This window comes from Serratia sp. Ag1, from assembly GCF_000743355.1.
Taxonomy (GTDB): Bacteria; Pseudomonadota; Gammaproteobacteria; order Enterobacterales; family Enterobacteriaceae; genus Chania.
On record NZ_JQEI01000019.1, the window covers coordinates 1 to 57,671 of the forward strand.

Sequence of the window (57,671 nt, forward strand, 5' to 3'; positions counted from 1 at the left end):
GATTTTGTGATCCACTACAGCCATGCGGGATGTTTACCCAACTGTAAATGCTGGCCTGAGGTGCAGATACCCGGCCCAAGAATGTGATAAGTCGCTATGAGCGGCTTTTTTTATGCCCGCAATTCGGCAGGTAACCCATGAAATATTTTTTTACGACCCGCCTGGGCGAAACGCGCTATCAACTGGCGGACGGCTCGATCCTGTTCAAAGACGTACCTATCGGACGAACGGGTGAGCAGGTTTATGGCGCGGAGGAACTGCCTGATTTAGCCCCTGGCAGCGACGAATTGATAGTTGTCCGCCGGACGCCAGAGGAGGTATTCAGCGAACGCACGATCGCCTCCTTCGAGGGTATGGCCGTCACTATCGGCCACCCGAAAGATTTCAGCGGCAACATTATTTTTGTCACGCCGCAGAACTGGCGACAGTTAGCAAACGGCCACATTCAGAACGTCAGGCGCGGAGAGGGAGTGAATTCCGATCTGCTACTGGCTGACGTCATCGCTAAAACGCCTGAGGCCATCCAGGCGGTTGAGGACGGCGACGACGAAGTGAGTTGCGGCTATGACGCTGACTATCGCCAAATCTCGCCGGGTATCGCGGAACAGTATGCGATCACTGGCAATCATCTGGCCTTTGTCCCTAACGGGCGGGCCGGTTCACGTTGTGCACTGGGAGACGCTATGCCGAGCACTACTAAAAACTGGTTTACCCGGCTTTTAAAGGCCCGCAAAACCAACGACGCCGCCGAAATGGCGAGCCTGATCGATAACCCGCCGGAGAATATGACCGGCGATAATGACGACGTTACAGCCTCCATGACACCCGGCGGTGTAGTCATTAACCTTTCACCACAAAGCCCGATGCCCGCGCCGACTTTACCTGTTACGGCGGACACGGAGGAAGATATCCCCGCGTGGGGTAGAGCACTGATTGACGCAGTGGCAAAACTCACTCCAGCATCCCCGGCTACCGGTGATGAAAATGAAGATGAACGGGATGAAGTCGAGGGCGCGGTGACGGGTGACGCGGCTTATCGTGCCGATCTGATCCAACCTGGTATTCAGTTGCCAGTGTCAGCAAAACCTACGGCGTTTAAGCGTCATATCCTGGTCTCCGCCGATCAGATGCTTGTCCGTTCAGTTGTGGGCAATGCAGATATTACCAAGCTACCAAGGGCCACTGTTGATATGGCGTTTACCGCTGTTTCTGAGCTGGCTAAAAATCGCAACACTGCCGCGCAAACTACCGACAGTTTCCGCAATATGACCACTAACACCACAAAATCTATCGCGGATATCAACAAGGCTGCGAAAGAACTCTGGGCTAAACGAGGCTAATACATGGCTAACACCATTCTTTACCGGATGCCTGCGGGCATCGCCGGGGCGATCTCACGTCCACAGGATTTAACCGTAGAGCCTCATGTGCTCGATTCAACTAAGCCATTCGCGGCCTATGGCTTGGCTGGAAAAATTGCGGGCGGAAAGTTCGTGCCTGTCGAATCGGGCGACGCCGCCACGGTGATGGCGGGGATCTTTGTTCGTCCTTACCCGACCGCATCGCAGCCCGATAAAGTTCGCCAGATTGGCTCTGGTTTCAATTTTACCGGCGACAACCTGAAACGTGGTTATGTCACGGTCAATATTGGCGGTGATGCTTCCTCAGTCGCTCTTTATGCGCCGGTTTACATGCGCGTTGGCACCCCGACTGCTGCAAGCCCCTTGGGCGCATTCCTAGCCACAGCAGACGGCGCTAATACCGTTCAAGTTACCAACGCAGTTTTCAATGGCCCCGGCGATGCTGAAGGGAACATTGAACTGGCTTACAACATTTAAAGGGAGCATTAAAAATGCCAATGACCTTTGATCAGGCTACCGTCGATAGTACCGGTGCCTTTCTGATCCATGAGCTGGAGCGGCTCGACCAGACGCTGAACTTACCGCTGACGTCCCAGACCTGGAGCCGAGACGTTGAGCTGCGCGAGGACGTTTCTATCGCCGATGAGATTAGCTCATTCACCAACACCACGTTTGCGGCGCCAGGCTCCCCAAATGCTAACGGCAAGAACTGGATTAACCAGCTTGCTACCGCTATCGCAGGGTTGAATGTCGATATCACTAAAACGGGTTTCCCGCTGGAACTTTGGGGAATGGAGCTGGGCTGGACGGTTGTAGAACTGGCTGCCGCGGCTCAGGTAGGTCGCCCTATCGATACCCAGAAATACGATGGTATGCAGTTGAAATGGAACATGGATACTGACGAACAGGTATATATCGGGGATGCGGTAAAAGGCGCTCAAGGACTTTTAAACCTTTCTAACATTTCCTCGACTAACGCCGCGAAAACCTGGGCGACATCGACCCCCGATGAAATCCGCGCCTGTATTAACCAGGTGTTGAGCAATGCATGGACACGATCTGCGTATTCGAAAGTACCGGAAGACCTGTTGATCCCGCCGGAACAGTATTCATTCCTGGCAAGTACGATTGTTTCATCCGCGGGTAACCAGTCATTGCTGACTTACCTCGAGACCAACACGATTGCTTTCCATCAGAATGGCAAGCCGCTAAACATTCGTCCGGTGAAATGGGCTATCGGGCGCGGTGTTGCAAAGAAAGACCGAATGCTGGCGTATACAAACGATAAAAAGTTTGTCCGCTTCCCGATAGTGCCGCTGCAAAGTGTGCCGATTCAGTACCGTGGCATTTATCAGCTTGTGACCTACTACGGCAAGCTGGGCGTCATTGAGCCGGTTTATCCGGAAACATTGAACTACATGGACGGCATTTAAGCCCGCGGCCCCGGAAACGGGGCTGAATTTTGAGGATTTGCGATGAAAAAGAGAATCTATGTACTGGCGCCGTTTAATTTCAATGACGGCGTCAATATCACGGCGTTTGCCGCTGGCTTTCATGATGTGGAAAGTGATGTCGCCGATCACTGGTTTGTGAAGGAGCATTGTTCACCTGATGGTGATGCACCAACACTGGAAAGCGATCCACTTATTGCGGAGCTTGAAGCGCTGATGGCGGAAAAAGACACACGCATTGCGGAGCTTGAAGCGCAACTCGCGGAGGCCAAAGCCAATGGCAAGAAACAAAAGCCTACCGACGCCTGAACAATTCCGCGAGATGTTCCCTCAGTTTGAAAACACCACGACCTACCCGACACCCATGATCATCGCCCGGCTTGCGTTGGCCGATGTTCTGTTGAGTGAAAGTCGGTTCGGGGAAGAGATCTTCCCTTATGTTGTCGGTCTTTTCGTGGCGCATTACATGGCGCTTTATGCTGCTGATATGCGCGGGGTTGCGGTAGGTTCAGCGGGTGGGGCCAATAGTGGGGTGCAGACTTCTAAATCGGTTGACAAGGTCTCTGTCAGCTATGACGCCAGCGTGACGTTGAATCCTGATGCTGGTTTCTGGAACAACACCCGCTATGGCTCTGAGTTCTGGGAATACCTGATGATATTCGGTGCCGGGGCAATTCAACTGGGAACGCCATAATGGGCATAAAAAGCGGTCTCAAGGTCAGAAGTGATAACGCTGAATCGGTGTTATCGGCTTTACGCGCGCTTTCAAAAATGGATGTGCTGGTGGGCATACCAGAAGCCAATGCCACGCGCGAGGATGGGGAAACCCTGAACAACGCGGAGATCGGCTATCTGCAGTCTACCGGTGCCACGGTGCAGCTCGGCGGCCAGACCGTCACGCTGCCACCGCGCCCGTTTCTTGACATGGGGATCGAGGACACCAAACCGCGAACTACTGAGCACTTGAAGGCGGCGGCCGTGTTTGCGCTGAACGGCAAGACGGAGGCGGCGCAGCGGGAGCTTGAAAGCGCGGGACAGATTGTGCGGGATGGCGCAAAGGCCGTGATCGGCGCCGGCGACCGGCTTCACCCTCTTTCTGATGCAACGAAAGAAAGCCGACGCGCTCAGGGCATCCCCGGCGATAAGCCGCTCTACGCTCACGGCTACCTGCTGCGCTCAATCACGTACGTGGTAAGGAGTAAATAATGCCGTTTCTCGACGTTACCGAAGTGCTGCTGGATCCTGATTTTGTCGATACAACGTTGGTGTGCCATCGGCAAATACAGACCGTTGATGATGACGGATTCACTACCAATACCCCACAGGATACCCCCTTTAGCGGCGTGGTCACCGTTGATCGCTCCTTGGAGGCCAAGCGTATGCAGGCGGGGCAGAACATCAACGGGGCCATTCTCATCGTGACACAGTTCCGGCTTACGCAGGGCCAGCCAAGGCTAGACGCCGATGTGGTGACGTACCGAGGCCGAAAGTATCGGGTGACCTTTGTCGATCCCTATACCGCCTACGGTGCCGGGTTCGTCCAGGCGCACTGTGAGCTGATGGACTTTGACGGAGGAACGCCGATTGAGTAACGACAGCAAAGCAGCAGGGTACCTCACTCCCACAGGGCCGCCACCGCTTTATGATGAAGCGCTTGAGCGGGAAATAAGCCGTTGGATCAGGGCGATTTCAGGCTTGCCGCCTGGAATGGTTCTGCCGCGCTTTACTGACCCACAAACGCAAATACCCACCAACGGGACTACCTGGTGCGGGTTCGGAATTTCAGAGTTTACCTCAGACGCCTTTCCGGCTTTGGTACCGGGGGAAGAAAGCAGCGAACATTGGGAGCAGGAAAGCCTTGCTGTGCTCTGTTGCTTCTATGGCCCCGCAGGACAACAAACGGCCACCCGCTTTCGTGCTGGCATCTTCATTTCACAGAACAACGATGAGTTAAAGCGTCTCGGCCTGACGCTGTGGCAGTGCGGGAAAATGTACAGCGTTCCCGAACTCATCAATAACCAGTGGGTGCGGCGGTATGACCTCACCGTCCGCCTGCGCCGCAAAATCATCCGCGAATACGGCATCAAGTCGATCGCAGAAGCACCGGTTCAATTCTTCGGAGAATAACCTATGTCACAGGGTTTACCTGTATCGAACATCGTCAACGTGACGGTGAATATGGCCTTGCGCGCTGCGCAGGGGCGAAACTTCGGGGCGTTGCTTATCGTCGGCGGATCCCCGGTCATTGATGGCAGCCAGCGTATGCGCAGCTATTCCAGCATCACGCAGGTTGGTGCAGATTTCGGAATGGACACGCCGGAATATCAAGCAGCATCCCTTTATTTTCAGCAGGCTCCGCAGCCGAAAGTATTGTTTATCGGGCGCTGGATCAAGGCTGACCAGGCCGCACTGTTACGTTGTGGCATTTTGTCACCGGCACAGATGGCGATCAGTACCTGGGCGACAGTCACTAACGGCGCGATGCAGATCACCATTGATGGTGTGGCCAAGAACATTACGGGGCTGACTTTTGCAGCTGAAACCAATCTCAATGGCGTGGCTGCGCGGATCACCGAAAAACTGACCACGGCAACAGTGACATGGGATGCGGCAAACAGTCGCTTTATCATCACGTCGAAAACCACTGGCACGGTATCAGCGGTGGGGTATGGCTCAGCCGGTACCACCGGAACCGATGTTTCCGCGATGATGAAAGCCACGCAGAATGCGGGCGCACTGGCGATACCGCGTGCAGCCGCTGAGAATATCCAGGCTTGCATTTTCAAGCTGGCCGATATGTCTACCGGCTGGTATGGGCTGCAAATTGCTGATACGTCGCTGAGTGATAACGACGTGCTGAACGTCGCAGCGTTTATCCAGTCCGAGGATGTTTCGCGCATTTACGGCCATACAACGCAGAACACCAGCGTTCTTGACCTGGACAACACCGCGGACATTGCCAGCAAGCTGAAGGCGCTAAGTTATGGCCGCACCTTCGTGCAGTACTCCAGTAGCAGCCCCTTTGCTACAGCGTCCGTTTTTGGCCGTGCGTTTACTGTTAATTTTCTGGGCAACAACACTACTATCACACTGAAATTCAAGCAGCAGCCGGGGATCGTGGCAGAGTTTCTCACGCAGTCACAGGCCAACACGCTGACGGCAAAAAACTGTAACGTGTTTGTCCACTACGATAACGACACTGCGATTATTCAGGAAGGTGTGATGTCGAACGGCGATTTCTTCGACGAGCGCCACGGCCTGGACTGGCTGCAGAACTACGTACAGAACAACCTCTATAACGTGCTCTACACCAGCACAACCAAAGTGCCGCAAACCGACCCAGGTATCACGCGCCTGCTTACCAGCGTAAGCGGTTCGCTTGGGCAAGGCGTCACAAACGGCTTGATTGCGCCGGGGGTGTGGAATGGTGATCCGGTCGGTGAACTGAATACCGGCGATACACTGACGGCAGGTTATTACACCTACGCGCCACCTGTAGCCAGCCAGTCACAGGCCGAGCGTGACGCGCGCCGCGCGCCGGTGATCCAGTGTGCCATCAAGCTGGCGGGTGCGGTTCACTTCGCTGACGTCATCATCAACGTAAATCGATAAGGGGCGAAAATGTCCACGTATTCTTTTTTAGATGTTTCGGCCTCAATCGTCGGGCCGGGTGGCTCTTTCGATCTGGGCTACGGAGCAGGCAACGCTGAGGAGGGTATTACTGTTGCCATGGTGGAGGCAAAAAACACCATGACCACGGGCGCGGATGGCTCTGTAATGCACAGTCTCCACGCAGGCAAGGGCGGCACTATCACTGTAACCCTACTCAAGACCAGCCCGACCAACGCGAAACTGAGCGCGCTGTATAACGCTCAATCGCTCTCGTCTGCAACGTGGGGCAACAACATCATCGTGATCCGCAACAGCGCCAGCAACGATGTGTGCTCGGCTCGTTCGGTAGCATTCCAGAAGCAGCCAGACTGGCAGAACGCCAAAGACGGCGGCACGGTGGCCTGGGTATTTGATGCCGGTCTTATCGATCAATTGCTCGGCACGTTTTAAGGGGTAATCCATGGAATTTGAAATCAAGGGCCAGAAATACCGGGCCAATAAGTTGAATGTGTTCGATCAACTGAAAGTGTCCCGCAAGCTGCTGCCGGTTCTTTCTGGGCTGCTGGGTGAAATCGCAGTGCTGAAGCAGTTAAAAAACGGACAGATCACTCTTGAGAATGCGCTGAAAACAGCGCTGCCGGTGATAGCGCAAACTTTGTCCGACATGAGCGAAGAGGATAGCAACGCGATCCTTCACCCATGCCTTTCTGTTGTGGCGCGCCAGCAGGGCAATACCTACTCGCCGATATTCAGCAACGGGCAACTGATGTTTGACGATATCGACCTCATGAGCATGCTGCAAATCGCAGCTCTAGTGGTGGGGGACTCGTTGGGAAATTTTTTGGGCGAACTCCAAGAGAAAGGGGCGGAAGCTCCGCCAGCGGCTTAACGCTGGAGTCATTACCGGGCGGAGAGGACTATCTTTTACGCCCGGTAGAGGCGGGTATGTGCTCGATAGCGGAGCTGAAAAGCGGCGTTGTCGATCTCTTCGATATTGCACTGATGAATGATTATCTCGATGTGAAGGCGGAGAACGAACGCCGGATCGAGAAATGGAGCCGAGATAATGAGCGCTGAAACTATCAAGGATTTCCTGATCTCGCTTGGGTTCGATATTGACTCAGCCGGCGAGCGGAAATTCTCCGCTGTTGTCGCTGGGGTTACCGCGAACGTCCTCAAACTTGGCGCGGTTGTGGAAGGGGCCGCGCTGGCTGTTGTTGGATTCACTACCCAGATAGCCAACGGCCTGGATAAGGTGTATTGGTCCTCTCAGCGCACCGGGGCAACCGTTGCGGGGATCCGTGCAATTGGTTACGCAGCATCACAAACCGGTTCTGATGCGGCTGCCGCCCAGGGCTCACTCGAAAACCTTGCCCGGTTTATGCGTAACAGTCCAGGCGCGGAAGGCTTTTTAAATCGGCTTGGTGTCAAGACGCGCAGTGCTAACGGTCAGATGCGGGACACTTCAGCGATTTTTACCGCTCTGGGCGACAAACTTTCAAAGATGCCGACTTACCGCGCAAACCAATACGCGCAGATGTTCGGCATTGACGAAAACACGCTGCTGGCGATGCGCCGGGGTATTTCCGGTTTCACTGCTGATTACCAGGGAATGCTGAAAGCTACGGGGTTGGACTCCGAAAAAGCAGCCGCACAATCCAACAAATTTATGACCTCAATGCGCAGCCTCACAACGCTGCTGGGCATGGCTAAGGACAAGATAGGCTCCGATCTGGCCGGAGGGTTGAGCGGCTCCCTGGAAACTCTCCGAAAGCGCATCATGGAGAATTTCCCCAAAATTGAGGCATTCATTACGCGAGTGGTGAAGGGGATCTTCTGGATGGCCGAGGCTATTGGTCGAATGGTCTATCGTGCAACGCAGGCGGTAAACGGTGTGATCGACTGGTGGAGAAAACTGGGGGACGAGTCAAAGAAACTGGTTGGTTTCTTCGGCGCTATGCTGGTGGCCTGGCGCATGCTGAACAGCGCGTTCCTGATGTCGCCGATTGGGCTTATCACCGCCGCTATTATTGCCTTGGCGCTGCTGTACGACGATTACATGACATGGAAGGAGCACGGCAAAAGCCTGATTGATTGGTCGGAGTGGGAGCCCGGTATCAAAAAAGCCAAAGAGGCGATTATCTGGATCCGCGATAAGCTGCTGGCGCTTAAAGATGCCGTGGGCGGGTGGAAAACGGCGCTCGAAATCTTGGCCGGTTACATGGCAGTTACTTGGGCGGCCAAGATGATCAAGGCTGTGACCGGCGTGAGTAATGCGTTTGGCGGTCTGTTTAAGTTCTCGGGGAAAATTATCGCAATAGGTTTGGCGATCGAGCTGTTCAATAAGGTCGATGAAATCCAGAAAGCCGCAAAAGAAGCGGGGATGGATCCGGGCGAATACCTGGTCAAAAAGCTTCAGGATAAGCAAAAGACGGGTAAGCCCCTCTTTGATTTGGATGCTCAAAAAGTCCTGTCGGATTGGTGGTCAAGCTGGAGCTTGCACGCGGGGAATGAGGGGGTTTTCGGTTCTCGCGATGCTGTGCAATACGGCCAATCCTTTAAGCGCCCTCAGGCTACTAAAGCAGGGGCGGCGCTACTGGGTTGGTTGCAGCCAAAATTGGCGCAACTGGAGCAGCTTTATCGGTTACCAGAAGGATTGTTGCGCAGCGTAGCGCTGACTGAATCCAGCGGCAACCAGTTTGCTGTAGGGCCAATGACAAAGTACGGGCAGGCAAAAGGGCTGTTCCAGTTTATGGACAATACAGCCAGCGGGCTGGGCTTGCGTGGCAATGACGTATTCGATCCTGAAAAGTCTGCCAATGCGGCCGCCAAATATCTGGCGCAGCTGCTGCGCATGAATGGTGGTGATTTGGATAAAGCGCTGGCCTCATATAACTGGGGGATCGGCAACGTGCAGAAGCACGGCATGGCGCTGATGCCACAGGAAACCCGCAACTATATCCCGCGCGTGCGTAGCAATATGCCTGATGCTGGTGCCCCCTCCATTCAGCAGGAAACCAATATTCATATCCACGGGGTTTCCGATCCAACTCGCGCAGGAAAGGAAGTGGCTGATCGTCAATCTGACGTCAATTCACGGTTATCCCAACAGACAAATAGAGGGCCTGATTTTTAATGGATATTCTCTCAGTTTTATTTTCTCAGCAACGGCGTCGAATAGGCATCATTGTACCCAGCGTTGTTATCACGGAAAAGCACTCGGACACTCTGGAGATCACTGATAACCCAGTAGATAAGCCTACAGAGTCCGGCGCAGGTTTTATCGCTGACCATGCATATCGCCGCCCGTCAGAGCTCACCATGGAGTTAGGCTTTGCTGGCGGAGGATCGTTGATTGACGGTGTTGATACAACAGCGATTTTTGATGCCAGCACGGGATTATCTCTCGGTACCAGCCCGGCAGACATTTATAAACAAATTCTTGAGTTACAGCGAGATAGAAAACCTTTCGATGCCACAACGGGTAAGCGGCAATACAAAAACATGTTAATCCGCGCCATTGAAGTGACCACCGATAAAACCAGTGAAAATGTGCTGATGTGTGTTTTGACATTGAAAGAGATTGTTATTACCCAGACGCAGACCATCACCGTTGCCGACAAAGAGAATATGAAGGAAGGGTTAAATACATCCCCGGTACAAAATACTGGCACGAAAACCCCTGTAGCCGTCAATGAAAGCCTCCTATCTCAGGGCTCTAGGCTACGGCAAAAGGCTGAGGAAATATTTAGTAGAGGTGTCCAGTGAATATACGAGAAATTCCCCTAAAACCGCTCAATCAGCAATTTTCTATTGTGCTCGATGGGCAGCAACTCAACATGCGTATTCAATGGCGGGGTGTGGCTGGCTGGATATTGGATTTAATGGATGCAGCGGGTAATCCGTTGGCCCTGGGATTGCCTATGGTGCCAGGTGTGGACTTGCTAAGTCAGTACAAATATCTAGGCATCAACGGATTACTGCTCATTGATAGTGACAGTGGGGCGGAGGAATACCCCACGCAAGACAACCTCGGGATCAGAAGCCACCTTTATTTTATTCAGGAGTAGGCATGAGCAAGAACTGGATGCGTCATTTCGAACTGCAACTGCTTGACAAAGATGGTACCGGCATCGATTTATCTAATTTTAAAGTAACGTTTGAAATCGAGAAAATGCCAGCCACCGTTTTCAACGGCTTTGTGGGAAATTTCAAGGTTTACAACCTTTCCCCTGATACTGAAAACAAAATCATGGGGAAAGAGTTTGCAAAAATTCGCGCCATTGCGGGTTATGACGGTATGCCGGACAGTAACGGCAACTATACCGACAGCAACTTCGGGTTAATTTTCAATGGCGATATCCGATTCACGATCACCGGCAAAGACAGCATTACGGATAACTGGATACTCATTCAGTGTATTGATAGCTGGGAGGGACACCTTAACGCCTCGGTGAAAACAACTGTAGCGGCAGGGTGGAAGTATGCCGACCTATTTGATCAGGGTATGAAAACGTACGCCCCGTTCGGCATCACCAGTGGTGCAGCACCCACAATGCCCACCACTGTTTTTCCTCGTGGTCGCGTCATTTACAAGACAACCTCCGCACTGATGTACGATATCGCAAAGCAGTGTGATGGTAACTGGTGGTTTGAAAACAATCAGGTTCACATCCTGCCGGAAAGCAAATATCTTACAGAAGCGTTCGTACTAAACGCCAATACAGGGCTGATCGGCAGACCGCAGCAGACAATGGGTAATGGTGTTAATGCGCGCTGTCTCATTAATCCCAACATCAAGCTGGGCAGCCTGGTAAGGATCGACCAGACATCAGTTTACCGAGCATCTCTATCTGGTAGTGCAGTAGCCACAGCGGAGGGGCGGTTGCGAGAACAAGAGCAGGACGGTAACCTATCGGTTAGTGTCCCTTCAATGCCACCGGCTAGCATCAACGTTGATGGTGACTATATTGTCTACAGCATTGATTACCATGGTGACACGCGTGGGCAGTCTTGGTATATGGACTTGATGTGTATAGCTCGGGGTTCGAAAGATCTCTTAACCAAATCAGCTCTGGATAAAGGCATTTCCGATGGCTAAAACCGTTTCAATAATACTGGCGCTAATGTTTCCTGTTACCAGTATTGCAGCGTTTAAATGCGGACCTTGGGTTTTGGACACGGTTCAATCCGGCGAAACAACTCTAAATGGGCAAATAACCAACACGCAAAAAGTGACCTTCCTCAGGCAAAGAGACGATTATGCCAACATGAAGCTGGATATGGCTCTTGCGCCTGCGCGGGACGGTAACATGTACGGCTTTGAGTTTATCAAGCGAGACGGCAAAGCGTTTCTTAATGTTGAATTACTTCGCGCCAGCATGGACGCCCCTCGGCACTTCGCGACTTATGACTGCGTGAAGGTGAAGTGATTCCTGCCATCGTTCACTAAACAACAATAATCGTTGCTCCTGCGTTTTTATTATGCGCTAATCTGTACATGTACAGAGGGGGTTCCATGAAAATCATTACTTACACGCAAATGCGATCTGATTTATCAGCAACGTTGGATTGTTTACGTTCGGGAGAAAGTGTCACGGTTACGCAGCGCGGGAAGCCTGATCTTGTCATTAGTGCGAAATCAGTTGAAGAGGTTGCTTCCATAGAAGACGTAAAAGCATCTGTGAAAAAGATAGATACGCATCTTTCGCAGTTGATTGCATCGAATATGTCACCGCAGATAACGGAGGGTGTCATGAGGCTTTCTAAGCAATTGGAGGCTCTTGCTCGGTCTGATGAGGCTCGGCAGACGCTGGTGCAGGCTGCTAATGCAGCGGCTGTTTTGCAAGGGGTATCAGAGTCATTTATTAAAGCTCTGCAACATACTCAGTCTAAACATGCGGAAATTATAAAAAAACTGGAAGATAAGTAATGGCTGATATTACGTTCCTTTCGGTAGATGAGGTTATCGCTATTCAGAAGAGTACATTGCCAAATAGCGGGCAGCCAGACCGGGGAAAACTTGAAGGCGCCCTCAATCGGGTAGATAACTTACGTATATATGAAGAGTGTGAGGATTTATTTAAATTTGCAGCTATGTACATGGTGGCAATAGCGAAGTCTCATGCTTTTAATGACGCCAACAAACGAACGGCTTTCCAGGCCGCTAGTATATTCTTGCTTCTAAATGGCTATGAGCTAAATACCTCAATGGAGTTGGTTAAGTTGACCATTTTTACTGCTACGGGAGAGGCCGATTGTGATAACGCTGCGCTGGCGCTCAAACTCTTATCAGATTATAAGAATGAGCTGCTGGCAGACACGATAGATGGTTACCAATAGCATATAAACGGTAAATTTAATTGTTCATAACCCGCCTCCGAGCGGGTTTTTTTATGAGGAAAATCCATGCCCGTATCACTTCAATCTCAGATCGGCGGTAAGCAGCAGGCAAGCCAAGCGCTTGCTGATGCCATCTCAGCATCTATCCGCGTTGCGATCCCTGGAATCATTCAATCCTTTGACCCTGTTGCTGTGACCTGTGTTGTTCAGCCTGCAATAAAGGGGTATGAAACGGATGACTCAGGCGATAGGACATCAACCAGTCTACCGCTGCTGGTGGATGTACCAGTGATATTCCCGCGCGGTGGTGGTGTCACGCTGACTTTCCCGGTTAATGCCGGTGACGAGTGCCTGGTGCTGTTTGCCGATCGCTGTATTGATTTTTGGTGGCAGAACGGCGGTGTACAGGAGCCGGTTGACGGTCGCTCTCACGACTTCTCTGACGGCTTCGCACTAGTCGGCCCACAGTCCCAAGCGCAGAAAATCAGCGGCATCAGCACCAGCGCGGCGCAACTTCGTACCGACGATGGCGCGGCATTTATCGAACTGGACCCGGAAAGCCATGCGGTAAACGTCACCACGCCGGGAAAACTGATCGCCAGCGCGCAGGGTGGTACCGAAATCACCTCCCCCGAAATCGTGCTGAATGGCAACGTGACGATCAATGGCAACTTGTCACAGGGTATGGGTGCCGCCGGCGGAACGGCGACGATGCAGGGGCCGGTCAAGGTCACCAACGATTTGACAGCAGGCGGCAAGAGCCTGATGAGCCATACTCACGGCGGCGTGCAGAACGGAAGCGGAAACACCGGAGCGCCTAATTGATGATTAAGCAATTACCAAACTGGAAATTCATCATGCTATGGCTGGTAATCTTTATTGCTGCACTTGGATACCTTATCGGTCAGATTCGCTGGTGGTAGCCCTGGAGGATTTATGAGATACCGAAAAGAGGACGATAGCGGCGATTACACATTCGGCCAAGGGGGTAATACCTTTCTCACTGACACTCCGGAGGCGGTCGCCCAGGCAGTAAAAACCCGGTTCGCGTTGTGGACTGGGGAATGGTTCCTTGATGTGACCGAAGGCACCCCGTATCGCGAGGCTATCCTCGGAAAGCATAAATCAGACGCCTATAACATGGCCGTCCGTCAGCGCATCCTTGGCACGCCAGGCGTGACTGAAATCCTTGAGTTCACCACGGAATATAACGCCGGCACACGCAGCGTTGTGTTTACCGCCACCATCAACACGCTGTACGGCGAAACGACTGTAACCAGCGAGGCATAATGCTAAATCTCGATACGTTAGGGCTTGCGGCCACCGTGACCGCGAGCGGCATCAGTGCGCCTGGTTACCAGGTAATCCTCGATACGCTGACTGGTTTTTTCCGGCAGATTTACGGTGATGATGTTTACCTGGAGCCAGATAGCAAAGACGGCCAGATGCTGGCGATTTACGCGCTGGCTATTCACGATGCGAACAATGCAGCGATTGCTGTCTATAACTCTTTCAGCCCGGCAACCGCCCAGCATGGCGCGCTGGCGTCCAACGTTAAAATCAACGGGATATCTGTTTCTCCCGCCAGCCAATCCACGGCTGACGTGCTGATAGTCGGGCAGGTAGGTAGGCAAATTACCAATGGCGTGGTGCGCGACAGCAACGGTTTTTCGTGGTCATTACCGCCCGTTGTGACCATTGGCACCAGTGGCGCGGTAACCGTGACGGCAACCTGCCAGGTGGATGGGGCTATCGTGGCACCTGCAGGCACCATTACCACGATCGGCACACCGACACAGGGCTGGCAAACCGTCACGAACCCCGCTGCGGCCACGCCGGGGCGGCCTGTTGAAACAGATGCAGAATTGCGTCAGCGACAAGCCCAGTCGGTTTCGCTGCCATCTAGCACTGTGTTGGACGGCATCATGGGGGCCGTGGCTACGCTGCCGGGCGTGGAGCGCTACCGCCCATATGAGAATGACACCGGCGCGCCAGATGCCAACGGCTTGCCGCCGCACTCCATTTCCATTGTTGTGGACGGTGGTGACGCTACGGCCATCGCCCAAACTATTGCAACGAAGAAAACGCCCGGCGGCGGCACGTATGGAACGACGACTATCCCGATCACGGATAAGTACGGCATCGTTCACCCGATCAGTTTTTTCCGCCCGACTACCGTTAATATTTTTGTCGAGGTGCAGATCAAGGCACTGCAGGGTTACACGTCGGCAATAGGCGAAGAAATCCGGGCAGCAATCGCGGATTACATCAACGCGATCCGCATTGGTGACCCGGTTTTTATCACCCGCCTGTTTCTGCCTGCTAATTTAAACGGCAGTGCAGATAGCGCGAATTACGACATTCTGGACCTACAGATCGGTATTTCTGCCGGTGCGCTGACCCCGGCAAACATCGTTGTCGGGTTTAACGAGGCAGCGGCCTGCTCTGAGGATAACGTGGCCCTGGTGGTGACGTCATGAGCGAGACAAAGTATCAGCGCCTGATCCCCTCCTACAACAAGCACAAGCCAAAATTTTACGACCACATCACCCTTATCACTCAGCCGTTCGTTGATATCCAGAATGCGCTGCTCCAGCAGGTAGAAGATTTTGACCTGGATAACTCCATCGGCGTGCAGCTCGACGCCGTGGGGTTGTGGGTGGGCATTGGTCGCCAGATAGCGACGCCGATCACCGGTGTTTATTTTTCGCTGGATGATGACGAGCTGGGATTCGATGCCGGTATCTGGCGCGGCCGGTATGACGCAGGCGGATTTACCGCGCTGGATGACGATACATACCGAACCATTATCCGCGCCAAAATTGCCGCGAACCACTGGGATGGGACGGCCGAAACTCTCAGCGAGATTTATCAGAAAATTTTCCCCGATGGGAAAACCCAGATATTTGCCGTCGATAACTTCGATATGACGATGAGCGTTTATATCACCGGCGACAGCATCACGCCGGTTATGCGGGCGGTTATCAGTCTTGGTTATCTCGACATTAAGCCGTCAACCGTGCGTATCGCAAATTACACCGTCACGACTGTGCCGGGAGCGCTGTTCGGCTTCGACATACAGAACGACTTTATTACAGGCCTCGACTCTGGGGCGTGGGGTGCATCTTTGAGGAAATCAAATGGCTAAGAATGAGTTTTTGCCGTTCGGCACCGGAGCGAACGCCAACGTATTGAGCAACGCCGACTACCAAGCACTGGCTGCCAGAGTGTCGGGTTTTTCCAGTGGGGTAGCCAAGTCTGAGGAGCTTAACACCGCATGGCGGCAAGCCAGCGTTATGGCTGCCGTGTTGGGCCAGTTTATTGCAGATAAGAGCGGTAACGATGTGCTGGACAACGGTAACCTCGTTACGTTGCAAAACAGCTTGTTGGCAGCACTCAGCGCCCAGGCCGTTGGGCGTTTGCTCAATATCCGGGTGTTTACCGCCAGCGGGACATATACCCCCACACCAGGCGCAAAGAAGATCCGCGCCAAGGTATGGGGCGCTGGTGGGGCCGGTGGTGGTACCCAAGCCGTTACCACCGCTCAATCTGCCGTTGCGGGTGGTGGCTCCTCGGGTGCTTATTCTGAAGCATGGATGGATGCCACATCGTTAAATGTCATTGTGGGGCTTGGCGGTATAGGTTCATCAACATCGGACGGTGCAAACGGTGGCACATCTTCTGTGGGGAGCGTGTCGGCACCGGGCGGTGTGGGGGGGAGCTATGGCACAGCGAGCTCGGTGTTTCCATTTGGCGCAGCTCCTCGCAATCCGCCAGTCGGGACGGGAGGGAGTATCGTTAACGCGCCGGGAAATGTTGCTTCAATGGGGTTCACCTGGTCGAATGGTGGCGCGATCCGATCGATGGGGGGGCAATCATCTGTTGGGGCCAGCCAGTATTCAGCAGCGGCACTAGGATATTCTGCTGGTGGTGCTGGGGCTGTAGCTGCAGGGCAAAATGGGGCTGTAGCAAATCAGGCGGGGTACAACGGCGCGCCAGGATTGGTCATTGTTGAGGAATATGCGTAATGAAGCATTGCTTGATCCGTGACGGTAACGTCATCAATGTTGTTATTTGGGATGGTGAAACGGCTGTCGATTTTGGCGAAGTCGATGTTGTTGCAGTGAATGATGATGTCTATGTCGGCCCTGGTTTTACCTATGACGGCAAAGAATTCACCCCGCCGCCAGCCCCGCCAGAAGAATCAGTCTAGTTAGTTAACTACATCATTTTTTATATATGAGCTGTGTGCTCGTAGGATTTTGCACGCCTGTAGGCGGCTACGGAGAGTATATGTCAACAGAAGGGTTGCCAGTAAATAACGTTGTTGGGACTAACGTCGAGTTAGGGCCGCGCAGCACCGCCGACGCTGCGAATGCAGCATCGAGCAGTCAAGCGGCAGATAGCGCAGCGGCATCTGCTGATAGGGCTTGGAAATTTAGTAATGATGCGGCGGCATCAGCAGCGGCAGCCAAGGTTAGTGAGAATAATTCTGCTGCCGCTATGGCAAATGCATTGAGCAAAGTGGTTACAGCGGATCAGAGTGTTGCCAGTACAGTGATTTTTAAATCGAACGTGTATTCCTATGGCGAGGTAATGATCCAAGCTGCGGCGGGCAAGCCGAATACACTACTTCGATTTCGTGATGAGTCTGGTTCTGACAAGGGAGGTATTTACGCACAGACCGATACAGGGCAATTAAATTTCCGCTGGAACGGCTCAGCATATACCGTACAACTCAAGCCTGACGGTTCGGTCACATTTCCATCCACTGTATATTCCGGTACTGCTGCATTGCTGAAAAATGGCGAATATGGCCTTGGTTCTGATTTTAGACCGTCACTGACCGGCTATACGCTGGCATCTGATTATCGGATTAATGGTGCTTTCTACGCTAATGTCTCAGCAATGACTGATACATTTGATGCTGCGAACAACCATATTCTTAACGTATTTGGATATTCGAATCGTACCTATGGATTCCAAGTTGCCTTTCCTTTTGGTACCGACAAGATGGCTTTCCGGCGCATCCAAAATAATGGCGTCGGCGCATGGAAAGAAGTTTGGCACAATGGAAACACAACGGTAGACGCTAACGGCTTCCTCAAAAAAGCCAGCCCGATCGTTAGGCTGTTCGGTGACGGCACCAGCGAACTGAACGATCAGAGCCAGGGCGTAACAACTGAGCGTATCAGCGAGGGCGTTTACCGGGTTTCTGGGGTGATGGGTTTCAACAGCGATCCGGCATGGGGTGGCCCGAGCGGCGGTATCGGCTTACCAAAGGACAACAACGATCTCACGCTGCTTTGGGTGGACTATGAAGTCGATGAGACGGGTGATCTGCTGATCAAGACTTTCCACCGTATCAACTCCACTGCTCCGAAGTTCGCCCAGAACATCGTTGCTGGTTACAAGGAAGGACAGCCGATCGACATCCCAGCCGGGCGCTGGATTGATCTGCGTGTAGAAATGCCAGCAGATAACGAGCCAGAGGTAGTGCTTGAGCCGGAGCAGGGCGATACACCAGAGGTTGAAACTAAGGGGTAACAACAGGGCCGGGAGAAATCCCGGCTATCAATGATGGGGCATGGTGGGGGCAAAAAATTACCGCAAAGCAACTCAAAGCAACGTTAGTCCAGAGCCAACTTGCGATAATGCATTGCATAAACCGTAGATACTATCTACATCAACTCAACTTCAAATATGATGGCGTCACATTATGAATATGCCGGTGTAGTCTAAAAACCTTAGTCATGTTGACTTTCAGCAACTTGTCGAAAATTGGCCAACAGTTGAACTTTGAGTCAAAAACATATTCCCTGGTTTTTAGGTTAGTGAATAGTCAGGAAAGTTAACACTCCGCAACCAAAAAGAGTGAAAATAGAGCATGTACTTTACGGCTTGAATATTATGAGTTTTTTATCAAAGTCAGGAGCAATAAACAGTATTATAAGATTTATAGGTGGTTCTCAAATTGATGCCTAATATATTGATTAGTAGATTAAATACAGTCTGTTTCTTGAGCGCCTCCGATGTCTTCTGCGCGAAGTCCCAATTCTTTTTGCATCGATGATATCAGAGTGTTTTTTAAAGGAAAAAATACACAAAGCCATCAGGGATGCTACCAAAAACTCCATCTTATTACCCTCCTTGAAGATTGATAAGTAGAGCTAATACTTAAGGGAATTGAATGAGCTGTCAATGTAAATTTTTAAAAATAGGTTATTTCTTTATTGAAATCGGAAATAACCTATTTTTTCTTTCATATTAATAATATTTTCTTATGAATCTATCAAAAATAAATATATATGAGCAACTAGTTTCTAGGGGGAAGTATTTTAAAAAGATATGGAATAAATGCAGGTTTCATCAGGCTATCAAGCATTCAACCAAGAGAATATCGCTGTTTTGTGACTAAGTCTTAATTATCTATTATTACAGAGTTCACCCAATTGACATGTTAAATTTTACTTAACATGGTAAACGGCTCATAAAATAGTATCTTAAAAGCATCTTTTTTCACAGATTATTCCTTCGGAAATTTTCACTCGTGAAAATGATGAGGATAGGGCGGTGTTAAATTTTTTCCGGTAATTGATTTGAGGATTCAACTTGATTTAAAGTACCGGGTGAAATTTCAAGGATGTAAATTTATACCCGTTATACCTTGGGGATAATGCGTCCCATAGAGTGTAACCCTATTCGGCGTAAGGACGATAATGAGAAGTAAAAGTGAGGCCAGATGGCGTATTTTCAGCTTGATCATGCTGGTAGTGTTATTCTTATTGACAATCGTGTTGATTAAGTCAAGTTGAGGCAGCCATCAATCAATTACGCGTTTTCCTAGTGGACTCAGAAATAGATGAGGTGTTTACAACGATGAGGAGAAATAACCATTGATAACGCTGCATGATATGTGCGGTATTGTGGCCTCAGAATAAAGGTCAGCTGCATATTTCATCAATGTTAACTTTTCTTATTATCTGAGAATATCTTTACGTTTTGCGTTGCTCAGGAACAATATTCTTACATTTAATTGTGAAAATATTGTTCATGAATCATCTTGGCTGCAGCTTTCCTAATAGTAGAGCCTGATCATGAAACTGCCCGTAGGTGCTGTTGATGGCGCTTTGCTGTGTGGACTGGTCAATCAGCACTTTCAACTCCTCCATGCGCAGCTGTAATAGCTGTTTCAATTCTGCTTCGTTGTCCAGGATTTGCTGTAACTGATGGTGCAAGCTCTCCTGCATCGCCACGGTTGCTCCGGCACCCCCGGCGAAACCGGCAGTTTCCTCCACGGCTTTGACGTAGGCTATCTCCAGTTCAACCAGAGCGTCCCACTGATTGGTGTGTGCCAGGGCAATCATTTGGTTACTCAGGTGGTAAATCTGTTGATAGGCGGCTAACAGTTGTTGTTTCATTACACGACGTCCTGCTGAGGTTAATGGTTAGAGCCAATCTGGCGCCAGGCGTCGGCGATGTTTTCTAACAGGTTGGTAACTTCTTCAAGAGCGGTAACATCGTTATGCAGATTGGCCAGCATCAAACGGCGCTTCATATAATCGTATAGGGCGGCGAGATGGTCAGCAATTTCACCGCCTTGCTCGTGATCGAGCCCGTTGAGCAAACCATTGTCGATAATACCGATCGCTTTTGAAATAGCTTGCCCTTTACCAGGGATATTCCCCTGATTCATCAGGAGGCGTGCACGTTGCAGGTTGTTGAGTGCCCCGTCAAAAAGCATCATGATTAACTGGTGTGGGCTGGCGCTCAGTACACTACTTTCCACGCTGACTTGGGCATAGGCCTGCGTTCCGCTACGGTTATGCATATTATTTACCTGTCTAAAGGCGGTTATTTAGGTGCAAACTGTTGGGTTAAATAGGCGCTGGTACCGTTCAGTTTTGACATCATGGCGTCCAATTGCACAAATTGCTGCTTGTAACGCTCAATGGTGTTTTGAATGCTTTCACTGACGCGCGTGATCTGATCGTCCAGATCTTTAAGATCGCTACTGATACTCTTGGTGGACTCTTCAATTATGCCATCGGTTTTAATGTAGGTCTGGATTTCATTATGGATCTCGGTAGCCATACCGTGGTCTTTGCCATTGCCAGCAAAGAAATTTGCAACCTGCTGCGGTTGTTCTTCAAGCGCTTTTTTCAACTTATCACTATTGATCTCCAGCTTAGCGCTCTTGCTATTGGTATCAATCCCGAGATTACCCAACCCTTTCAGTTCAGGGTTATCCTGCGCGGTACTGAGTACGCTTTTAATTGATGATTGAATATTGCGCAGCATGTAGTCACCGAGCAGTGCACCGTTTTTGGTGCTCTGGTTTTCACCATGCTTCACTGGGGTATATTTAGTCAGGGAATTGAAGGTGTCTTGCAGGGCGTTATAGCTATCAACCCAGTTTTTGATTTTGTCGGCGGAACCGTTTATATCGGCGCTGATAATCAGGTTTTGTGGTTCGCCGGTTTTGGTGGTGGATTTAAGATCAAGCGTTACCCCCTGCAGTGCATCAGCAATTGAGTTGGTGCTGCGGGTAATTTCTGTGCCATTCACCCTGATCTTTGCATCTTGACCTTTAGCCGATTCAAACATCGGGTTAGCGTTCCCCTTCGCCGGATCGTAATTGAGCAGGTCGCCCAGTTGATCGTCGTTATTTACCTCAAGAGTGACTTTGCTATTTACCCCAGGCGTGGACGAACTTATCGCCAATTTATACTCCTGATCCCCAACGCGCATGATGGTGGCTTTAACTCCAGCGTTGGCTGTATTAATCGCGTCACGTATTTCCACTAGCGAAGTTTGGCTATCGCTGAGCGTGAGGGTGACGTTTTTGGGGGGATAACCTGCGGTGATGGAGAGGGTACGCTCAGTAGCTCCTTGGGTACCCAAGGCCGTGGTCTGATCTGCAATGCGGGCCATGGAAACCAGGGTTTGTGGCTGAGCCAGTTGCAGTACATCAACGTGGTAGTTACCTGGCACCGATTTGGCGTTAGTCGTCACGCTGAACTGTTCGTGTGCGCTGGCGCTGGTGTTGTCAAAAAAATCCCGCTTGGCCAGATCTTTACTCAGGTTATCGAACTTCTCCAACGCATTTTTCAGCGTGCCGTATGCGGTCAGTTTAGCGTTATGGCTGCTCTGCTGTGCAGTATAAGGCGCTAGGCGCAGTTGCTCTGTCCTGCTCATTTTATCCAGCAAACCGTTAAGATCCAGCCCTGAACCGATGCCTAATGAACTGATCGATGTCATTCGTGATACCTCCTGAGGTCAATGACTTATTTCTGTGTTATCGGCCTGGTCGCAGAAAAGTTTACGGCAAAATCCGCAAACCGATGGTGCAATAGAAGAGGGGAAAACGGCGTTATTTGTGCCATTGCTGAAAAATAAAAAAATTTAAAGGTTGTTGGGAGAGCGCCGATATCTGATGGGACGGTGGTTGACGCCGTGGCGAAATAAACCCGGAACTTTTAATGGTGAATGCGAATATCGCAACTGATTCGTAAGGAAAGTAAACTATGGCACAAGTCATTAATACCAACAGTCTGTCGCTGATGGCGCAGAATAACCTGAATAAATCTCAAGCTGCCTTAGGGACGGCCATTGAGCGTCTCTCTTCTGGTTTGCGTATCAATAGTGCGAAGGATGATGCAGCGGGTCAGGCGATTTCAAACCGCTTTACTTCGAATATCAAAGGGTTGACCCAGGCTTCCCGTAATGCCAACGATGGCATCTCTTTGGCACAAACCACCGAAGGCGCGCTGAATGAGGTGAACAACAACCTGCAGAACATTCGTCGTTTGACCGTGCAGGCGCAGAACGGCTCTAACTCGGCCAGCGATCTGCAATCGATCCAGGACGAGATTTCACAGCGTTTGAATGAGATCAATCGTATTTCTGAACAGACCGATTTCAACGGGGTAAAAGTGTTGAGCGGCGACCAGAAATTGACTATTCAGGTGGGTGCGAACGATGGTGAAACCATTGATATTGACCTGAGAAATATCAATGCTAAAACGTTGGGCCTGGATAAATTCAGCGTTGCGGATGGTATTGATACCAGCAAGGTGGCTGCTAGTGCGCCAGCCAGCGTACCAACAGGCAAGTCTGTGACTATCGATAGTAATGGTAAGCAGGCAAATGGTGCTGCACCAGCGAGCTATAAGACAGATGAGGCTACGGGGAAACTGTACGCAATTGGTACTGATAATAAAGCTTACGAAGTCACCGGGATCGATAAAGCGACCGGTAAAGTCAGCAGCATTGCTGCCGCAGAAACTGTTACTACCAGTATGACGTTGAGTGAGACAACCACCATCAAGCAAGAAGTTGCGCCAACGGGAGATTCGGCCACTAATCTGAGATCCTATGATAGCGGTAAATCCTACGTCATTCAGGAAGGGACGGGGGCCGATGCCAAGTACTTCAGTGCGACTATAGACAGCGATGGCAAAGTGACTAAAGGCGCTGAACAGACTGCCCAGACCAAGACGGTGGACCCGCTGGCGACGCTGGATAAAGCGCTTTCTCAGGTTGATTCCCTACGTTCTTCCTTGGGAGCCGTGCAGAACCGCTTCGATTCGGTGATCAACAACCTCAACAGCACCGTGAATAATCTGTCAGCCTCTCAATCCCGCATTCAGGATGCTGATTACGCCACCGAAGTGTCCAACATGAGCCGTGCCAACATCTTACAACAGGCGGGGACCTCGGTTCTGGCACAGGCCAACCAGTCAACTCAGAACGTACTGAGCTTGCTACGTTAATCCGTTTCTCGTAGCGAGATTCAGTCGCAAAGCCCTGCGCAACCTTGGTAGGGCTTTTTTACGCCCGTGCGCCTACATCAGAAGGCAAAACATAAATAGAGCGGGTTTTATGCGGTTGTTCTACCGATTAGCATTTTCCCCTTGTGGATAATAGATATGACCCTCTGATTTGCAGGTGTAAACAAGTGAGCGAACTGTATACCGCCGAAGGCGTCATAGATAAAAACTTTCTCTGGCAGCGTTACGTTTCGTTGGTACGCCACGAGGCGCTACGCCTACAGGTCAGGCTGCCCGCCAGCGTGGAGCTTGACGATCTGCTGCAAGCCGGGGGAATCGGGCTGCTGAACGCCGTTGAACGCTACGATGCCCTGCAGGGCACGGCCTTCACCACTTATGCTGTGCAGCGCATCCGTGGTGCGATGCTTGATGAACTGCGCAGCCGCGATTGGGTGCCACGCAGCGTGCGCCGCAACGCTCGAGAAGTCTCCAAGGCCATGCAGCAGTTGGAACAGCGCCATGGCCGCCCGGCCAGTGAAATTGAGGTAGCGCAGGCGTTGGATATTCCCCTGGATGAGTACCGCCAGATCCTGCTGGATACCAATAACAGCCAGCTCTTTTCTTATGACGAATGGCAGGAGGAACAGGGCAACAGCGTGGAAGCGTTATTGGCCGGGCATGAAGAGAACAATCCGTTGCAACAACTGTTGGAGGGCAACTTGCGTCAGCGGGTGGTAGAGGCCATAGAAGCTTTGCCGGAACGCGAGAAAATGGTGCTGACGCTGTATTACCAGGAAGAATTGAACCTGAAGGAGATTGGTGCAGTGCTTAATGTGGGCGAATCACGCGTCAGCCAGTTGCACAGCCAGGCGATCAAACGCCTGCGCGCGCGTTTGGCTAATGAGGTTTGACGCTGATGCTGCCTGTGGTTTCTCAACCTGATTATTGAAACGGATTGCACATTATGCCAGGAACCTCGTCGAAAAAGCGGCCACTCAACCGCTATCTGAAGGATTACAAACACAGCCAGACCCACTGTTTTCAGTGCGCCAAGCCACTTGGGCGTATGGCGTTGGTGTTTCGTGGGGAAATTATCAGCAAAGAAGCCATTGCGCGCATGGATCAACTGATTGATGAGCAGGTCTGGCTGAATATACAACATGAGCTGAGCGCACTTTGCCGATTTTGCAGTGAAATATCCTATAATAGCGCTGCCAATTACTTCGACATTCGAGCATTCAAGCAGTATCTGTTTGAGCAGACGGAGATGAACCACAGCACCATTCGTGAATACGTTGTGCGCCTGCGCCGGTTGGATCAGATGCTGGCGGCCCACAACTATCCTGCTGAGCAGTTTGCCAAGGGCATGAACCACCAGCGTATTATCAACGATCTGCCCGTAGCCGGGCACGACAGCTATCGCATTGCGTTGCGCAAATACGATCAGTATCTGGCTTGGCAAGAGAGTGACTGAGACGAAAGCAACCTGCGGCTATTGTATTTGCTCGAACAGGTGAACGCATCACAGCATTATTTTTTAGGATTAGACGATTACCGCATTATTTTCCTCCATATATCTCCCCGTAGCGCGGCAGATTGCACTTATGTTGTTCAAAACGCATTGCGTTTTTATCATGCAACTCGAATTATTTCGGGCAATTAAAGAGTGATTATTCAGAGCGCATCTGATAAATCTATGTTTTAAACGCCGTTATTTTACTCCCTGGGGGACGTTGTGAATCTGCAACAGCGATTGGCGCAGTTTCCGCGCCTGGACTTTGTTGGCTTAGCCACACCGCTCGAAAAGTTATCTCGCCTTTCTGATTATCTTGGCCGCGAAATCTACATCAAGCGTGACGATGTTACGCCAATGGCGATGGGCGGGAACAAACTGAGGAAGTTGGAGTTTTTGGCTGCCGATGCGTTGCGCCTGGGTGCCGACACCTTGGTTACGGCGGGGGCTATACAGTCGAACCATGTGCGCCAGACGGCTGCCGTGGCAGCCAAACTGGGCCTGCGCTGCGTGGCCTTGCTGGAAAACCCGATTGATACCAAAGCGGAAAACTACCTTAGCAACGGTAACCGCTTGCTGCTCGATCTGTTCGATGTTGATGTGGTGATGTGTGATGCGTTGTACGATCCGCAGTCACAACTGGCGGATTTGGCGACGCGCTTGGAAGCACAGGGTTTCCGGCCTTATGTGGTGCCGGTCGGGGGATCTAACGCTTTGGGGGCATTGGGCTATGTGCAATGTGCCTTGGAAATTGCGGCGCAAAGTCATCAGGTTACCTTCAGTTCGATCGTTGTGGCTTCCGGCAGTGCAGGCACTCATGCCGGTTTGGCTGTTGGTCTGCAGCAACTCTTGCCGGAAAGTGAACTGATTGGCGTGACCGTTTCGCGCAAGGTGATCGATCAGTTGCCGAAGGTCGAGCAAATCCAGCAAGCGCTGGCGTGTTCGCTGGAGATTGATGAACTGGCTCCGATCGCGTTGTGGGACGACTATTTCGCTCCGCAATACGGTATGCCGAATGAAGAAGGGATGGCGGCAGTACATCTGCTGGCCCAGCAGGAAGGCGTATTGCTGGATCCGGTGTATACCGGCAAGGCGATGGCGGGTCTGATTGATGGTGTTGCCCAGAAACGCTTTCGCGACGAAGGGCCGATCCTGTTTATTCATACCGGGGGAGCTCCGGCGCTGTTTGCCTATCATCCACAGGTGTGAGATGAGGTAGAGCCGCTATACTTCCAGCTGCAATGATTGAGGAGATATACCTCATAGGGGATATACCCGTTTTGCGCAGAATGTTGATATATTCCGATTCGGACTATATTTATTAATTTATATTCCTTTATACAGTCTGAACGGCTGTTAAAGTCCTGATCTCAAAAAGATAAACAACTGATGGGGTGTCTATGGTCTTTTCTAAAATCCGTCGTCAATGCCTGCTGGGCGTGATGGCTGTTGCACTGGTCACCGGGTTGAACGTTAAAACCTATGCGGCTGATAACCTGCTCGATCAGGTTAAAAATCGCGGTACGCTGATTGTTGGGCTGGAAGGCACCTATCCACCGTTCAGTTTCCAGGGTGAAGACGGCAAACTGGCTGGTTTTGAAGTGGACTTCGCTAACGCGTTGGCAGAGCGCTTGGGCGTGAAGGCTAAACTGAATCCAACGAAGTGGGATGGCATGCTGGCATCGTTGGAATCCAAACGTATCGATGTGGTTATCAATCAGGTAACTATCTCCGACGAACGTAAGAAGAAATACGACTTCTCAACGCCTTATACTGTTTCTGGTATTCAGGCACTGGTGAAAAAAGGCAACGAAGGCCAAATCACCAAGGCTGACGATCTGAAAGGCAAAAAGGTCGGTGTGGGTTTGGGGACTAACTACGAACAATGGCTGCGTGAAAATGTGCAGGGCGTTGATGTACGCACCTACGATGATGACCCAACCAAATATCAGGATCTGCGCGTAGGGCGCATCGATGCCATTCTGGTTGATCGCTTGGCGGCACTGGATCTGGTGAAGAAAACCAGTGATACGCTGGCGGTTGCCGGTTCGGCATTCTCGCGTCAGGAAGCGGGTGTAGCCGTGCGCAAAAACAACCCGGAACTGCTGGCCGCCATCAATCAGGCGATTGCCGAAATGCAGAAAGACGGGACGTTGGCGAAGATCTCTGAAAAATGGTTTGGCGCGGACGTAACTAAATAATGCATGAGAGTATTCAACTGGCGCTGGATTCAGCGCCATTTTTATTAAAAGGTGCCTTGTTGACTCTCCAGCTTAGCTTGGGGGGCATGGCACTTGGGTTAATGCTTGGTTTTCTGCTGGCGCTGATGCGCCTTTCGCCGATCTGGCCGGTGTCATGGTTATCACGCATTTATGTCTCTCTGTTCCGTGGTACACCGCTGATCGCACAGCTGTTTATGATCTATTACGGTCTGCCGCAGTTTGGCATTGAGCTGGATCCGTTCCCGGCGGCGCTGATTGGCCTTTCATTGAATACCGCAGCTTATACTTCTGAAACCTTGCGTGCGGCAATCTCTTCGATCGACAAAGGGCAGTGGGAAGCGGCTGCCAGTATCGGTATGACACCTTGGCAGACGATGCGCCGGGTGATCCTGCCGCAGGCGGCACGCACCGCGTTACCACCGTTAGGCAACAGCTTTATCGGGTTGGTTAAGGATACTTCACTGGCGGCGACTATTCAGGTGCCGGAGTTGTTCCGGCAGGCGCAACTGATCACCTCTCGTACGCTCGAGGTGTTTGCCATGTATCTGGCGGCATCGCTGATTTACTGGGTGATGGCAACCTTGCTTTCCGCCCTGCAAAATCGCCTGGAAGCGCATGTTAACCGTCAGGATCAGGAGTAACCGATGAGTGCTATTGAAGTAAAGCAGTTGGTTAAGCAGTTCAAAGGGAACACCGTTCTGCATGGTATCGATCTTGAGGTGAACTCCGGTGAGGTGGTGGCGATTATCGGGCCAAGCGGCTCGGGTAAAACCACTTTGCTGCGCAGTATCAATCTGCTGGAAGTGCCTGAATCGGGCACCATCCGCGTAGGGGATATCGAGATTGACGGCTCACGCCCGCTGAGCAAACAAAAACAGCAGGTACGCGCTTTGCGCCAGCAGGTGGGGTTTGTCTTCCAGAGCTTTAATCTGTTTCCGCACCGTTCGGTACTGGAAAACATCATTGAAGGGCCGGTGATCGTCAAAGGTGAGGCGAAAGCCAGCGCAGAAGAACGCGCTCGCGCACTGTTGGCGAAAGTCGGGCTGAGTGGCAAAGAGCAGGCTTACCCTAAACGCCTTTCTGGTGGTCAACAGCAGCGTGTAGCTATCGCCCGCGCGTTGGCGATGCAACCGGCGGTGATTCTGTTTGATGAGCCGACTTCTGCGCTTGACCCTGAACTGGTAGGTGAGGTGCTTAACACCATTCGTGCGCTGGCAGAAGAGAAGCGCACCATGGTGATCGTCACGCATGAGATGAGCTTTGCCCGCGACGTTGCCGATCGTGCCATCTTTATGGATCACGGTCGCATCGTTGAGCAGGGCCCAGCAAAAGAGCTGTTTGCTAACCCGCAGCATCAACGTACCAAACAGTTTCTGGATAAGTTCCTTAACCAATAGCCAGCGGTAGAAACCTGGCAGTCACGTTCAAATGGTGAAAATAAAGCGCCCCCTTCCTGATGGTTGGGGGCGCTTTAGTGAGGGGTAATCGCGTAGGCCGAACCTCACTTTTTCCAAGGCAACATTCTAATCAGAGTGTTATCTCGCATGACGTAATGATGAAATAGGGCGGCTAACGCGTGAAGTCCTATAACAAAATAACCGGCGCTGGCAATAAACTCATGAACTTCTTTTAAATTGTGCTGCAGATTACTATTCTGCTCATTGCTCACGGGCATTGCATAAGAAAAGAATGACCATTCGACCTGACCATAGTAAAGCGTCAGAATGCCGAGCAAGGGCAGGGCGATAAACATCAGGTAAAGAACACCATGTACCGCTTTTGACAGAACTATCTGCCAGTTTGGCGGCGCAGGGGTAATATCGGGTGCTTTGTGTGTCACTTTCAGGATAATTCGAATCAGCATCAATAACATAACGCTGCCGCCGCACGTATAATGGAGCGTCTTCATCCACTCTCGCGCATCACTGCCTTTCGGCGCAATTCCTTTTAATTCCATTGTTGCATAAGTCAGTACGATAAAAATAAAAATTATCCAGTGAAATAAAATCTGACTCGGTGCAAATTTATTGTTCATTATTTACCCTCTAATCTGTGACGATTAAATTTATACCACTTATATTAAGTTAACATTAAGAGCGGTGACACTGACCCCCTGTACAACCTATTTGTAACTCCAATTTTTTCAGTTTAACGCTATCTTCTTAAGAAGTTCTTAAGCGGATTGAGATTTTTAATCAATGGTAATATATTGGCTATGGCTTTCTGAGAAACTGTATAGGAAATGTAAAATGATTGATGAAAGTAATAATGAGTCTCATGAGCGTTTTCATGCGGCAAGAAAAAGTACCTGGGTAAGTGTCATTGTTAATTGCTTTTTAACGCTAGGGCAAGTTATTACCGGGTTGTTTTCTGGTTCTCAGGGGTTGATTGCCGATGGGATTCACTCACTCTCCGATCTGATTGCAGACTTTGTGGTGCTTTTTGCCAATAATAGAAGTAAAAAAGAGGCGGATGAAGATCATAATTATGGCCATCATCGATATGAGAATGGCGCATCATTAATCCTCGGATCTTTATTATTAATTGTTGGTGTTGGAATGTTATGGTCTGCCATAAATAAAATTCATAACCCTGACTCGATCCCTCAAGTGCATATTGTCGCGTTGTGGGTGGCGCTGTCGGCTTTGGTGTTTAAAGAGTTGCTTTTTCGTTACATGCTGGCGGTGGCAACGCGGGTTAAATCCAGCATGCTGGTGGCCAATGCCTGGCATGCTCGCTCTGATGCAGCGTCCTCGCTGGTCGTCGCTCTGGGGATTATCGGTAACCTGCTAGGCTTTAAATTTCTTGATCCTGTTGCTGCACTTATCGTGGGTCTGATAGTTGCTAAAATGGGATATTCATTTATGGCTGAATCTTTGCACGACTTAATGGATCGAGCGGTTGATAGTAAAACTGAAGAGGAAATAAAATCAACCTTATTAGCCACTGAAGGCGTAATGGGGATTCATGATTTTAAAACCAGAAGAATGGGTGACTTGATTATTGTTGATGTGCATTTGGAAATTGATGGTGATTTATCTGTCAAAAAGGGCCATGAAATTGCTGTCAATGCCAGAAAAGAAGTCTTAAACAATCATCGGGTGTTAAACGTTATGACACATGTAGATCCTTATCCTATTCAGCAGAATTAAAATAAATATTGAAGTCGCAAGCATTGAAAATGCTCAGAATTCAGCCTCATACCAAAAGGCTATTACAATGTGAATATTGTGCTCCAATGAAGCTGGTGACAGTGCCTGGAGCCGCCTGAGCTTCCCCCATTGACCCATGACTGGTGGTTTGCATCATGAAACAATTTTGGTCCGCTAACTTGTTGGTACTTGCCGTGTCTGGGGCCGCGCTGCTTGGTGGCCTTGGTCTACTTTGGGGGGGCCAGCAGGAAATGGCGCATTGGGTTTGGCTGGGAGGCTCCGTTCCTGCGCTTGCGCTTTTGCTCTATGACACACTGCGTGCACTTGCCAGGCGTGAAGCGGGTGTCGACATGTTGGCTTTAATCTCCATCAGCGGTGCCATGGCGTTGGACGAATATCTGACGGGGGCGGTGATTGCAGTCATGTTGGCCAGCGGCAGGTCTCTGGAGAGTTTTGCGCAGCGTCGTGCAGGGCGAGAAATGTCAGCTTTACTGGCCAAAGCCCCCAGAACCGCCAACCGGTTTGAGCAAGGTGAACTGGTTCAGATCCCGCTGGAGCAAGTGATGCAGGGCGACCGATTGCTGGTGCGCAGTGGCGATACCGTTCCCGTTGATGGCCGCTTAGCTTCGGCATTAGCCGTTTTGGATGAGTCTACGCTGAGCGGTGAGTCGACGCCGGTTGAACGCCGAGTGGGTGAGGCTCTGCGCAGTGGCGTACTCAATGCTGGTGCTCCTTTTGAAATGTTTGCGACGGCTAAAGCGGACGAAAGTACCTTCGCCGGTATTATCCGGCTCGTTTCTGCTGCCCAAAGCTCCAAGGCACCCGCATCCCGTCTTGCGGATCGCTATGCGCTGTGGTTTGTTCCCCTGTCGCTGGCAGTGGCTGGTATTGCCTGGTTTGTAAGCGGCGATCCGGTGCGTGCATTGGCCGTGCTGGTGGTCGCAACGCCTTGTCCTCTGATCCTTTCTGTTCCGATCGCCATTGTGTCGGGTATGTCGATATGCGCAAAGCGTGGGGTTCTGATCAAGGGCGGTGGCGCTTTGGAGCAACTCGCACAGGCCAGGGTATTATTTTTTGACAAAACCGGGACATTGACGGGTGGGCAGGCGCGCCTGGTTGCTATCAAAACCAGTAACAGTGTTACCCCTAATAACGTGCTGTTTGTTGCTGCATCGATGGATCAAATGTCTGGGCATGTGATCGCCAGCGCGGTGGTCGACGCTGCACGGGAACGGGGGCTTTCTTTGTCTCTCCCCACAGCAGTTCAGGAGCAAGGGGGAGCTGGCCTCAGCGGCGTACTCGATGGGAGACAGGTCGCAATCGGCTCTTACGCCTTCGTTTCCGAGCGTGTGCCATCACCAGAATGGGCACCCGCGTTTCTGCAAGAGGTAGCGGAAAACGGCGGGGCGGCGGTATTTGTCGCTCTGGATGGAAAAATCACCGGGGCTTTACATCTGGCAGACCAGATCCGGGTAGAAACTCCACGCGCTTTGCGTTTACTGCGTAGGGCTGGAATTAAGCGCATAGTGATGCTCACAGGCGATAATCAGCAGATCGCCGAAACTATCGGTGCTGCCGTGGGCGTTGACGAGGTTCAAGCCGAACAGACTCCGTTAGGGAAACAAACCGCAATCGAAGCAGGCCGTTCTTTGGGCAGCACGATGATGGTGGGTGATGGTGTGAATGATGCCCCCGCACTGGCTGCCGCTGATGTGGGGGTGGCTATGGGCGCGCGCGGAGCCGCTGCGTCGTCTGAAGCGGCAGATGTCGTACTGCTGGTGGATCGGCTCGATCGTCTTGCCGAAGCGCTCCACACGGCACGTCTTACACGCTTAATCGCCTTGCAAAGTGTGATTGCCGGTATGGGGATGTCTGCAGTGGCGATGCTGATTGCAGCATTCGGCTATCTTCCCCCGCTTTACGGTGCATTGCTGCAGGAAGTGATCGACGTCGCCGTTATTTTGAATGCCTTGCGTGCGCTACGGATTGCACCGCTGCGCGTCAGCCGCCACAGTTTATCCGCAACCCAGCAACAGACCCTACGCGGTGAGCACCAGGCACTCGCTCCCGTGCTTGAGCACCTGACTTACTTCGCAAATGAACTGAATGTAATAGCACCGGCACAAATCAGGCAAGCGGCGGTAGATTTGGAAACGATGCTACAAGAAAAGCTATTTCCCCATGAGCGGGCCGATGATACTGAGGTGTACCCGGTGCTGGCTGAACTTTTGGGGGGCGATGATCCGATGGCGGCGATGAGCCGCACTCACCGAGAAATCTTTGAGTTGGGCCGACAGCTACAGCGTATCATTAAGGCAATGCCGCTGGACGGAGGGCCGAAAACAGAAACCATTACTGAGTTGCAGCGTGTTTTATACGGTTTGGATGCCATTTTGCGCTTGCACTTTGCTCAGGAAGAGGAGATTTACCAAAATCTTGAGTGAGTAAAGGGAGTTGTGGAACCTGGCGCGTTGGAGCCAGCATATTCTCAGCCGTCCAGGTATATTGAGGGATTGTTCGGATATTGTATGTTCCTGCGGGACGTTACAGCCCTGGCAATCCCTAGTTTTGTTGTTGCTAACCGTATCAGTTCATCAGCGCTGCCCAGCCATGCAGACCCATGTAAATGCCCACAGCGGCAATCAGGATGCTTGAAAAATAAGGTGCCCGGCGAGCCAGAGTGTTAAAGCCGTGCCAGCGTGTTGTTGCTTGCCTGACGCTATAGGCGGCAGCCACGCCAACAACGACCAGGGTTATTGCTAAGCCAATGCTGAAACACAGCACCAATGCGGCACCTAATGTGAATGCTTTCACCTGGATACACAGCAGCAGTACGGTTATTGCTGCCGGGCATGGGATCAATCCCCCCGTTAAACCGAAGAGAATAATCTGGCCGGTCGTTACATTTTGATTGGTAAAACGACGTTTGATATCGTTCGCATGTGCTTTTTCATGGGCATCCTGGTACTCCTGCGAAGAGATATCCAACCCTTCTAACGCAGAATGGTCATGTTCGTGGTGATGCTCGTTGAACTCGACGTCATAGTCGTGTGAATGACCACCATGCCCCAACGATAAACGTGCAGTGAAGCTATGTGGTTCTGGAATCGAGAGTATCGATTGCAAAAACCCGTCTTTTTCCTCAAATTCAAAAATCTGTGAGGCGCCTTTCTCACGCAGAGTCGTCACCGTGACCGATTTTGCCCCCCAGCGTTGCCCTGACACGTTTCTCAATCGCCAATGCGGTGGCATGCCATCTTCAAAAATAGACAGCTCAACCTGACCATGACCAGTATCAATCAGGTGTGATTCATCATGCTCATGGTGCGCATGCTCTGTCTTCCATTGCTGTTCACCGCGCCAGGTTCGCCAAAACATCCAAAATGCGGTACCCAGGATGATGATGGCGGAAAACAGTTGAAAATAAGGTTCTGTTGCCTCTGCGGTAAACTGGCGGCTTAAATACATACCGCCAAAGGCGATCAGCCACACGATGGCTGTATGAGAGACTGTTGCGGCTAGCCCTAATAGAACCGCTTGTTTCATGGTGCCACGAATGGCAACAATGAAGGCGGCCATCATTGTTTTGGAGTGCCCGGGTTCAAGGCCATGCAGTATGCCAAGCAGAATGGCACTGGGAATAAACAACCAGGCATTACCGATACCTTGTTGCAACAATGAAGAAAAATCGGTCATGGGATGCCTCAGAGGTATTTGGTGATTTCTTTAAACTCACGGATAACGTCGGGGGAGACTTCACCATCAGCCTTCACTGCGTGATCCAGACAGTGGTCAAGATGGTCATGAATGAGCGTTTTTTTTGCATTAGTCACCGCTTTCTCAACAGCCTGAAGCTGTTGGGCAATATCAAGGCATGTTCTACCGTTTTCTAGCATCTGGATTGTGCTGTTCAGGTGACCAGCAGCACGCTTAAGGCGCTTAATAATCTCCGGGTGCGTTTCATGTTGGTGCATATTTATATCCTATGGTGGGGGATAGGATAAGAATACGCGATTCCGACAGGAAGTACATCTGTCGTTGAGGATAAATGAGATAAGTCATGTGGAGGTAAGGTGCCGTGAACCTGGGTTGAAACCAAGACGAGCAAGATAAAGTCGGGGAAAAGTACTTCTTCGCGATAAATAATGAAATGGGCGCTCCAACTTTCACGCCATCTGAGTGCGAAATGACAAAAGCAATACGCTGACTAAGAAAAAGCTGAATTTTGATTAATTAATGCATTTTGTCATACAGTTAGAGCTTTATCTTATTTTATGATGGAAGGTTATTTATGTATGTAAAACACTCAAAACATGATTTTTATAATTTTTTTTATCACATATAAAAAAATGTTGGATTTACAATTTATCGGTATGATTTATATTCATCACATTAATTTATACCCAAGTGATTTTAGTTATACCCCAAATAATTCAAGTTGATTGTAGGCGGTAACTAGGGTGAATGACAAATCTGCTTGGCAGATTTGAAAGGCGCTTGCGGCGGCCCCGAAGGGGTGAGGCCCAGCATGGGCCGAGTAACGCAGCCAACACCCAAGCAACTTGAATTATCACGGGTAGATAGCTCGGTAAAAAATACTGCGGGCTGTAGACACAGGGATGGGCATAAAGCCAGCAATAGGCAGTTTGAATGGTAAAAGGTACTAAATAAGGATAACCTTATTAATTAAGTGCCTAATAAAAATTTTTGATACTCAAAAATACAGTGTCATTCAATAAATTATTTTAAGTCGACCTTTAGTGGAATAATGATTCCTACCCAAATAGAGGTGTTTATTTAAGATAATGCCAATACATCCCCATCGATATTCCTTCAGTAGATAGAATAACTGCTTTCATTCAGGTTGAAATTATAACCTGTTGGTCGGCTTTTGTTTTATGAAATTACTGGTTATTTAAAATCCCCAAACAGATCAGGCAAACGCTTTTGCTTGTTCTGTAAGTATGTCGTTTCGTTTCAACTTATCTATAAGGCAGTCGCATTGAATAAGTATAAATTGTCCTCTAGCTACAAGCCAAAGGCCCTCAAAAAATCTCGGATATCTATCCTGTTAGCCTGGGCGAATATCGTTACGCAGGTGGCATTCCCACTCAGCCTGGCCTATACCCCAGCGGTCATGGCGGCTCAAAAATCCCATACCGAGGAAGAACAATCGGTGGCTAATGCCGCCACCCGTCTGGCCGGTGTGTTAGCCAGCGGTTCCCCCACCAAGCAGGCTGAGTCTATCGCCCGTGGCGTCGCTTCCCATACCGCAAATGACGCCGTAGAAGGCTGGTTGAAACAATTTGGTTCGGCCAAAGTACAGCTTAATCTGGATGACAAACTTAACCTGAAAGGGAGTCAACTGGATGTTCTGTTACCGCTGGAAGATACGCCAAGTCTGATGACCTTTACCCAACTGGGCACGCGCTACATTGACGATCGCGTCACGCTCAATGCCGGTGTCGGGCAGCGTCATTTTATCGACCAGCAGATGTTTGGCTATAACTTCTTCCTCGACAGAGATCTTCAGGGTCACCACTCGCGTCTGGGTCTGGGTGGGGAATACGCACGCGACTACCTGCGCGTTGCGGCCAACGGCTATTTCGGTATCAGCGGCTGGAAAAACTCTCGCGATCTGGACGGATACGATGAAAAAGCCGCCAATGGTTTTGATATCCGGACCGAAGCCTATCTGCCTTCACTGCCTCAAGTGGGCGGTAAACTGGTTTATGAACAGTATTTCGGTGAGGAAGTCGGTTTATTCGGCAAAGATAAGCGGCAATCCGATCCTGCAGCGGTCACTTTCGGCGTCAACTACTCGCCCATTCCTCTGGTGAGCTTAGGGGTCGATCACAAGCAGGGAACCAGCGGAATGGAAGACACCCGCTTCAATCTCTCCTTCAACTATGCGTTAGGTACGCCACTGTCACAGCAGATCGATCCGGCCAACGTTGGCGCGAAGCGCACGCTGGCGGGCAGCCGCTACGAGTTGGTTGACCGCAATAATCAAATTGTTCTGCAATACCGTGAACAGCAGTTACTCAGTGTGGCGATGGATGCGCTGATCCAGGGCGATTCAGGCCAGACCGTTACACTGCCTGTCAGGGTAAATAGCAAAAACGGCATTGCCTCGTTCGAATGGCAGTCTGACCTGCTGACGGCTGCAGGCGGGAAAATCGTGCCTAACGGCAGTGGGTGGCAGGCGGTGTTGCCAGCGTATAGCCTGCTGGGCAATAACAGCTACCCGATCAGCGTGACCGTCGTGGATCAATCAGGCAACCGTTCCGAGCCTGCGAAGGCAGAGCTGGTGGTGACCGGGTTCGGCGTTGCGGCCAGCTCCGCGCTGGCGATTAAGAATGCCCGTTTGCCCGCAGACGGTCGTTCCACCACCCAGGTTGAGTTATCACTGAAAGACGGCAGTGGGCACCCCATCAGCGGGATTGCCGGCCAGATAGCGCTCAGCAGTGAGTTCCAGGCCCCTGGCGCTGCCAACAAAATCAGCCCGGCATCCGCCGCCGTTGCACAACCCATCGCTCATCAGATCGGTGAGATCACTGAATCTACCGACCGCCCAGGCACCTATCTGGCGACCTTTACCGCAGGCAGCAGCGCGGGCGTTGTGAAGATCGAGGCCAAAATTTCCGGCACGACGATTGCCGCACAACAGGCTACCGTGACGCTTCTGGCGGACAGTGCGAGCGCCACGATCGATAAGAACGGCCTGTCGGGTAACATGGGCAGCACCCTGGCTAACGGTACCGATGTGAACACCGTGCAGTTACCGGTGAAAGATGCCAACGGCAACCCGATCGCCGGTTATGAGGTGGTCTTTACCGTGACCAATCCTGACGGCACCACCCGCCAGCAAACGGTGATCACCGATGAGAACGGTATTGCCACCTTGCCGGTCACCAGTGACAAAGCGGGCAATGTGAAGGTCGAAGCCAACGTGGGTGGCGTGACCAGCAGCACCGAGCTGAAGTTTGTGGCTGACACCAGTTCGGCCAAAATTGACCAGAATGGCCTGACGGCAGGGACCGGCAACACCTTGGCCAACGGCACCGACGTCAACACCGTGCAGTTGCCAGTGAAAGACGCCAACGGCAACCCGCTCCCGGGTTTTAACGTCACCTTTACCATCACCGATCCAGACGGCACCACCCGGCAGCAGACGGTGACCACCGATGCCAACGGTATTGCCGCTTTGCCGGTAAGCAGTAATAAAGCAGGCAGCGTGAAAGTGGAAGCCAACGTGGGCGGCGTGACCAGCAGCACCGATCTGACGTTTGTGGCTGACAGCAGTACTGCAATTATCGATCAGAACGGCCTGACGGCAGGCACCGGCAACACCCTGGCTAACGGCACTGACGTGAACACCGTGCAGTTACCGGTCAAGGATGCCAACGGCAATCCGATTGCCGGTTATGAAGTTACCTTTATCGTGACCGGTCCAGATGGCATTCCCCGTCAGCAGACGGTGACTACCGATGCCAATGGTATCGCCACATTGCCTGTTACCAGCGACAAAGCGGGCAGTGTGAAAGTGGAAGCCAACGTGGGCGGCGTGACCAGCAGCACCGATCTGAACTTTGTGGCCGACAGCAGCACCGCGAGCATCGTTCAGAACGGTATGACCGCAGGCAGCGGTGATACCAACGCCAACGGCACTGACGTGAACACCGTGCAGTTACCGGTGAAAGACGCCAACGGTAACCCGATCGCCGGTTATGAAGTTACCTTTACCGTGACCGGTCCAGATGGCATTCCCCGTCAGCAGACGGTGACCACCGATGCTAACGGTATCGCCGCTCTGCCTGTCAGCAGCACCAAAGCGGGCAGCGTGAAGGTGGAAGCCAATGTAGGTGGTGTCACCAGCAACACCGAGCTGAACTTCGTGGCAGACAGCAGCACCGCGGTTATCGATGAAAATAGTATGACGGCAGGCACCGGTAATACGGTGGCCAACGGCACTGACGTGAACACCGTGCAGTTACCGGTGAAAGACGCCAACGGCAATCCGATTGCCAGTTATGAAGTTACCTTTACCGTGACCGGTCCCGATGGCATTCCCCGTCAGCAGACGGTCACCACCGATGCTAACGGTATCGCCACATTGCCTGTTACCAGCGACAAAGCGGGCAGTGTGAAAGTGGAAGCCAACGTGGGCGGCGTGACCAGCAGCACCAGCCTGAACTTTGTGGCCGACAGCAGCACCGCGAGCATCGATCAGAACGGTATGACCGCAGGCAGCGGTGATACCAACGCCAACGGCACTGACGTGAACACCGTGCAGTTACCGGTGAAAGACGCCAACGGCAATCCGATCGCGGGCTATGAAGTCACCTTTACCATCACCGGTCCCGATGGCATTCCCCGTCAGCAGACGGTGACCACCGATGCCAACGGTATCGCCACATTGCCTGTTACCAGCGACAAAGCGGGCAGTGTGAAAGTGGAAGCCAACGTGGGCGGCGTGACCAGCAGCACCGATCTGAACTTCGTGGCCGACAGCAGCACCGCGGTTATCGATGAAAACGGGATGATGGCAGGCACCGGTAATACGGTGGCCAACGGTATCGATGTCAACACCGTAGAATTACCGGTGAAAGACGCCAACGGCAACCCGATTGCGGGCTATGAAGTTACCTTTACCATCACCGGTCCCGATGGCATTCCCCGTCAGCAGACGGTGACCACCGATGCCAACGGCATTGCCGCTCTGCCAGTCAGCAGTAATAAGTCAGGCAGCGTGAAGGTAGAAGCCAACGTGGGCGGCGTGACCAGTAGCACCGATCTGCAGTTTGTCGCTGACAACAGCACTGCGGTTATCGATGAAAACGGCATGACGGCAGGCACCGGTAATACGGTGGCCAACGGCACCGATGTCAACACCGTGGAATTACCGGTGAAAGATGCCAACGGTAACCCGATCGTGGGTTATGAAGTTACCTTTACTATCACCGATCCAGATGGCATTCCCCGTCAGCAGACGGTGACTACCGATGCCAATGGTATCGCTACATTGCCTGTTACCAGCGAAAAAGCGGGCAGTGTGAAAGTGGAAGCCAACGTGGGCGGCGTGACCAGCAGCACCGATCTGAACTTCGTGGCCGACAGCAGCACCGCGGTTATCGATGAAAACGGGATGACGGCAGGGTCCGGTAATACGGTGGCCAACGGTATCGATGTCAACACCGTAGAATTACCGGTGAAAGACGCCAACGGCAACCCGATTGCGGGCTATGAAGTTACCTTTACCGTGACCGGTCCAGATGGCATTCCCCGTCAGCAGACGGTGACCACCGATGCCAACGGTATTGCCGCTCTGCCAGTCAGCAGCAATAAGGCGGGCAGCGTGAAGGTAGAAGCTAACGTGGGCGGCGTCACCAGCAGTACCGATCTGCAGTTTGTCGCTGACAGCAGCACTGCGGTTATCGATGAAAATAGTATGACGGCAGGCAGCGGTAATACGGTGGCCAACGGCACTGACGTGAACACCGTGGAATTACCGGTGAAAGACGCCAACGGTAACCCGATCGCCGGTTATGAAGTTACCTTTACCGTGACCGGTCCAGATGGTATTCCCCGTCAGCAGACGGTGACCACCGATGCCAACGGTATTGCCGCTCTGCCAGTCAGCAGCAATAAGGCGGGCAGCGTGAAGGTAGAAGCTAACGTGGGCGGCGTGACCAGTAGCACCGATCTGAGTTTTGAAGCTGATGTCAGTACGGCACAAATCAACGCCACCAACGGGTTGGTGCTTGAAACAGCTGGAACTACGATTGAAACGCAGGTCGATGGCGATACGCCAACCGAGCTTTCTACCCATGAGCTGGTTGTCACAGTGACGGATAAGAATGGCAACGTGATCACCGGTAAGGCGGGGGCCATGGCTGTGACCTTCACCAGCACTGGAAGTGCCAAATTTGTCGGTAACAGCACCGTCTCTATTGATGAGAACGGGCAGGCTAAAATCGGTATCGTCGACATGGCACAGGAAACGGTGACGGTCAGCGCCAAGTTGAATGGGCAATCGTCTAACAGCGTACCGGCAAGCTTTATAAACGTGTTGAAAAACATTGAATTAAGCAAGCAGGATATTACGTTAACGAAATATTTCTCTACCAGCGTGACCGCGCAGGCGAAATATTCAAACGGTTCAACGACGGATATTAGCAATACGGGCGTGTGGAAGAGCAGTAACCCGAACATCATGGTTGATGCTTTAGGCAATATCTCATCCGCCAGTGAAAGTGAAACCGGTACCGTGTCTATCACCTTTGGAGGGATAACAGCGCAAGCTAACGTGACGGTTATTGTCGCCAAGACGAGCGCAGTTATTGGAACTCAAACGGCCTATACGACACTAATTCCGAAAGAGAAATACCCGACGATGACATTCCGTAGCGGAGCTGTTGTTGACGCGATATATTCAAGCGGCAAACTGATTGCCGGTGGTAGCGGTGGTGTAAACACATCTGATCTGCTCGACCTGAACAAGGTGAAGTGGATCACTGGATACAGCGCTATAGTACCAGGCATAGATTCTGTGAATAAATTGTTGCAACAGCTGTCATGGAACGATGGAGCTAATCACACGGTAGGTTCATCAACGGGGACACAGTATACCGCTACGATCACCGACGAGATCTACGGGATTATCGTCTATGCAACAGGCGCGACAGGCTCTGCCAATGCCTATGTTTCTGGTATTCAGATCATCTATAACTAAGATCTGAAGTTGAAAAGATAACCGGGCCTGATGATAAGTTGTATTTCATTGAGCCCGGTATCTACCAAGAACAAATAGCTTTATTTTAGTAACGGCAGTTTTGAACGTTCAGGGTGTGTTTTGGCGAAGGCACCCTAAACGTTCTTACTGCCGTTTTCCGTGTTTTCGTTAACTTCATGCCGGAGAACTTGTTCTCCAGGAAACGGTGGTCATCGCAAAACTATATGCATTGGCGGTTGCCCTAGCATTGCATCAACCTTGGCAATTCCTGCGCTGGAAGATCGATGGCCGCACGAAGCTTCGATGGCATTTGAGGCCTGAGCGCAAAAGCATCGTAAAGATATTCCGGGTTGTTCTGGGGCGTGATGTCTTTTCGGCCGCAAGAGCGTTGCCGAGCCCGATATTATCGAACCGAACTCTTTTGTCAGAAGGAGAGTGCTCTGATCCTAGTGGCGGCCAAAAGTTCGATGCCAGCATATTGCTCGGTGGCATTGCGTCCAGAGAAAAGTCACATACCGTATCGGAATTGCTCGAAATCAACGACGCCGGAAGAGCGTACTTGAGACAACGCCGAGCCATACTGTAGCAACAGGTTCAGTTGGTAGTCGATCCTTGCCCGCAGTAGTTGCTCATGATCGTCGGCAGGAAGCGGAGTTCTCAGCGTATTGTTAGCATCACGTACGATAATATGGTCCGGGAGGTAGCAGATATGGTTGTTTTTATAACCGCTGCTTCGCAATTCATGGATCGGATAAGCGCCGCCCATTCCCGATGATACGCTGACCAACAGTGCTGGTTTATGACCAACATATTCTGCTTCGCAGAGTAGTAGGAAGTTTTTCAGCATCGGCGGTGCCATGCCGTTCCACTCTGGGGTGACGATGATCAATGCTTCAGCATTGATCAATCGTTCATTGCACTCTTTAAGCACTGACCATTTCTGCACATTCGTTTCCACATCTTCGTCCCACAAGGGCAGGTTTATTTCAGCTAAATCGAGCATATCGACAAAGTGTTCTTTCTGCTGGAACTGGTGAGCAATATAATTTGCCACATTACGGGAGTTTGATTGCTTGCGATGGCTGCCTGTCACGATAGCGATATTCATTACGGTCTCCTTATTTTCTGCGGCCGATTAGCATAAAACGACCACAACATTAAACTGATAGGGGCAGTGGCGCTGATAATCAGAACATAGGTCCAAGCATATTCGTAACTTTCCTGGAAGAGGATGACGACCAGTCCGGTTGCAATCACGCGGTTAATCAAGGTGAATAACTGGCCGGTCGAAAAAACGCGCCCGATTTTTTCGCTGTCTATTTCAGTAAGAACGACATTCTGGCTGCTTATACGTGATGCGGAATTGAATAAACCAAGGAAGAAAGCCCCGCATAAAATCACTGGCAAAGTGGGGGTGCTGGCGATCAGTAAAACCGTCAAGACGAAACCACCGGTAAAGAGGTGAACCAATTTTCTCGCAGAGAATTTGGGCGCCAGCCAACCCAGCAACAGGCTAACTAAAATGGCGCCCAGGCCATAAATGATGCCGAAGGAAGCGTAAGATTCAATCGAGGCATGCAGCACTTCGTGCATAAATGGAGCCTGAATAACGTTAACCACCATGATACAGACAAAGGGCACTGCGCCTACCAGAAGATATAAAATGATATTCCGGTTTTCTCGCTGGAGCTGAATAAGCGAGCTTTTGGGTATCTGATTGTTTACAGGAGAGTCCCGTTGGTAAGGAATTGCTAGCAAGATAAACAGAGAGATGGCAATCAGCGTGACCAGCAGCACAAAGATAGTATCATAGCTCAAATATGACGATACAGAGATGACTAATAGCGCAGAGATCAACGTTGATGCTTGCGATTCCATCTCAAGAAGGGAGTTGGTTCGTGATAGATAATCACCGCTGAATATATCTTTAATAAACCCCTGCCGAGCGATATAGAAGATAGCATAATAAAATTGAATGACAAAATAGGAGGCGACTAAAGGCAGCATAATGCTGAAAGCGAAGTACCGGCTGCAAATAGCCAGGATGAAAGCGATACAAATGATGACATTGAGCACCGTGAGTAGATTTTTTCTATTGAATTTGTCGACCAGCATGCCGAACCATGGCGTGACGAATATAAGCGTCAAGGAAGATATTGTAGCCATTATCGCCAATAGTCTGGGTTGCTCACCTTCATTACTTATATACCAAGGGATGATATACATCCCTATGCTTACGGCGACCGAGGAGAAGAAATTGGATGCTATCAGTAAGGTTAAGCAAGTATTTTGCGACAAGTTCATGAGTATTACGCCATTTTCAACTGTGTGCCGGGTTTTATCTGCTCATTATGTAGTTCGTATTGTTGAAGATAGCCTGAGCGACCTAAAGTCGCAAATATATTGTCGTTGATATGTAAAATGTTTTTCATATAGTCCTCGCTGTTATAGACGCTGTCTAACTGAGTCGCGGACAAACGGTCATAGAGCCAAATTCTGCGGTTGTAAGTGATGAAAACGATATAGTCATCGATGAAAACAAAATCCTCCACCGTGTTGTCATTAGGGCTGATAAACTCAACATGGTGTTGCCACTGTTCATCAAAGAAGATTTTATGAATAGAACCGCTGTAAGAAATATAGAGCGTCTGGTTATCAAACCACTTGAGGCGTTTTGGCAAGCGACAGTCGGTGGTTTCAATGACTCGATTGTGCTCCAGGTCATATAAATAGATTTTGCCCAGACGTTCCGCAAAAGCCAGCGTAGCGCCATTTGGCGAAACGCCCAGCGACCAAATCGGCTCGTCCCCTTGATGAAGAGTGGTGATCTGACCGTGGTGATATTGGTAGACGGTGCCGTCTTCGCTAGCTAGATAGCAGCACTGGCGCTGCGGACAGTAACAGACGTCACGAAAAGCGGTGGGCAAATCGTGCCTCGTGCTGGTGCCGTTTTGATTGACAATGATGCCCCCACGACTCATCACGGCGATAAAGTCGTTATCTTTCATAGGGACAATACGCTTGATGTATCCACTGTCCGTATCCGTTAAAGGGTGCTTAGTTGGGCGGCCTAGTAAGGCTTCACCCTCTTGCAGTGGGATGCGATACAAGTAGCCGCGTTCACCGGCGCAAATGATTTCGCCTTGGTGGCGATAGGCCGTCCAGATGGCGTCTGGCGTATTCTTTATCATCGCCAGCGTTTCCCCCGACAAGATATCGCTTTTAAGTAAACTGCCGTCGCGATTTTGCACAATGATGATGCGATCGCTATTTTTAACGAATTTTGTCCACCGTAGTTTGAATGCCGCTGTCAGTGCTATTCCCGTGCTTTTCAGCGAATCAAGATCAATGCGGTAAATTCGTCTGTCAAAGCTACTGGCCAGGCAAATTTTCTTGTCGTGGCTGAGAGTGACATGCTCCATATCGTCATGTGCGAAGACTTCGCCGTTGCGATAGGTCAGTTGCCCGCTTTCATTGATTTGCAATTCCAATACGCGACGTGAGTCGCAAGCGACAATGTAGCGATCGTCTCCCAGCGGTTCGAACCAATGCACGGTTTCTGTGAGTTCCTCGGGTTTGATGCTGTTTTGCAGCTCACCGTTGGCGATTAGGCCAATAGTGCCGCCAGTGCTGCCTGCAAGCAGATAGTGGCCTGAAGATGAATAACAGAGCGTTGCAATATCTTCTTCGCATACGCGCACCTGGGAAAGTTGTACCCCCGTGAAATCCAGTTCGACAACGGCACTGTTGCCACTACGTGTGGCTATCTGCGCTTTGGTCGGATGAATAGCGATGGCCTGAGAGGTTGAATGAAAGATGCCGAAATCGTCTGGCCCAATGCCGCGGACTGAGAATAGGGCGACGATGTTGAGGCGATAGCTGGCATCATAGCGCAGAATGGATACTTTCCTGTCACCGGATAAGCAAGCCAATAACTTTCTTTCTGGAGAAATGGCAATCGCTTCAATCGTTCCCCAATGGAGTTTTTGTCGCATACTTACTGTGAATGAATCTACAGGTATAACTAATATCTCGCCGCCTTTCGTTCCGGCAAAAGCAATATTCATTTCCCGGTCGTAGGCGAAAGCATTAATGTTCTCTTTAGACATATCGCATCCTTTGGTAAGCAGCGCCAATATTGATAAATGGTGAGCAGGATCACCTGCTCACCATTTATGATTAACAAAAAATACAGAGATTACTTCACAGAACGAATAGTTTTCTGAGCACTGATAGTCTTAGGCACAGCTTCAGTTTTGATGATTTTCATGTAAATCTCCTAAATTTATGTCGAGTTGCAATTAGCATGACCTTTTTCATGCTGCAATCAGTATTACTTAATGTGCTCAAGGATGTAAAACTGTTGAATTTTACAGGACGGTATTGTTGTGTTTACCACCACTTTTTCTTTAGCTGTTTTTTATTTCATTTTGTTTGGTTTTGCGTTCTGCTTCTGATTCATTTTTTGGTTTTTTATTCCACATGATGGTTTTTCATACCATTTATTCTTTATGGTATCTCTCCTGTCAATACTGACAGTTATTTATTCCATAATACTGGCTTACTCTCTTTTCGATGATCTCTGAGGAGAATAGTTATGATGACAATCAGAAATAAGATAAAAATTTTCATCACGGACAATAAAATAACGTCGTGGTTTTATAGCTTCAATAACATTGATTGTGAGGCGCTTCTTATTCATATCCCAAAGCAGAATAAAGGGGGGGGCGAGATTGTATCACATGGTACTCCTTATCTTCGTATTCACTCTCAATGTTTAACTGGTGATGTTTTCGGTTCTAAACGTTGTGAATGTGGCAACCAGTTGCACGAATCGATAAAAATCATGACGGAACAAGGTGGTTATATTGCCTACTTACCTCAGGAGGGGAGAGGCATAGGGCTCTATAACAAGCTTGATGCTTATGCATTGCAAGACCAGGGTTATGACACGTTCCAGGCGAATACACTCCTTGGGTTCCCTGAGGATGCCAGAGAATATCATTGTGTCTCTGAGATGCTGTTGACTGTGGGAATAGAAAAAGTATTTTTACTGACGAATAATCCGGATAAACACCAAGCGCTAACCGATACCGGCATCGTGGTTGAAAAAGTTGTTTCCACGTCGTGCTTTATGGGGCGCGATAATCAGAAATACATACAAGCAAAGGCGGATATCGCTAAACATGCGTTCGGGAAAGTTGTTTCTATATAATAGCATCAGGAGATGACTATGTATCACACCAGTCCGATTAGCGGTATAGCAACAAACAATGTTTATGTTGCCACTGCCGGTTATGACAATAAAGTAATTCTCTGGGATGCTGAAACGCATTTACCTCTTTCTGTCAGTTATCATGACCATTTAGCCAATCAGGTGACGTTTAGTCCTGATGGCTGTTTCGTCGCATCGTCAAGCAGTGATTACAGCCTACGTATTTGGAGAGTGCCGGATCTGCAACTTTATGCGGTCATGCGGCACGATGATGACGTTGAGGGCATCAGTTTTCATCCGACTCAGTCCTCGATAGCGACGGCATCTCGCGATCGGAACGTTCGTGTTTTTGATCTGCACGGTAAGTTGTTGGTTAAATTCTCGGGACACACTGCTGATGTTATTTCTGTTGAATGGAAGGATGAAGATATATTGGTTTCCTGCGGGGATGACGGCACGATTCGCTATTGGAGTCTCTCTCAACAAAAACAAATCGCTATGATTGATATGGCCGGAGTGGAAACGGATACTCTGAGCCTGACGAAAGAAGGGCTGCTGGTTTCTGGTGATGACGAGGGCCGTATCACGATATTCGATGGGCAAGGCCGGCAGGTTTCACAAGTGGAAGCGCATCAATCAGGCGTCAAACGTTTGATTGTTAAAAATAACACGGTCATAAGCTTAAGTTATGATCGGTATTTCAGAATATGGAATTTAGGGCGTGACGGATTAAGCTTGGTGCACCAAGATAAAATACTGCCGCAAGTCTGGCCGCGTTCCTGTGACATCGTTGGGGATCGCTATTTGGTATTTGTTACTTTTGGCGATAGATACGCCACTTATGATTTAGATAAGCGAGGGTGGGTGGAAAATGAAATTAAGGATACTCACGGAATTAATGCAGTTTATGCCTATGGTGACGATATTATTTTTACCGGTGATGCTGGTAATGTGGTGCGCAATGGCAAGGTCATCAACCAGCTTCCCTCACTGTGTAACTTTATTATTCAAGTGAATGGCGTGGTGTTGCAAGGGGGGCAAAATGGCGCTGTTTATAATGGTGAAACTGGAGAGATCGTCTATCAACACCATTCCCCGTTGAATTGCCAAGCGGTGCTGAAACATCCCGAAGGCACCTTTGCCTTAGTGGGCGCGTATACCGGAGAGGTGATTTTATTGCGCGTAGATGATAACGGGTATGTGAGTTGGGTGAAGAATATCCAGGCGCATAAGAACGCGATAAAAGGCATGGCGACCCATGGCGCCATGCTGTTTACGGCTTGCGCAGACCATACCGTGGCTACCCAAGATTTAACGAATCTGGCCCAGCCAGCATTATGCTATGTCGGTGAACACGACATGATTGTGAACGGCTGCGTGGCGTTAGACAACGGTTTTGCCTCTATCAGCCGCGACAAAACATTACGGTTGTGGAGTCTCAAGGGCGAGCAGCAAATTATTGCTTCACCGCACCAAAACTCGATTAAATGCATCAGCTATGCGCCCGGCAATAATCTGATTATATCGGGCGACTACCGGGGAACCATTGCTATATATGATCTCACGCAGCAGCGTTGGGTCATGATGAAAAAGGTTTCTACTGCCGGTATTTCCTGCATTGTTTTTGATGCCACAAACGGTCGTTTCATCGCCAGCAGTTACCTGGGTGAATTGCATTTTATTCACGCGGATGCTTTGAGTCGTACAGGGGGGATGCATGCGATCTATGCGTGACATCAATCAGTTGTCTGACCGTGAAGCGATGAGGATGGAGCCATACTTCTATGCTTCCGAGCTGGATAACCTTGATGTCGTGACGGCATCATTATTCCGTTGTGCTACCAGCGATCTTGTCGGCATCGTTGAAGATAAATGCCGCCCTCTGACGGTGCGCTATGCCGCCGGTTTATTGTTGGCATTACATGGCGATCCGCGCATCAATACTCTGGCTCCGACTATGGTTACACTGTGCGAAGCGGAAGTGGTGTTAGGGCGTGATGCGGAGCAGGTCGATAGGATATGGAAAGAATATGCGGGGGTGGGGGTCAAACGGGAGTGGATCGCCAAGGAAGTGCCAGCATATCGTTGCAGAATCAAGCGGTTCAACTTAGCGAAGTATTGCGTCACACATCAGGAATATCGCGAGTTTTTGCTTGATAGCCGTTATGAAAGATTACCTGCTAGCTGGCTGTTCGGTAAATATCCTACTCATTTTGCCAATCATCCGGTGAATTCACTGGCTCTGGAGGATTGTGAAGCCTACTGCCGCTGGCTGTCCGCCAAAACGAATCGTGCATTCCGTTTGCCGACTGAGGCCGAATGGGAGTATGCCGCCAGCGGTGGCGTTCGACGAGAATTTCCCTGGGGAGAAAGCTACCAGCGCGATTATGCCAATACGTTGGAATTGGGGTTGCTGACAACTACGCCTGTCGGCATGTTCCCTAAGGGAAACTCAGAGTTTGGTTTGGCTGATATGGCGGGGAATGTGGAGGAATTTACCGCTACGCCTTATCTGCCATACCCTGGTGGCAAGATAGTGGATGACGACCTGTTTCAGTTGGATGAGCAAGCGCCTTATCGGGTTGCGCGCGGCGGCAGTTTCACCCGACATCATGATTTGGCTCGCTGCACCAGGCGGCATGGGGCGTATCCAAAAGCCATTTATGTTATGGGTTTCCGGTTGGCTGAGGATATTAAGGCACCCTGATTTTTGTGTGGCTGCTGCTTGAGAACAGCTGTGGCGTGATCGCGCCGGACAACAAAGCATGCGTGATGGTCTGGTAGCGATTCTGGGTACCGAACTTTTCGGATATGTTGTTCAGATGAAAAACAACGGTACGATCGGAACAGCCGATGATCTGTGCGATTTCCCATGAGGTTTTGCCTTCACAAGCCCAGAAAAGGCATTCTTGTTCGCGTTTGGTCAGTTTGATGGTTTGTCGCTCGAGAGCTTGCATCATTTTTTCGTGGATGTAAGGCGTTATCGCCAAGATCTCTTTGATGCAGCGCGCATAGTCTTCATGGCAAGGATTTTCGTCAACTGCGTTGATGCTGATAATGCCCAGTGCGCTGAGCTTCCCTCTAAAAGGGATGCTGAAACCAGGCCCAATGCCAAAGCGCAATGCGTTTTTTAACACGGCTTTGCCATCGGGGTGAGCATCTGTTAATAGCTTATGCCAATGGATTGGCGTGCTGAATGTTTTCGCATAAGCCAGTATGGGATCGTAATCATGGTAATTGTTTTCATCATAATGTGTTCGCCATTCTTTAGGATAGTTTTCAATGACTAAGCGTTCCGTTTTGGTAAGTGAGCGGGAAAGAAACATAGTGATGCTAAAGAATGTGAAACCACACGAGATGATTGATTTTTTAATTGATTGATTTATATCATAATTATTATCATCTAACGAATCAAAGGCACCTTTCATACATCGGTTTCCTTTTAGTTAAAATAAACCAAACAATTCATTAACATTTGCGTTAATAAAATGCAAAGGAAAATATAATTAAAGGTTAAAATAAAATAATGTGTTTAGATGGGTGGTTTTTTTATTATATTTCATGTGGATAGATTTTTTTCAGTTTTATTACCTCGAATAGCTATTTATTTTTTGTGACTAATATCACTATTCGCTAAGTATCCAATAACAGAATTCATTATTTTTTATAATTGGTATCTCATGTTTGGATATTTTTATAAGAAAATAAACGTCAGGTTTTGTGGGAATTACCGCGCAAACGAGTTTTTTGACGGGCAGACATTCATTACTATGCTGGTGAGTAGCTGTAACACGGAAACGACTGCTATCTATATGGGAACCATGATGGGTAAAGCACGGATTTGTAGTGGATCAGTCAGTTGTCGGATCTCTTTCAGTATCCTCATAGCTTGCTTACAAAGGGGGACGAAGTGCTTACGCTTCATTTTGGCACCACGAGTTGAATGTTTGACGTTTTCAATCGCTTCACGCTGTTCGGGTATCACCCATAACTTACTTTTGAAATCAATTTCTGACCAGCGAGCGAAACGAAGCTCACTGGAACGAATGAAAACTTCAAGATAACCAAGTGCCTCAACCTTTTTCACCGGAACCAGCAAGTCACCCGTATCCAGTTCAGCAATATCTTTATCGCCAATAACCGGGAATACATAGGTTTCAAGACGTTTCCATACGGCATCAGCGTAATCTTCTGACCATTTGGTTTTTGTAGAGAACCAAGCTTTAGCTACAATACTGAAAGAGCGTGTCTTATCACGCTTGGCTTTTAGCTCTTTAACCTCTGCCTGTTTCTTTGCATTAGGGTCAATGCCCTGAGCAAGAAGCCTTCTGGCCTCATCACGGCGTTGTCTTGCGTCAGAAAGAGAAACAGCAGGGTAAACACCAATAGAGAAGAGTTTTTGCTTCCCTTCGAAACGATAAGCCATTTGCCAGTATTTCGAACCTTTAGGGGTAACACGAAGGAACATACCAAAGCCATCAGTTAGCTTGTATTCCTTCTCAAGGGGTTTTGCATTTTTTGCTTTAATATCAGTCAGTAACATGAAAACATCCCCTCGATTGTTGGTAAAAGGGAAATCGAACCAGCATTACCAACATTTCTACCAGCAAATGGGTATGGCTTCGAGTGGTTTTTAGTGAACGAGGGTGAACGTGAAAGAAGGGATAACCAACTGATAGAAATACAGAAAGCAGACGTCAGTGAACGTCTGCTTCCCTTAAATTGGCTCCTCTGACTGGACTCGAACCAGTGACATACGGATTAACAGTCCGCCGTTCTACCGACTGAACTACAGAGGAATCGTGTGAACGAGCAAAATCATAACGGTGGGGCAGAGCGAAGTCAAAGGCGGATTACGCATTCTGTGACTGTTTGCCTACAGAATGCGCAACTTGTTGAGATTTTGGTAAATTTAGCTGATTGAGTGATGGTTAAAACGCCACTGGCAATATTTATTGGCAAGTAGGATCGTTTCAAGTACTGAGCGGAAATCCCCCGTTTTATCCAACGGGGGCTGTGCCGTTTATTCGTCGGTTAACACGAACATCCCGAACGGGTGAATTTGCAGATAATAACTGTCTCCTGGTTCCGGTTGCAGTTGGGTCGCGTTGACCTGCAGCAACAGCGGTTGTTCGTGCCAATTCACCAGCACTTCATATTGCGGGCCCATGTAGGCCACTTTGCTGATGGTGCAGCGTTGGCTAGGTTCGCCCTGCTGGCTGAGTGTGATCGCTTCCGGGCGGACACCGACCGTGCATTGCTGTAACTCAGGAGCAAAACCGTGCGGGCGCGGCACCTGGTAGCCAAAGATCTCTACGTTGCTGCCGGTGATGGTGGCTGGGAAGATGTTGGCATCGCCCATAAAACTGGCCATAAAACGGGATGCAGGGTAACGGTACAGCGTTTGTGGGGCACCCAGTTGCATGATTTCGCCCTTATTCATCACCAGCACGCTGTCTGAAACGGCAAAGGCTTCGCTTTGATCGTGGGTAACATACAGCGAGGTGATGTTGAACTGTTGCTGCAACTCGCGGATTTTCTCGCGCATGCTGCGGCGCAGGTTAGCATCAAGGTTACTCAGCGGTTCGTCAAAGAGCAGGACTTTGGGTTTTAGAATCAGCGCTCGGGCCAGGGCAACACGTTGTTGCTGACCGCCGGAAATCTGATCGACATAACGTTCTTCAAAGCCTTCCAGATCAACCAACATCAACGCTTCACGTACCCGATCGCGGATCTCAGCCTTGGGCCTGCCTAACATTTTCAGACCGTAACCGATGTTATCGCCCAGTGACATATGCGGGAATAGCGCGTAGGACTGGAAGACCATACAAATATCACGCTGCTGAATGGAGCGATCGGTCACGTCTTCACCATCGATAAAGATCTGCCCGCTGCTGGGTTTTTCCAACCCGGCGACCAAACGCAGCACCGTGGTTTTGCCACAACCGGAAGGGCCAAGCAGCGTCACCATTTCGCCGCGTGGGATAGCCAGGCTCAGATCGCCAATCACGGTGTTGTTGCCAAAGTGTTTGGCGACATTTCGCAGTTCAACAAAGTGCTTTTTATTTTGATTGTCAGACATATTGTTCATCCTCATCTGCCGCCTATCAGGCAGCATTCCGGGCTTTGGATCGCGCCACACGCGCTTCCCCAACCAGGGCATCAAACAGGAAAATAATCGCCAGCATCACCACGATCAGAATCGAGCCATAGGCAATCGCCACACCATATTCACCGTCTTCTACCCGGTTAAGGATGTAGGAAGTAGCGACGCGCGTATCCGGCGTTACCAGGAAAATAATGGCGCTGACAGTCGTCATGGCACGTACAAAGCTGTAAACCAACGCCGAGAGAATCGCCGGGCGCAGCAGTGGCAGCAGGATATACAGCACGGTGCGCAGTGAACCGGCGCGCAGGCTGAGTGAGGCTTCATCCAGCGATTTGTCCAACTGCCCCAAACCGGCGATCCCCGCACGGATCCCAACCGGCACGTTGCGCATCACCATGGAGATAATCACGATGGCTGCGGTGCCTGTCAGATAAACCGGCGCACTGTTAAACGCCAGAATGTAGGAAACGCCAGCCACGGTGCCGGGTACGGCAAAGCACAGCATGGTGCTGAATTCGATCACCTTTTTGCCACGGAACTGTTGGCGTACCACGATGTAGGCAATCAACAAACCAAAGATGGCGGTAATGGGGGCGGCAATCCCGGCATATAGCAAGGTATCGAGCAGAGAAGGCCACGCGCCGTCGCTGAATCCCTGGCCGAACAGCTTGCTGAAATTGTCCAGCGTCAGGGTGTAATCCACCCCCCAGTTGACGGTAAAGCTGCCGTAGAAAATGCTGCCGTACAGCAACAGGTTAAAGGCGATCCAGACGTACAGCATCAGTGACACGCCCCATACCAGCAGAGTTGGCAAAGGTTGCACGTCACCATGGTTCGACTTGCCAGAAATGGTCACGTAGGAACGTTTACCGATCCACATGTATTGCACACAAAACACCAGCAGCGAGAACAGCAGTAAGATCACCCCTAGCGTACTGGCGGCCTGATAATCAAGCTGTGCGCCGGTAATATAGAAGTAAATCTGTGTAGCCAGCACGTCGAAGTTACCGCCTAACACCAATGGGTTGCTGAAGTCGGCGAGCGATTGCACGATAACGATCAGGAACGAGTTGGCTAATGCGGGTTTCAACAATGGCAGGAATACCTGCTTGAAGGTTTGAAAGCGGTTGGCACGTAGCGTGTAGGAGGCTTCCTCCAACGAAGGGTGAATGGTCTTGATGGCACCGTCGAGGATCATAAATGACATCGGGGTAAAGGCCAGTACCTGCGCCAGCCAGATGCCGGTAAAGCCATACAGCCAGTTAGTGTTGGTCAGGCCGAACCAGGCCACCATCAACTCGGTAATGTAGCCGGAGCGCCCCATCATCAGGGTAACGCCTAACCCGACAACAAAAGGCGGTGTGACGATCGGCAGGATCGAAAAGACGCGGCCAATCAGCGCTGAACGGCGGGCAATACGCGTGGTATAAATCGCCAGCACCATGCCGAAGAACGTGCAACCCATCCCTACCGCGACAGACAGTAAGAAGGAGTTCCAGATCACCTGCAGGATATGGGCTTGCCCGAGGATCTGCATAAACGCCAACGGGGCGAAAGCGCCGGTATCATCGGTGAACATCGGGATAAAGATAGCGATGCTCGGATAAATGATAAACAGGGTGATGAGCGCAATCACTGCGACTAACGACCCCAGCACGAAACGATCGCCTCCCAGCCATTCCAACCTGGAGAGCGCCAGCGTGATCACTGCACCCAGCGCCAGCAGCAATGGCAGGGTGGCGAACCCCATACCGCTGCCGGTTAAGGCGGCACTGACAAACACCAGCACGCCACAAACCAGTGCGTAACCGGCATCAAACAGGTGGCGAGCGCGTTGTTCGCGGCCAGCGGCAATTGCTGGGCGTAGCATCAGCAGCAGCGGTGCGGAAAACCAAATCAGTGCCAGATCGGCATGCGACCATCCATAAGCAGCCAGCAACTCTTCGCGGGTAGCCTCCAACAGTCCGTAGTCCAGGCTATAGGCAGGCAAGAGTAAGAACCCGGCCAGTGCCAGCAGCAACCAGTAGAAAATAGGATCCCGTCCCTGCACCGAATGCAAGGTAATGGCTTCAGACATGATATTCCCCGGAATTAACTAAAATGAGACGGGCGTGGGTATAAACACGCCCGGTCTGGGTAAGGCAGGATCAGTTGCCCATCTTCACATCGCTCACCCACTTGGAAATCAGCTTTTTACGCATCTCGGCTGCACCGTAGGTGTCCATGTCATAATCGATCAGCTTTAGTTGATCCAGTTTCAGCGAGTTAGGGGAGGTTTCTGCCGTAGTATTGGTCAGAATCTGGTAAGACTGGCCTTTCTTCCACGAGAGTTCCTGGGCTTCTTTAGACAGCGCCCAGTCAACGAACAGCTTGGCATTTTCCATATTACGTGCATTCTTGATGATGCTGATGCCGCCAATTTCATAACCAGAACCCTCGCAGGGTGAAATCAGCGTCAACGGTGCGCCTTTCTCTTGTTCCAGTGAATAGTCATGCAGGAAACCAATACCGATGGCGATCTCACCGCGTGCGGCGTTGCGAGCCGGAGCGATGCCGGATTTGGTGTACTGCGAGATATTGCCGTTAAGCTGTTTCAGGTAATTAAAGGCGGCTTCTTCGCCCCAGAGCTGGGTAAAAGTGGCGAGAGCGGTATAAGCCGTGCCGGAGCTTTGCGGATCGGCAATCTGGATCTCCCCTTTGTAGATTGGGTTGGTCAAATCTTTCCAGCATTTAGGCACTGGCAGATTCTTTTCTTTAAGGCGATCGTTGTTGACACCAAAACCGAGAATGCCGATATAGACCGCAGAAGAGTAGTTGCCTTTGCGCTTGGCCGGATCGCGGAACTGCGGCATGATTTGCGCCAGATTGGGTGAAGCGTAAGGCTCCAGCAGATCCATTTCCCCGGCTTGTGATTGTGGATCCAGCGTGCCGCCGTACCAGACGTCGGCCTGCGGGTTCTTTTTTTCTGCTTCCAGCTTGGCCAGCGTGCTGCCGGAACCATTGCGGATAAAGCTGGTTTTAACGTCGTATTTCTCCCCGAAGGCTTTGGCTTCTTCTTCGCACATGGCGTTGGTGGCGCTGCAGTAGATAACCAGGCGCCCTTTGGCGTGTGCGGTACCTGCCAGCGTAGCCAGTGCCAGCGTAGTGGCCAATAAGGTATTCAAAGGTGTTAATTTCATCATCAGGTCCTTTTTGTTTTTGTAGGGTAAAGCGAACTTATTCGAGCTGGAGATAAAGTGGGGATACAGAGTCATTGCCCCACCATGCTGCTATTTCTGCATTTGCCCGGCCATCAACATCGGCATTAGCAACAGGCCAACGCAGGTGGCGGCCAGTGCCAGCACGGCAAAAAAACCGTACCAGCCATAATGCTGTAACACTTGGGCGAGCGGCCAACCGGCCAGCGCTGCGCCCAGATAAGCAAATAAACCGAGAAAGCCGGTCACGGTGCCTGCTGCCTCTTTGTGGCAGTGCTCCGTAGCCGCCAATCCAATCAGCATCTGTGGCCCAAACACAAAAAAGCCCAAGCTGAAAAAGCAGACGGAAAGCAAGCCGTAGTGGTGTAACGGTGCCAGCCACAAAGCCGTCATCGCCAGAAATAATCCACAAGAGAACAGCAGGATCATCGGTGCCCGCAGGCCGCGAAACAGCAAGTCCGACCCCCAACCGGCAAACAGAGCGCCAAATAATCCGCCCAGCTCAAACAGCGACAAGGTGGCGTTGGCCTTCATCAGGTTTACACCATGGCTTTCTGCCAGCCAGATATTGCCCCAGTCATTCAGTGCAATGCGTATCAAGTACACCAAGATGTAGGAGACACCGAGCAACCAGATGGTTGGGTTGCGTAAAATGGTGTCATACAGCATCCGCCGCATCGGCATGGGTAGGCTTTGCTGCTCTTGCCAAAGCTCCAGCGGATCGCGCCGCCAGCGGCCAACGCTCGGTAATCCCTGCTGCTGCGGTTTGCCACACAGCTGCCAGCACAGCCATAAACCGATCAGCATGCCTATACCACCCGGCAACAACAGGGCCGATTGCCAACCGTAGTGCGAGGCCATAAAAGCGGACAACAACGGCACCGCTGCACCTCCCAGGCTGATCGAGGTATTCCAGGTTCCCCACCAAAAGCCACGCTCGTTACGCGAATACCAACTGGTGAGCAATTTGGCACAGGGTGGCCATCCCCAGCCCTGAAAGAAACCGTTCAAGGTCCACACCAGCAACAGCGCATTCAGCGAATGGCAAAAAGCGAACAGAATGTTCAATAGCCCGGTGATGAACAGCCCTACGCCCATAAACCAACGCACCTGGCTGCGATCGCTGACCATGCCGGAAACAAACTTTGAACCGCCATAAGCCAGATAAAACAGCGTGCCCAGCAGGCCGATATCGCCTTTATCTAAACCAAGCTCAAGCTGCATCACCGGCATGGCGTAGCTGACGCTTTTACGTGTCAGGTAAAACGCGCCATAGCCGACGATCATCGAAAACATCAGGCGTGGCCGCCAATAGCGATAGCGGGCACTGATTTGTTCTGCAGTCAACGTGGCCGATGTCATGGGTTCCTCTGGGCAATAAAGCGAGTGTAAAGAGTGATTAGCAGGAATGGATGAGACAAGGTTTTAGAGGCCTAAGACTTATTCCTAGTCAGGACGGGGTTTCGTTCAGTTTTGTGGGTAAGTTAACAATTACTCGGGTGCCGTTGCTGCGTTGCAGCAACCAATCGCCGCCAAGAGCACGTACCCGTTCTTCAATACCGAGCAGGCCAAATCCGCTGTTGGTTTGGGGCGGCATGCCTTGGCCGTTATCACGGACTTCAAGGGTGATCGTCCGAGTATTTTGGGTCAAACGCAGGCGGACATGGCTGGCACAGGCGTGTTTACTGATGTTATTAAGCGTCTCCTGCGCCACGCGGTAGAGCGTAAACAGCAGCGTTTTGTCGGTCGGTGGTTCAGGTAAGTGGTAATCGAGATGAAAATCGATTCCTTGCTCGGCAAAGGCAAATTCATGCGCCAGGTGGTTTAGTGCTTTGTCGAACGCCATCTCTTCCAGTACCGGTGGGCGTAATTGCCGTAGCAACGTGCGGGTCGTGTGGTGGATACGTTGTGAAAGCGTGTCGATTTGTTCAGCGGCCAGGTGGGCCGCCGGAGTGGTGGTGGTGCGGCTAACCAGCATCGCCTGGATCTG

Annotated in this window: 54 protein-coding genes, 1 tRNA gene and 1 pseudogene (1 of these 56 running past the window's edge); 39 read left to right on the plus strand and 17 right to left on the minus strand. The window is 50.7% G+C overall.

The window, feature by feature from the left end:
* The first annotated feature begins 137 nt into the window (after positions 1–137).
* The 26 genes from IV04_RS12170 (at position 138) to IV04_RS26565 (ending at position 18,313) form a co-directional block, all read left to right on the plus strand.
* Positions 138–1,340, plus strand: coding sequence for a DUF2213 domain-containing protein (locus IV04_RS12170; RefSeq protein ID WP_037401506.1), 1,203 nt, complete (start codon positions 138–140; stop codon positions 1,338–1,340).
* Positions 1,341–1,343: 3 nt separating this feature from the next.
* Positions 1,344–1,838 (plus strand): hypothetical protein, encoded by a 495-nt coding sequence (locus IV04_RS12175; RefSeq protein WP_037440855.1) that lies wholly within the window; start codon positions 1,344–1,346, stop codon positions 1,836–1,838.
* A gap of 14 nt (positions 1,839–1,852) precedes the next feature.
* On the plus strand, positions 1,853–2,794 hold the full coding sequence (locus tag IV04_RS12180; RefSeq protein ID WP_037404240.1) for a DUF2184 domain-containing protein: 942 nt from the start codon (positions 1,853–1,855) through the stop codon (positions 2,792–2,794).
* A gap of 42 nt (positions 2,795–2,836) precedes the next feature.
* Complete coding sequence (locus tag IV04_RS12185) at positions 2,837–3,121, plus strand: hypothetical protein (RefSeq protein ID WP_037404242.1); 285 nt, start codon at positions 2,837–2,839, stop codon at positions 3,119–3,121.
* Positions 3,090–3,506 (plus strand): DUF4054 domain-containing protein, encoded by a 417-nt coding sequence (locus tag IV04_RS12190; protein ID WP_037404243.1) that lies wholly within the window; start codon positions 3,090–3,092, stop codon positions 3,504–3,506. The genes IV04_RS12185 and IV04_RS12190 overlap by 32 nt, the downstream gene beginning before the upstream one ends.
* Positions 3,507–3,511: 5 nt before the next feature.
* The gene (locus IV04_RS12195; protein ID WP_037404272.1) at positions 3,512–4,018 is read left to right on the plus strand and encodes a hypothetical protein; all 507 of its coding nucleotides are present in this window, start codon (positions 3,512–3,514) and stop codon (positions 4,016–4,018) included.
* Positions 4,018–4,404, plus strand: a complete 387-nt coding sequence (locus IV04_RS12200) for a hypothetical protein (RefSeq protein WP_037404244.1) — start codon at positions 4,018–4,020, stop codon at positions 4,402–4,404. Before IV04_RS12195 ends, IV04_RS12200 begins: the two co-directional genes overlap by 1 nt.
* Positions 4,397–4,939 (plus strand): hypothetical protein, encoded by a 543-nt coding sequence (locus IV04_RS12205; protein ID WP_037404246.1) that lies wholly within the window; start codon positions 4,397–4,399, stop codon positions 4,937–4,939. The genes IV04_RS12200 and IV04_RS12205 overlap by 8 nt, the downstream gene beginning before the upstream one ends.
* 3 nt (positions 4,940–4,942) lie before the next feature.
* Positions 4,943–6,424, plus strand: coding sequence for a DUF3383 domain-containing protein (locus IV04_RS12210; RefSeq protein ID WP_037404247.1), 1,482 nt, complete (start codon positions 4,943–4,945; stop codon positions 6,422–6,424).
* A gap of 9 nt (positions 6,425–6,433) precedes the next feature.
* Positions 6,434–6,874, plus strand: a complete 441-nt coding sequence (locus tag IV04_RS12215; RefSeq protein WP_037404248.1) for a DUF3277 family protein — start codon at positions 6,434–6,436, stop codon at positions 6,872–6,874.
* 10 nt (positions 6,875–6,884) lie between these two features.
* Entirely contained in the window at positions 6,885–7,313 is a 429-nt protein-coding gene (locus IV04_RS12220; RefSeq protein ID WP_037404250.1) for a phage tail assembly chaperone, read from the plus strand.
* A gap of 56 nt (positions 7,314–7,369) precedes the next feature.
* Positions 7,370–7,501 (plus strand): hypothetical protein, encoded by a 132-nt coding sequence (locus IV04_RS26770; protein ID WP_231566327.1) that lies wholly within the window; start codon positions 7,370–7,372, stop codon positions 7,499–7,501.
* Positions 7,491–9,560 (plus strand): transglycosylase SLT domain-containing protein, encoded by a 2,070-nt coding sequence (locus IV04_RS12225; protein ID WP_037404251.1) that lies wholly within the window; start codon positions 7,491–7,493, stop codon positions 9,558–9,560. Before IV04_RS26770 ends, IV04_RS12225 begins: the two co-directional genes overlap by 11 nt.
* Positions 9,560–10,192 (plus strand): phage baseplate protein, encoded by a 633-nt coding sequence (locus tag IV04_RS12230; RefSeq protein ID WP_037404252.1) that lies wholly within the window; start codon positions 9,560–9,562, stop codon positions 10,190–10,192. The genes IV04_RS12225 and IV04_RS12230 overlap by 1 nt, the downstream gene beginning before the upstream one ends.
* A complete protein-coding gene (locus IV04_RS12235) occupies positions 10,189–10,494 on the plus strand; it encodes a hypothetical protein (RefSeq protein ID WP_037404253.1) in 306 nt (101 codons plus the stop codon). Before IV04_RS12230 ends, IV04_RS12235 begins: the two co-directional genes overlap by 4 nt.
* 2 nt (positions 10,495–10,496) lie before the next feature.
* Positions 10,497–11,525, plus strand: coding sequence for a hypothetical protein (locus IV04_RS12240; protein WP_037404255.1), 1,029 nt, complete (start codon positions 10,497–10,499; stop codon positions 11,523–11,525).
* A complete protein-coding gene (locus IV04_RS12245; protein ID WP_037404257.1) occupies positions 11,518–11,856 on the plus strand; it encodes a hypothetical protein in 339 nt (112 codons plus the stop codon). The genes IV04_RS12240 and IV04_RS12245 overlap by 8 nt, the downstream gene beginning before the upstream one ends.
* An 86-nt stretch (positions 11,857–11,942) precedes the next feature.
* Complete coding sequence (locus tag IV04_RS12250; protein WP_037404258.1) at positions 11,943–12,356, plus strand: type II toxin-antitoxin system Phd/YefM family antitoxin; 414 nt, start codon at positions 11,943–11,945, stop codon at positions 12,354–12,356.
* On the plus strand, positions 12,356–12,766 hold the full coding sequence (locus IV04_RS12255) for a type II toxin-antitoxin system death-on-curing family toxin (protein WP_037404259.1): 411 nt from the start codon (positions 12,356–12,358) through the stop codon (positions 12,764–12,766). The genes IV04_RS12250 and IV04_RS12255 overlap by 1 nt, the downstream gene beginning before the upstream one ends.
* Before the next feature lie 66 nt (positions 12,767–12,832).
* On the plus strand, positions 12,833–13,591 hold the full coding sequence (locus tag IV04_RS12260; protein ID WP_037404260.1) for a phage baseplate assembly protein V: 759 nt from the start codon (positions 12,833–12,835) through the stop codon (positions 13,589–13,591).
* Between the two features lie 111 nt (positions 13,592–13,702).
* Positions 13,703–14,056: a hypothetical protein gene (locus tag IV04_RS12265; protein ID WP_037404261.1), complete on the plus strand. Its 354-nt coding sequence runs from the start codon at positions 13,703–13,705 to the stop codon at positions 14,054–14,056.
* Positions 14,053–15,246: a baseplate J/gp47 family protein gene (locus tag IV04_RS12270; RefSeq protein ID WP_051916778.1), complete on the plus strand. Its 1,194-nt coding sequence runs from the start codon at positions 14,053–14,055 to the stop codon at positions 15,244–15,246. The genes IV04_RS12265 and IV04_RS12270 overlap by 4 nt, the downstream gene beginning before the upstream one ends.
* Entirely contained in the window at positions 15,243–15,914 is a 672-nt protein-coding gene (locus IV04_RS12275; RefSeq protein ID WP_037404263.1) for a DUF2612 domain-containing protein, read from the plus strand. Before IV04_RS12270 ends, IV04_RS12275 begins: the two co-directional genes overlap by 4 nt.
* Positions 15,907–16,794: a glycine-rich domain-containing protein gene (locus IV04_RS12280; protein WP_037404264.1), complete on the plus strand. Its 888-nt coding sequence runs from the start codon at positions 15,907–15,909 to the stop codon at positions 16,792–16,794. Before IV04_RS12275 ends, IV04_RS12280 begins: the two co-directional genes overlap by 8 nt.
* On the plus strand, positions 16,794–16,979 hold the full coding sequence (locus tag IV04_RS12285) for a hypothetical protein (RefSeq protein ID WP_037404266.1): 186 nt from the start codon (positions 16,794–16,796) through the stop codon (positions 16,977–16,979). The genes IV04_RS12280 and IV04_RS12285 overlap by 1 nt, the downstream gene beginning before the upstream one ends.
* Before the next feature lie 80 nt (positions 16,980–17,059).
* On the plus strand, positions 17,060–18,313 hold the full coding sequence (locus IV04_RS26565; protein WP_051916779.1) for a hypothetical protein: 1,254 nt from the start codon (positions 17,060–17,062) through the stop codon (positions 18,311–18,313).
* A 1,511-nt stretch (positions 18,314–19,824) separates the two neighbouring features.
* On the opposite strand, the gene fliT is transcribed toward IV04_RS26565, so the two are convergent.
* From fliT to fliD, 3 genes are read right to left on the minus strand one after another with little or no spacing between them, the layout of a single operon-like run.
* Positions 19,825–20,187: a flagella biosynthesis regulatory protein FliT gene (gene fliT / locus IV04_RS12295; protein WP_037404268.1), complete on the minus strand. Its 363-nt coding sequence runs from the start codon at positions 20,185–20,187 to the stop codon at positions 19,825–19,827.
* A 20-nt stretch (positions 20,188–20,207) separates the two neighbouring features.
* Entirely contained in the window at positions 20,208–20,597 is a 390-nt protein-coding gene (gene fliS / locus IV04_RS12300; RefSeq protein ID WP_037404269.1) for a flagellar export chaperone FliS, read from the minus strand.
* 23 nt (positions 20,598–20,620) lie between these two features.
* Positions 20,621–22,027, minus strand: coding sequence for a flagellar filament capping protein FliD (gene fliD / locus IV04_RS12305; protein ID WP_037440860.1), 1,407 nt, complete (start codon positions 22,025–22,027; stop codon positions 20,621–20,623).
* Between the two features lie 266 nt (positions 22,028–22,293).
* Here fliD and IV04_RS12310 point away from each other — a divergent pair, with 266 nt between their 5' ends.
* From IV04_RS12310 to tcyN, 7 genes are all read left to right on the plus strand, one after another.
* On the plus strand, positions 22,294–23,541 hold the full coding sequence (locus IV04_RS12310) for a flagellin FliC (RefSeq protein ID WP_037393727.1): 1,248 nt from the start codon (positions 22,294–22,296) through the stop codon (positions 23,539–23,541).
* A 185-nt stretch (positions 23,542–23,726) separates the two neighbouring features.
* Positions 23,727–24,449, plus strand: a complete 723-nt coding sequence (locus IV04_RS12315; RefSeq protein ID WP_037393724.1) for an RNA polymerase sigma factor FliA — start codon at positions 23,727–23,729, stop codon at positions 24,447–24,449.
* Between the two features lie 53 nt (positions 24,450–24,502).
* Positions 24,503–25,012 (plus strand): flagella biosynthesis regulatory protein FliZ, encoded by a 510-nt coding sequence (gene fliZ, locus IV04_RS12320; protein WP_037393722.1) that lies wholly within the window; start codon positions 24,503–24,505, stop codon positions 25,010–25,012.
* Positions 25,013–25,273: 261 nt separating this feature from the next.
* Positions 25,274–26,260 (plus strand): D-cysteine desulfhydrase, encoded by a 987-nt coding sequence (locus tag IV04_RS12325; RefSeq protein ID WP_037393719.1) that lies wholly within the window; start codon positions 25,274–25,276, stop codon positions 26,258–26,260.
* Between the two features lie 191 nt (positions 26,261–26,451).
* Complete coding sequence (gene tcyJ / locus IV04_RS12330) at positions 26,452–27,252, plus strand: cystine ABC transporter substrate-binding protein (RefSeq protein ID WP_037393716.1); 801 nt, start codon at positions 26,452–26,454, stop codon at positions 27,250–27,252.
* Complete coding sequence (gene tcyL / locus IV04_RS12335) at positions 27,252–27,914, plus strand: cystine ABC transporter permease (protein WP_037393713.1); 663 nt, start codon at positions 27,252–27,254, stop codon at positions 27,912–27,914. Before tcyJ ends, tcyL begins: the two co-directional genes overlap by 1 nt.
* 3 nt (positions 27,915–27,917) lie before the next feature.
* A complete protein-coding gene (gene tcyN, locus IV04_RS12340) occupies positions 27,918–28,670 on the plus strand; it encodes an L-cystine ABC transporter ATP-binding protein TcyN (RefSeq protein WP_037393710.1) in 753 nt (250 codons plus the stop codon).
* Between the two features lie 104 nt (positions 28,671–28,774).
* On the opposite strand, the gene cybB is transcribed toward tcyN, so the two are convergent.
* On the minus strand, positions 28,775–29,308 hold the full coding sequence (gene cybB / locus IV04_RS12345) for a cytochrome b561 (protein ID WP_037393708.1): 534 nt from the start codon (positions 29,306–29,308) through the stop codon (positions 28,775–28,777).
* 214 nt (positions 29,309–29,522) lie between these two features.
* Here cybB and IV04_RS12350 point away from each other — a divergent pair, with 214 nt between their 5' ends.
* Positions 29,523–30,425, plus strand: coding sequence for a cation diffusion facilitator family transporter (locus IV04_RS12350; RefSeq protein WP_037393705.1), 903 nt, complete (start codon positions 29,523–29,525; stop codon positions 30,423–30,425).
* 155 nt (positions 30,426–30,580) lie between these two features.
* A complete protein-coding gene (locus IV04_RS12355) occupies positions 30,581–32,869 on the plus strand; it encodes a heavy metal translocating P-type ATPase (protein WP_037393702.1) in 2,289 nt (762 codons plus the stop codon).
* Positions 32,870–33,011: 142 nt separating this feature from the next.
* On the opposite strand, the gene IV04_RS12360 is transcribed toward IV04_RS12355, so the two are convergent.
* Together IV04_RS12360 and IV04_RS12365 are read right to left on the minus strand one after the other, a co-directional pair.
* A complete protein-coding gene (locus IV04_RS12360; protein ID WP_037393700.1) occupies positions 33,012–34,121 on the minus strand; it encodes a nickel/cobalt efflux protein RcnA in 1,110 nt (369 codons plus the stop codon).
* Between the two features lie 8 nt (positions 34,122–34,129).
* Positions 34,130–34,399, minus strand: coding sequence for a metal-sensing transcriptional repressor (locus IV04_RS12365; RefSeq protein ID WP_037393698.1), 270 nt, complete (start codon positions 34,397–34,399; stop codon positions 34,130–34,132).
* Positions 34,400–35,427: 1,028 nt separating this feature from the next.
* Between IV04_RS12365 and IV04_RS26095 the strand changes: the two genes are divergently transcribed.
* Complete coding sequence (locus tag IV04_RS26095; protein WP_051916780.1) at positions 35,428–41,160, plus strand: inverse autotransporter beta-barrel domain-containing protein; 5,733 nt, start codon at positions 35,428–35,430, stop codon at positions 41,158–41,160.
* A gap of 508 nt (positions 41,161–41,668) precedes the next feature.
* Here the strand turns inward: IV04_RS26095 and IV04_RS12375 are convergent.
* Genes IV04_RS12375 through IV04_RS12385 form a run of 3 tightly spaced genes read right to left on the minus strand, consistent with a single transcriptional unit; the run spans position 41,669 to position 45,269 of the window.
* On the minus strand, positions 41,669–42,268 hold the full coding sequence (locus tag IV04_RS12375) for an NADPH-dependent FMN reductase (RefSeq protein WP_037404398.1): 600 nt from the start codon (positions 42,266–42,268) through the stop codon (positions 41,669–41,671).
* Positions 42,268–43,464 (minus strand): MFS transporter, encoded by a 1,197-nt coding sequence (locus IV04_RS12380; RefSeq protein WP_037404399.1) that lies wholly within the window; start codon positions 43,462–43,464, stop codon positions 42,268–42,270. Before IV04_RS12380 ends, IV04_RS12375 begins: the two co-directional genes overlap by 1 nt.
* A gap of 5 nt (positions 43,465–43,469) precedes the next feature.
* Positions 43,470–45,269, minus strand: a complete 1,800-nt coding sequence (locus tag IV04_RS12385; RefSeq protein ID WP_037404401.1) for a WD40 repeat domain-containing protein — start codon at positions 45,267–45,269, stop codon at positions 43,470–43,472.
* Positions 45,270–45,757: 488 nt separating this feature from the next.
* Between IV04_RS12385 and ribA the strand changes: the two genes are divergently transcribed.
* The 3 genes from ribA to IV04_RS12400 are packed head-to-tail and all read left to right on the plus strand — an operon-like array spanning position 45,758 to position 49,082.
* Positions 45,758–46,375 carry a GTP cyclohydrolase II RibA gene (gene ribA, locus IV04_RS12390; RefSeq protein WP_037404403.1) on the plus strand — a complete coding sequence of 206 codons (618 nt, stop codon included), beginning with the start codon at positions 45,758–45,760 and terminating at the stop codon, positions 46,373–46,375.
* Between the two features lie 18 nt (positions 46,376–46,393).
* A complete protein-coding gene (locus tag IV04_RS12395; protein ID WP_037404405.1) occupies positions 46,394–48,109 on the plus strand; it encodes a WD40 repeat domain-containing protein in 1,716 nt (571 codons plus the stop codon).
* The gene (locus tag IV04_RS12400) at positions 48,093–49,082 is read left to right on the plus strand and encodes an SUMF1/EgtB/PvdO family nonheme iron enzyme (RefSeq protein ID WP_037404407.1); all 990 of its coding nucleotides are present in this window, start codon (positions 48,093–48,095) and stop codon (positions 49,080–49,082) included. Before IV04_RS12395 ends, IV04_RS12400 begins: the two co-directional genes overlap by 17 nt.
* On the opposite strand, the gene IV04_RS24700 is transcribed toward IV04_RS12400, so the two are convergent.
* From IV04_RS24700 to IV04_RS12440, 8 genes and pseudogenes are all read right to left on the minus strand, one after another.
* On the minus strand, positions 49,069–49,803 hold the full coding sequence (locus tag IV04_RS24700) for a LuxR family transcriptional regulator (RefSeq protein WP_051916781.1): 735 nt from the start codon (positions 49,801–49,803) through the stop codon (positions 49,069–49,071). The two genes, IV04_RS12400 and IV04_RS24700, sit on opposite strands and share 14 nt — an antisense overlap.
* A gap of 425 nt (positions 49,804–50,228) precedes the next feature.
* Positions 50,229–50,918 (minus strand): annotated as a pseudogene (locus tag IV04_RS12410) (tyrosine-type recombinase/integrase); the annotation flags it as partial.
* A 180-nt stretch (positions 50,919–51,098) separates the two neighbouring features.
* Positions 51,099–51,174 (minus strand) — tRNA-Asn (locus IV04_RS12415).
* Positions 51,175–51,398: 224 nt separating this feature from the next.
* Positions 51,399–52,457: a ferric ABC transporter ATP-binding protein gene (fbpC, locus tag IV04_RS12420; RefSeq protein ID WP_197062214.1), complete on the minus strand. Its 1,059-nt coding sequence runs from the start codon at positions 52,455–52,457 to the stop codon at positions 51,399–51,401.
* 25 nt (positions 52,458–52,482) lie between these two features.
* Entirely contained in the window at positions 52,483–54,561 is a 2,079-nt protein-coding gene (locus IV04_RS12425) for an iron ABC transporter permease (protein ID WP_037404410.1), read from the minus strand.
* 70 nt (positions 54,562–54,631) lie between these two features.
* Positions 54,632–55,663, minus strand: a complete 1,032-nt coding sequence (locus IV04_RS12430; RefSeq protein ID WP_037404426.1) for an ABC transporter substrate-binding protein — start codon at positions 55,661–55,663, stop codon at positions 54,632–54,634.
* A gap of 90 nt (positions 55,664–55,753) precedes the next feature.
* Complete coding sequence (gene uhpC, locus IV04_RS12435) at positions 55,754–57,043, minus strand: MFS transporter family glucose-6-phosphate receptor UhpC (protein ID WP_037404411.1); 1,290 nt, start codon at positions 57,041–57,043, stop codon at positions 55,754–55,756.
* A gap of 88 nt (positions 57,044–57,131) precedes the next feature.
* Positions 57,132–57,671: the 3' end of an MASE1 domain-containing protein gene (locus IV04_RS12440; RefSeq protein WP_231566329.1), read on the minus strand. 1,002 nt of this gene lie beyond the right edge of the window; only the last 540 of its 1,542 coding nucleotides appear in the window; its start codon lies beyond the right edge, outside the window — the gene reads right to left on this strand; it ends in the stop codon at positions 57,132–57,134.

What these genes read in the sequence shown, in the direction of transcription:
- IV04_RS12170 (WP_037401506.1), top strand. Translation starts at nt 138, where the DNA reads ATGAAATATTTTTTTACGACCCGCCTGGGCGAAACGCGCTATCAACTG.
- IV04_RS12175 (WP_037440855.1), top strand. Translation starts at nt 1,344, where the DNA reads ATGGCTAACACCATTCTTTACCGGATGCCTGCGGGCATCGCCGGGGCG.
- IV04_RS12180 (WP_037404240.1), top strand. Translation starts at nt 1,853, where the DNA reads ATGCCAATGACCTTTGATCAGGCTACCGTCGATAGTACCGGTGCCTTT.
- IV04_RS12185 (WP_037404242.1), top strand. Translation starts at nt 2,837, where the DNA reads ATGAAAAAGAGAATCTATGTACTGGCGCCGTTTAATTTCAATGACGGC.
- IV04_RS12190 (WP_037404243.1), top strand. Translation starts at nt 3,090, where the DNA reads ATGGCAAGAAACAAAAGCCTACCGACGCCTGAACAATTCCGCGAGATG.
- IV04_RS12200 (WP_037404244.1), top strand. Translation starts at nt 4,018, where the DNA reads ATGCCGTTTCTCGACGTTACCGAAGTGCTGCTGGATCCTGATTTTGTC.
- IV04_RS12210 (WP_037404247.1), top strand. Translation starts at nt 4,943, where the DNA reads ATGTCACAGGGTTTACCTGTATCGAACATCGTCAACGTGACGGTGAAT.
- IV04_RS12215 (WP_037404248.1), top strand. Translation starts at nt 6,434, where the DNA reads ATGTCCACGTATTCTTTTTTAGATGTTTCGGCCTCAATCGTCGGGCCG.
- IV04_RS12220 (WP_037404250.1), top strand. Translation starts at nt 6,885, where the DNA reads ATGGAATTTGAAATCAAGGGCCAGAAATACCGGGCCAATAAGTTGAAT.
- IV04_RS26770 (WP_231566327.1), top strand. Translation starts at nt 7,370, where the DNA reads ATGTGCTCGATAGCGGAGCTGAAAAGCGGCGTTGTCGATCTCTTCGAT.
- IV04_RS12225 (WP_037404251.1), top strand. Translation starts at nt 7,491, where the DNA reads ATGAGCGCTGAAACTATCAAGGATTTCCTGATCTCGCTTGGGTTCGAT.
- IV04_RS12230 (WP_037404252.1), top strand. Translation starts at nt 9,560, where the DNA reads ATGGATATTCTCTCAGTTTTATTTTCTCAGCAACGGCGTCGAATAGGC.
- IV04_RS12240 (WP_037404255.1), top strand. Translation starts at nt 10,497, where the DNA reads ATGAGCAAGAACTGGATGCGTCATTTCGAACTGCAACTGCTTGACAAA.
- IV04_RS12245 (WP_037404257.1), top strand. Translation starts at nt 11,518, where the DNA reads ATGGCTAAAACCGTTTCAATAATACTGGCGCTAATGTTTCCTGTTACC.
- IV04_RS12250 (WP_037404258.1), top strand. Translation starts at nt 11,943, where the DNA reads ATGAAAATCATTACTTACACGCAAATGCGATCTGATTTATCAGCAACG.
- IV04_RS12255 (WP_037404259.1), top strand. Translation starts at nt 12,356, where the DNA reads ATGGCTGATATTACGTTCCTTTCGGTAGATGAGGTTATCGCTATTCAG.
- IV04_RS12260 (WP_037404260.1), top strand. Translation starts at nt 12,833, where the DNA reads ATGCCCGTATCACTTCAATCTCAGATCGGCGGTAAGCAGCAGGCAAGC.
- IV04_RS12265 (WP_037404261.1), top strand. Translation starts at nt 13,703, where the DNA reads ATGAGATACCGAAAAGAGGACGATAGCGGCGATTACACATTCGGCCAA.
- IV04_RS12275 (WP_037404263.1), top strand. Translation starts at nt 15,243, where the DNA reads ATGAGCGAGACAAAGTATCAGCGCCTGATCCCCTCCTACAACAAGCAC.
- IV04_RS12280 (WP_037404264.1), top strand. Translation starts at nt 15,907, where the DNA reads ATGGCTAAGAATGAGTTTTTGCCGTTCGGCACCGGAGCGAACGCCAAC.
- IV04_RS12285 (WP_037404266.1), top strand. Translation starts at nt 16,794, where the DNA reads ATGAAGCATTGCTTGATCCGTGACGGTAACGTCATCAATGTTGTTATT.
- IV04_RS26565 (WP_051916779.1), top strand. Translation starts at nt 17,060, where the DNA reads ATGTCAACAGAAGGGTTGCCAGTAAATAACGTTGTTGGGACTAACGTC.
- fliT (WP_037404268.1), bottom strand. Translation starts at nt 20,187, where the DNA reads ATGAAACAACAACTGTTAGCCGCCTATCAACAGATTTACCACCTGAGT.
- fliS (WP_037404269.1), bottom strand. Translation starts at nt 20,597, where the DNA reads ATGCATAACCGTAGCGGAACGCAGGCCTATGCCCAAGTCAGCGTGGAA.
- fliD (WP_037440860.1), bottom strand. Translation starts at nt 22,027, where the DNA reads ATGACATCGATCAGTTCATTAGGCATCGGTTCAGGGCTGGATCTTAAC.
- IV04_RS12310 (WP_037393727.1), top strand. Translation starts at nt 22,294, where the DNA reads ATGGCACAAGTCATTAATACCAACAGTCTGTCGCTGATGGCGCAGAAT.
- fliZ (WP_037393722.1), top strand. Translation starts at nt 24,503, where the DNA reads ATGCCAGGAACCTCGTCGAAAAAGCGGCCACTCAACCGCTATCTGAAG.
- tcyJ (WP_037393716.1), top strand. Translation starts at nt 26,452, where the DNA reads ATGGTCTTTTCTAAAATCCGTCGTCAATGCCTGCTGGGCGTGATGGCT.
- tcyL (WP_037393713.1), top strand. Translation starts at nt 27,252, where the DNA reads ATGCATGAGAGTATTCAACTGGCGCTGGATTCAGCGCCATTTTTATTA.
- tcyN (WP_037393710.1), top strand. Translation starts at nt 27,918, where the DNA reads ATGAGTGCTATTGAAGTAAAGCAGTTGGTTAAGCAGTTCAAAGGGAAC.
- cybB (WP_037393708.1), bottom strand. Translation starts at nt 29,308, where the DNA reads ATGAACAATAAATTTGCACCGAGTCAGATTTTATTTCACTGGATAATT.
- IV04_RS12350 (WP_037393705.1), top strand. Translation starts at nt 29,523, where the DNA reads ATGATTGATGAAAGTAATAATGAGTCTCATGAGCGTTTTCATGCGGCA.
- IV04_RS12355 (WP_037393702.1), top strand. Translation starts at nt 30,581, where the DNA reads ATGAAACAATTTTGGTCCGCTAACTTGTTGGTACTTGCCGTGTCTGGG.
- IV04_RS12360 (WP_037393700.1), bottom strand. Translation starts at nt 34,121, where the DNA reads ATGACCGATTTTTCTTCATTGTTGCAACAAGGTATCGGTAATGCCTGG.
- IV04_RS12365 (WP_037393698.1), bottom strand. Translation starts at nt 34,399, where the DNA reads ATGCACCAACATGAAACGCACCCGGAGATTATTAAGCGCCTTAAGCGT.
- IV04_RS12375 (WP_037404398.1), bottom strand. Translation starts at nt 42,268, where the DNA reads ATGAATATCGCTATCGTGACAGGCAGCCATCGCAAGCAATCAAACTCC.
- IV04_RS12380 (WP_037404399.1), bottom strand. Translation starts at nt 43,464, where the DNA reads ATGAACTTGTCGCAAAATACTTGCTTAACCTTACTGATAGCATCCAAT.
- IV04_RS12385 (WP_037404401.1), bottom strand. Translation starts at nt 45,269, where the DNA reads ATGTCTAAAGAGAACATTAATGCTTTCGCCTACGACCGGGAAATGAAT.
- ribA (WP_037404403.1), top strand. Translation starts at nt 45,758, where the DNA reads ATGATGACAATCAGAAATAAGATAAAAATTTTCATCACGGACAATAAA.
- IV04_RS12395 (WP_037404405.1), top strand. Translation starts at nt 46,394, where the DNA reads ATGTATCACACCAGTCCGATTAGCGGTATAGCAACAAACAATGTTTAT.
- IV04_RS12400 (WP_037404407.1), top strand. Translation starts at nt 48,093, where the DNA reads ATGCGATCTATGCGTGACATCAATCAGTTGTCTGACCGTGAAGCGATG.
- IV04_RS24700 (WP_051916781.1), bottom strand. Translation starts at nt 49,803, where the DNA reads ATGAAAGGTGCCTTTGATTCGTTAGATGATAATAATTATGATATAAAT.
- fbpC (WP_197062214.1), bottom strand. Translation starts at nt 52,457, where the DNA reads ATGTCTGACAATCAAAATAAAAAGCACTTTGTTGAACTGCGAAATGTC.
- IV04_RS12425 (WP_037404410.1), bottom strand. Translation starts at nt 54,561, where the DNA reads ATGTCTGAAGCCATTACCTTGCATTCGGTGCAGGGACGGGATCCTATT.
- IV04_RS12430 (WP_037404426.1), bottom strand. Translation starts at nt 55,663, where the DNA reads ATGAAATTAACACCTTTGAATACCTTATTGGCCACTACGCTGGCACTG.
- uhpC (WP_037404411.1), bottom strand. Translation starts at nt 57,043, where the DNA reads ATGACATCGGCCACGTTGACTGCAGAACAAATCAGTGCCCGCTATCGC.